At 65.7% G+C, this 57,671-nt stretch carries 44 protein-coding genes and 1 pseudogene (2 of these 45 running past the window's edge); 30 read left to right on the top strand and 15 right to left on the bottom strand.

From position 1 onward, the window contains the following. From NYR55_RS07890 to NYR55_RS07860, 7 genes are all read left to right on the top strand, one after another. On the top strand, nucleotides 1-321 hold the 3' portion of the coding sequence (locus NYR55_RS07890; RefSeq protein ID WP_260020660.1) for a complex I NDUFA9 subunit family protein. Its footprint begins 612 nt before the window's first position; 321 of the gene's 933 nt are visible here — the last part of the coding sequence; its start codon lies beyond the left edge, outside the window; it ends in the stop codon at nucleotides 319-321. Between the two features lie 60 nt (nucleotides 322-381). After that, nucleotides 382-1,182 (top strand): undecaprenyl-diphosphate phosphatase, encoded by an 801-nt coding sequence (locus NYR55_RS07885; protein WP_260020659.1) that lies wholly within the window; start codon nucleotides 382-384, stop codon nucleotides 1,180-1,182. A gap of 161 nt (nucleotides 1,183-1,343) precedes the next feature. Continuing rightward, nucleotides 1,344-2,792 (top strand): NAD(P)-dependent oxidoreductase, encoded by a 1,449-nt coding sequence (locus tag NYR55_RS07880; protein WP_260020658.1) that lies wholly within the window; start codon nucleotides 1,344-1,346, stop codon nucleotides 2,790-2,792. Then, nucleotides 2,792-3,544, top strand: a complete 753-nt coding sequence (locus tag NYR55_RS07875) for a hypothetical protein (protein ID WP_260020657.1) — start codon at nucleotides 2,792-2,794, stop codon at nucleotides 3,542-3,544. Before NYR55_RS07880 ends, NYR55_RS07875 begins: the two co-directional genes overlap by 1 nt. Further along, nucleotides 3,541-8,067, top strand: coding sequence for a glutamate synthase large subunit (gltB, locus tag NYR55_RS07870; protein ID WP_260020656.1), 4,527 nt, complete (start codon nucleotides 3,541-3,543; stop codon nucleotides 8,065-8,067). The genes NYR55_RS07875 and gltB overlap by 4 nt, the downstream gene beginning before the upstream one ends. A 133-nt stretch (nucleotides 8,068-8,200) precedes the next feature. Beyond that, nucleotides 8,201-8,872, top strand: coding sequence for a glutathione S-transferase family protein (locus NYR55_RS07865; protein ID WP_260020655.1), 672 nt, complete (start codon nucleotides 8,201-8,203; stop codon nucleotides 8,870-8,872). Next, nucleotides 8,853-12,428 (top strand): PAS domain S-box protein, encoded by a 3,576-nt coding sequence (locus tag NYR55_RS07860; RefSeq protein WP_260020654.1) that lies wholly within the window; start codon nucleotides 8,853-8,855, stop codon nucleotides 12,426-12,428. Before NYR55_RS07865 ends, NYR55_RS07860 begins: the two co-directional genes overlap by 20 nt. Before the next feature lie 7 nt (nucleotides 12,429-12,435). Here the strand turns inward: NYR55_RS07860 and NYR55_RS07855 are convergent, their stop codons facing one another. Further along, the gene (locus tag NYR55_RS07855; protein WP_260020653.1) at nucleotides 12,436-12,810 is read right to left on the bottom strand and encodes a response regulator; all 375 of its coding nucleotides are present in this window, start codon (nucleotides 12,808-12,810) and stop codon (nucleotides 12,436-12,438) included. A 93-nt stretch (nucleotides 12,811-12,903) separates the two neighbouring features. Between NYR55_RS07855 and rbfA the strand changes: the two genes are divergently transcribed. Next, the gene (gene rbfA, locus NYR55_RS07850) at nucleotides 12,904-13,308 is read left to right on the top strand and encodes a 30S ribosome-binding factor RbfA (RefSeq protein ID WP_260020651.1); all 405 of its coding nucleotides are present in this window, start codon (nucleotides 12,904-12,906) and stop codon (nucleotides 13,306-13,308) included. 11 nt (nucleotides 13,309-13,319) lie between these two features. Here rbfA and NYR55_RS07845 read toward each other — a convergent pair whose 3' ends face one another. Continuing rightward, nucleotides 13,320-14,186, bottom strand: a complete 867-nt coding sequence (locus tag NYR55_RS07845; protein ID WP_260020649.1) for a hypothetical protein — start codon at nucleotides 14,184-14,186, stop codon at nucleotides 13,320-13,322. 107 nt (nucleotides 14,187-14,293) lie between these two features. Between NYR55_RS07845 and NYR55_RS07840 the strand changes: the two genes are divergently transcribed. Beyond that, nucleotides 14,294-14,872, top strand: a complete 579-nt coding sequence (locus NYR55_RS07840; protein ID WP_260021597.1) for a thymidine kinase — start codon at nucleotides 14,294-14,296, stop codon at nucleotides 14,870-14,872. Here the strand turns inward: NYR55_RS07840 and NYR55_RS07835 are convergent. Continuing rightward, nucleotides 14,869-15,210, bottom strand: coding sequence for a hypothetical protein (locus NYR55_RS07835; RefSeq protein ID WP_260020648.1), 342 nt, complete (start codon nucleotides 15,208-15,210; stop codon nucleotides 14,869-14,871). The genes NYR55_RS07840 and NYR55_RS07835 overlap by 4 nt on opposite strands. 113 nt (nucleotides 15,211-15,323) lie before the next feature. Here NYR55_RS07835 and NYR55_RS07830 point away from each other — a divergent pair, with 113 nt between their 5' ends. The 5 genes from NYR55_RS07830 to NYR55_RS07810 all read left to right on the top strand — a co-directional run bounded on the left by NYR55_RS07830 (nucleotide 15,324) and on the right by NYR55_RS07810 (nucleotide 20,844). Beyond that, on the top strand, nucleotides 15,324-15,998 hold the full coding sequence (locus tag NYR55_RS07830) for a site-2 protease family protein (RefSeq protein ID WP_260020646.1): 675 nt from the start codon (nucleotides 15,324-15,326) through the stop codon (nucleotides 15,996-15,998). Continuing rightward, on the top strand, nucleotides 15,995-16,894 hold the full coding sequence (truB, locus tag NYR55_RS07825) for a tRNA pseudouridine(55) synthase TruB (RefSeq protein ID WP_260020645.1): 900 nt from the start codon (nucleotides 15,995-15,997) through the stop codon (nucleotides 16,892-16,894). Before NYR55_RS07830 ends, truB begins: the two co-directional genes overlap by 4 nt. A 24-nt stretch (nucleotides 16,895-16,918) precedes the next feature. Next, the gene (gene rpsO / locus NYR55_RS07820; RefSeq protein ID WP_260020644.1) at nucleotides 16,919-17,188 is read left to right on the top strand and encodes a 30S ribosomal protein S15; all 270 of its coding nucleotides are present in this window, start codon (nucleotides 16,919-16,921) and stop codon (nucleotides 17,186-17,188) included. Nucleotides 17,189-17,368: 180 nt separating this feature from the next. Further along, nucleotides 17,369-19,684, top strand: coding sequence for a polyribonucleotide nucleotidyltransferase (gene pnp / locus NYR55_RS07815; RefSeq protein WP_260020643.1), 2,316 nt, complete (start codon nucleotides 17,369-17,371; stop codon nucleotides 19,682-19,684). 140 nt (nucleotides 19,685-19,824) lie between these two features. Next, entirely contained in the window at nucleotides 19,825-20,844 is a 1,020-nt protein-coding gene (locus tag NYR55_RS07810) for a histidine kinase dimerization/phosphoacceptor domain -containing protein (protein WP_260020642.1), read from the top strand. 33 nt (nucleotides 20,845-20,877) lie between these two features. Here the strand turns inward: NYR55_RS07810 and NYR55_RS07805 are convergent, their stop codons facing one another. Together NYR55_RS07805 and tsaD are read right to left on the bottom strand one after the other, a co-directional pair. Next, the gene (locus NYR55_RS07805) at nucleotides 20,878-21,858 is read right to left on the bottom strand and encodes an NAD(P)H-dependent glycerol-3-phosphate dehydrogenase (protein WP_260020641.1); all 981 of its coding nucleotides are present in this window, start codon (nucleotides 21,856-21,858) and stop codon (nucleotides 20,878-20,880) included. Next, nucleotides 21,855-22,886 (bottom strand): tRNA (adenosine(37)-N6)-threonylcarbamoyltransferase complex transferase subunit TsaD, encoded by a 1,032-nt coding sequence (gene tsaD / locus NYR55_RS07800; protein ID WP_260020640.1) that lies wholly within the window; start codon nucleotides 22,884-22,886, stop codon nucleotides 21,855-21,857. Before tsaD ends, NYR55_RS07805 begins: the two co-directional genes overlap by 4 nt. A 37-nt stretch (nucleotides 22,887-22,923) precedes the next feature. Here tsaD and hemC point away from each other — a divergent pair, with 37 nt between their 5' ends. The 5 genes from hemC to NYR55_RS07775 are packed head-to-tail and all read left to right on the top strand — an operon-like array spanning nucleotide 22,924 to nucleotide 27,108. Continuing rightward, nucleotides 22,924-23,847, top strand: a complete 924-nt coding sequence (gene hemC / locus NYR55_RS07795) for a hydroxymethylbilane synthase (RefSeq protein WP_260020638.1) — start codon at nucleotides 22,924-22,926, stop codon at nucleotides 23,845-23,847. Next, entirely contained in the window at nucleotides 23,844-24,509 is a 666-nt protein-coding gene (locus tag NYR55_RS07790; protein ID WP_260020636.1) for a uroporphyrinogen-III synthase, read from the top strand. Before hemC ends, NYR55_RS07790 begins: the two co-directional genes overlap by 4 nt. Before the next feature lie 30 nt (nucleotides 24,510-24,539). Beyond that, entirely contained in the window at nucleotides 24,540-25,457 is a 918-nt protein-coding gene (locus NYR55_RS07785; protein ID WP_260020634.1) for a hypothetical protein, read from the top strand. 14 nt (nucleotides 25,458-25,471) lie between these two features. Then, nucleotides 25,472-25,993 carry a GNAT family N-acetyltransferase gene (locus tag NYR55_RS07780; RefSeq protein ID WP_260020633.1) on the top strand — a complete coding sequence of 174 codons (522 nt, stop codon included), beginning with the start codon at nucleotides 25,472-25,474 and terminating at the stop codon, nucleotides 25,991-25,993. Continuing rightward, complete coding sequence (locus NYR55_RS07775) at nucleotides 25,990-27,108, top strand: CaiB/BaiF CoA-transferase family protein (RefSeq protein ID WP_260020632.1); 1,119 nt, start codon at nucleotides 25,990-25,992, stop codon at nucleotides 27,106-27,108. Before NYR55_RS07780 ends, NYR55_RS07775 begins: the two co-directional genes overlap by 4 nt. Before the next feature lie 4 nt (nucleotides 27,109-27,112). On the opposite strand, the gene NYR55_RS07770 is transcribed toward NYR55_RS07775, so the two are convergent. After that, nucleotides 27,113-28,210 carry an AI-2E family transporter gene (locus NYR55_RS07770; protein ID WP_260020631.1) on the bottom strand — a complete coding sequence of 366 codons (1,098 nt, stop codon included), beginning with the start codon at nucleotides 28,208-28,210 and terminating at the stop codon, nucleotides 27,113-27,115. Beyond that, a complete protein-coding gene (locus NYR55_RS07765) occupies nucleotides 28,210-29,454 on the bottom strand; it encodes a UbiH/UbiF/VisC/COQ6 family ubiquinone biosynthesis hydroxylase (RefSeq protein WP_260020630.1) in 1,245 nt (414 codons plus the stop codon). The genes NYR55_RS07770 and NYR55_RS07765 overlap by 1 nt, the downstream gene beginning before the upstream one ends. 117 nt (nucleotides 29,455-29,571) lie before the next feature. Between NYR55_RS07765 and NYR55_RS07760 the strand changes: the two genes are divergently transcribed. From NYR55_RS07760 to ribA, 4 genes are all read left to right on the top strand, one after another. Next, nucleotides 29,572-31,908, top strand: coding sequence for a DNA translocase FtsK 4TM domain-containing protein (locus tag NYR55_RS07760; RefSeq protein ID WP_260020629.1), 2,337 nt, complete (start codon nucleotides 29,572-29,574; stop codon nucleotides 31,906-31,908). 67 nt (nucleotides 31,909-31,975) lie between these two features. Then, on the top strand, nucleotides 31,976-32,605 hold the full coding sequence (locus tag NYR55_RS07755; protein WP_260020628.1) for an outer membrane lipoprotein carrier protein LolA: 630 nt from the start codon (nucleotides 31,976-31,978) through the stop codon (nucleotides 32,603-32,605). 248 nt (nucleotides 32,606-32,853) lie between these two features. Continuing rightward, nucleotides 32,854-33,648 carry an exodeoxyribonuclease III gene (locus NYR55_RS07750; RefSeq protein WP_260020627.1) on the top strand — a complete coding sequence of 265 codons (795 nt, stop codon included), beginning with the start codon at nucleotides 32,854-32,856 and terminating at the stop codon, nucleotides 33,646-33,648. After that, on the top strand, nucleotides 33,648-34,712 hold the full coding sequence (gene ribA, locus NYR55_RS07745) for a GTP cyclohydrolase II (RefSeq protein ID WP_260020625.1): 1,065 nt from the start codon (nucleotides 33,648-33,650) through the stop codon (nucleotides 34,710-34,712). Before NYR55_RS07750 ends, ribA begins: the two co-directional genes overlap by 1 nt. 54 nt (nucleotides 34,713-34,766) lie before the next feature. Here the strand turns inward: ribA and hisN are convergent, their stop codons facing one another. Further along, a complete protein-coding gene (gene hisN / locus NYR55_RS07740; protein ID WP_260020623.1) occupies nucleotides 34,767-35,552 on the bottom strand; it encodes a histidinol-phosphatase in 786 nt (261 codons plus the stop codon). Between the two features lie 94 nt (nucleotides 35,553-35,646). Here hisN and NYR55_RS07735 point away from each other — a divergent pair, with 94 nt between their 5' ends. From NYR55_RS07735 to NYR55_RS07720, 4 genes are all read left to right on the top strand, one after another. Continuing rightward, the gene (locus NYR55_RS07735; protein WP_260020622.1) at nucleotides 35,647-36,714 is read left to right on the top strand and encodes a phospholipase A; all 1,068 of its coding nucleotides are present in this window, start codon (nucleotides 35,647-35,649) and stop codon (nucleotides 36,712-36,714) included. Nucleotides 36,715-36,770: 56 nt separating this feature from the next. Further along, the gene (locus NYR55_RS07730; RefSeq protein WP_260020621.1) at nucleotides 36,771-37,313 is read left to right on the top strand and encodes a peroxiredoxin; all 543 of its coding nucleotides are present in this window, start codon (nucleotides 36,771-36,773) and stop codon (nucleotides 37,311-37,313) included. 147 nt (nucleotides 37,314-37,460) lie between these two features. After that, complete coding sequence (locus tag NYR55_RS07725; protein ID WP_260020620.1) at nucleotides 37,461-38,498, top strand: sensor domain-containing diguanylate cyclase; 1,038 nt, start codon at nucleotides 37,461-37,463, stop codon at nucleotides 38,496-38,498. 421 nt (nucleotides 38,499-38,919) lie between these two features. Continuing rightward, complete coding sequence (locus tag NYR55_RS07720; RefSeq protein ID WP_260020619.1) at nucleotides 38,920-39,771, top strand: SDR family oxidoreductase; 852 nt, start codon at nucleotides 38,920-38,922, stop codon at nucleotides 39,769-39,771. 52 nt (nucleotides 39,772-39,823) lie between these two features. Here the strand turns inward: NYR55_RS07720 and NYR55_RS07715 are convergent, their stop codons facing one another. From NYR55_RS07715 to NYR55_RS07685, 7 genes and pseudogenes are all read right to left on the bottom strand, one after another. Beyond that, the gene (locus tag NYR55_RS07715) at nucleotides 39,824-43,393 is read right to left on the bottom strand and encodes a M1 family aminopeptidase (RefSeq protein ID WP_260020618.1); all 3,570 of its coding nucleotides are present in this window, start codon (nucleotides 43,391-43,393) and stop codon (nucleotides 39,824-39,826) included. A gap of 15 nt (nucleotides 43,394-43,408) precedes the next feature. Further along, nucleotides 43,409-44,308, bottom strand: coding sequence for an ABC transporter ATP-binding protein (locus NYR55_RS07710; RefSeq protein ID WP_260020617.1), 900 nt, complete (start codon nucleotides 44,306-44,308; stop codon nucleotides 43,409-43,411). Nucleotides 44,309-44,370: 62 nt separating this feature from the next. Further along, nucleotides 44,371-45,636 (bottom strand): annotated as a pseudogene (locus NYR55_RS07705) (glycoside hydrolase family 9 protein); the annotation flags it as partial. Between the two features lie 12 nt (nucleotides 45,637-45,648). Continuing rightward, nucleotides 45,649-46,236 carry a cellulase N-terminal Ig-like domain-containing protein gene (locus tag NYR55_RS07700; RefSeq protein WP_260020616.1) on the bottom strand — a complete coding sequence of 196 codons (588 nt, stop codon included), beginning with the start codon at nucleotides 46,234-46,236 and terminating at the stop codon, nucleotides 45,649-45,651. Continuing rightward, a complete protein-coding gene (locus NYR55_RS07695) occupies nucleotides 46,233-47,249 on the bottom strand; it encodes a cupin-like domain-containing protein (protein WP_260020615.1) in 1,017 nt (338 codons plus the stop codon). The genes NYR55_RS07700 and NYR55_RS07695 overlap by 4 nt, the downstream gene beginning before the upstream one ends. Continuing rightward, nucleotides 47,246-48,781, bottom strand: a complete 1,536-nt coding sequence (locus tag NYR55_RS07690) for a tryptophan halogenase family protein (protein WP_260020613.1) — start codon at nucleotides 48,779-48,781, stop codon at nucleotides 47,246-47,248. The genes NYR55_RS07695 and NYR55_RS07690 overlap by 4 nt, the downstream gene beginning before the upstream one ends. Continuing rightward, nucleotides 48,778-50,304 (bottom strand): tryptophan halogenase family protein, encoded by a 1,527-nt coding sequence (locus NYR55_RS07685; RefSeq protein ID WP_260020611.1) that lies wholly within the window; start codon nucleotides 50,302-50,304, stop codon nucleotides 48,778-48,780. The genes NYR55_RS07690 and NYR55_RS07685 overlap by 4 nt, the downstream gene beginning before the upstream one ends. Before the next feature lie 328 nt (nucleotides 50,305-50,632). Here NYR55_RS07685 and NYR55_RS07680 point away from each other — a divergent pair, with 328 nt between their 5' ends. From NYR55_RS07680 to NYR55_RS07670, 3 genes are all read left to right on the top strand, one after another. Next, entirely contained in the window at nucleotides 50,633-54,001 is a 3,369-nt protein-coding gene (locus NYR55_RS07680; RefSeq protein WP_260020610.1) for a TonB-dependent receptor, read from the top strand. A gap of 106 nt (nucleotides 54,002-54,107) precedes the next feature. Further along, nucleotides 54,108-56,672 carry a cellulase N-terminal Ig-like domain-containing protein gene (locus tag NYR55_RS07675; protein ID WP_260020609.1) on the top strand — a complete coding sequence of 855 codons (2,565 nt, stop codon included), beginning with the start codon at nucleotides 54,108-54,110 and terminating at the stop codon, nucleotides 56,670-56,672. 60 nt (nucleotides 56,673-56,732) lie between these two features. Beyond that, nucleotides 56,733-57,671, top strand: the 5' portion of a protein-coding gene (locus NYR55_RS07670; protein ID WP_260020608.1) for an SMP-30/gluconolactonase/LRE family protein. It continues 84 nt past the right edge of the window; only the first 939 of its 1,023 coding nucleotides appear in the window; the start codon lies at nucleotides 56,733-56,735; its stop codon lies off the right edge, out of view.

Raw genomic sequence — 57,671 nt, 5'->3', positions numbered from 1 at the left:
GGCAAGACCTATGCCCTGGGCGGGCCGGACATCATCACGATGGGCGGCCTCAACCGCTGGATTGCAGAGGCGATCGGCCGGTCGCCCGCCATTGTCGAGCTGCCCGACTGGGTCGGCGGCGGCATCGCCCGGCTGGGCTTTCTGCCCGGTGCGCCGATCACCCGCGATCAATGGGCGATGCTGCAAAGCGACAATGTGGTGCCGGCGGGTGCCGAGGGGATCGAGGCATTCGGCATCGATCCCGTGCCGCTGGCCACGGTCGCGCCGGGATGGCTGGTGCTGTATCGCCGCCATGGCCGATTTGCCACGCCGCCGGCCTGATCCCGCACCTCTGCTCCCCTGGCCCGCGGGCCGCCCCCAACGCCGCTGCCGGAGACCCGAATGAGCCCGTTGCTGATCGCCATCCTGCTCGGCATCGTCGAGGGCGTGACCGAATTCTTGCCGGTGTCGTCGACCGGCCACCTGATGCTGGCGACCGAATTTCTGGGGTTCAGCGCGGCCGACTGGTCGGTGTTCAACATCGCCATTCAGCCGGGCGCGATCCTGGCGATCGTGCTGCTGTACTGGCGCACGTTCCGCGACATGGCGGTCGGCCTGTTCCGGCTGGATCCGCTGGCCATCGCCTTTACCCGCAACCTGCTGATCGCGTTCATCCCTGCGGTGGTCCTTGGCCTGGCCTTTGGCGATGCGATCGAGCTGTTGCTTGAGAATATCGTGGTCGTCGCCTGGGCCCTGGTGATCGGCGGCATCGCCATCCTGGTCGTTGAACGGTTTGCCCGGCCCACCGATTCGGGCGGCGTGGCAAAGGTCGGTTTTCGCACCTCTGCCGCGATCGGGCTGGTCCAGTGCCTGGCCATGGTGCCGGGGGTCAGCCGGTCGGGCGCCACCATCCTGGGCGCGATGGCGATGGGCGTGGATCGCAAGACGGCGGCGGAGTTCAGCTTTTTCCTCGCCATGCCGACGCTGGCCGGCGCAACGGTGCTTCAGCTTGCCAAGCATGGCGACGCGCTGACCGGCGACGATCTGGGCCTGATCGCTGTGGGTGCCGCGGTGTCGTTCGTCGTCGCGCTGGTGGTGGTGAAGGCGTTCCTGTCGATCGTCACGCGTTACGGCTTTGCCCCCTTTGCCTGGTATCGCATCGTGCTGGGCGCGGGCACGCTGATCTGGCTTGCAGTGAGATAAGGCCGATACGGACATTGTGAAAGGAAGTTGCGCGGCTAAATCCGGCATCTGACGCCCCGGCCAGGAATAATAGGTCATAATAGCTGACCTATATGCTCAAAAGTGCGTGACTCCGCGCTTTTCGGACGCTATGCGCAGCCCCGTAACAAGGGCGATGATCCATGGCTGATGACAAGATGCTGAAATTCGTGGTGCGGGATCAATCCTATCCCGCCAAGCGCGCGCCGGAACTGCGTGCCAAGGATTTCCGGGAAATCGCCGATCGCTATGCGTTGCCCAGCGCGGAGGATCAGGCCGGGCGCTGTTCGCAGTGCGGCGTGCCCTATTGCTCGGTTCACTGCCCGCTGCAGAACCATATTCCCGACTGGTTGCGCCTGACGGCGGAGGGGCGGCTGCGCGAGGCGTATGAGCTGTCGAACAGCACGTCGACCATGCCCGAAATCTGCGGCCGCATCTGTCCGCAAGACCGGCTGTGCGAGGGCAATTGCGTCATCGAGTTTTCGGGCCATGGCGCGGTCACCATCGGCTCTGTCGAAAAATTCATCACCGACACCGCCTGGGAACAGGGATGGGTCGAACCGCTGGTCGCGGGGCCGGCGCGGGGCCAGTCGGTCGGCATCATCGGGGCCGGCCCGGCGGGGCTGAGCGCGGCGGATTATCTGCGCGCGCTGGGCTATGACGTTCATGTCTATGACCGGCACGACCGGGCCGGCGGCCTGCTGACCTATGGCATCCCCGGCTTCAAGCTGGAGAAGGAAGTCGTCATGCGCCGGGTCGAGCGGCTGGCGGCGGGCGGCGTTCAATTCCACCTCAACTTTTCGGTGGGTGAGGATGCGACGCTGGATGACCTGCGCTCGCGCCATGACGCGCTGCTGATCGCGACGGGCGTGTACAAGCCGCGCGAGATCAAGGCGCCGGGCATCGGCAGCGACGGGGTGGTCGAGGCGCTGGATTTCCTGACCGCGTCCAACCGCAAGAGCTTTGGCGATGCCGTGCCCGCGTTCGATGATGGCAGCCTGAATGCCGCGGGCAAGAATGTGGTGGTGATCGGCGGCGGCGACACCGCCATGGACTGTGTCCGCACCTCGATCCGTCAGGGCGCGAAATCGGTGAAGTGCCTGTACCGCCGCGACCGTGCCAATATGCCCGGCTCGCAGCGCGAAGTCGCCAATGCCGAGGAAGAGGGCGTCGAATTCGTCTGGCTTTCCGCGCCAGAGGCGTTCGACGCGAATGGCGATGGTCATGTGACGGCCGTCCGCGCCACGCGGATGCGGCTGGGCGCGCCCGATGCCAGCGGCCGCCGCGCGCCGGAGGCTGAACCGGGCGGAGAGTTCCGCCTGGACGCCGATCTGGTGGTCAAGGCGCTGGGCTATGACGCAGAGGATCTGCCCAAGCTGTTCGGGGCCGAGGAACTGGGCGTCACCCGCTGGGGCACGGTCCGCGTGGATCATCAGACCATGATGACCAACCTCTATGGCGTGTTCGCCGCCGGCGACATCGTGCGCGGGGCCAGCCTGGTCGTGTGGGCGATCCGCGATGCGCGCGATGTCAGCCAGAAGATCCACGCCTGGCTGAAGCAAAAGGCCCGCGCCGAGCAGGTGGCGGCGTGATGACGGTCAATCGGCGTTCCCGTCGAATGGACGGCGTTATGGCCATGATATCAAGCCTGCTCTTCTGTTTGTCGATACCGGTACTTTCGGCGGCGAAAGCTGAACCCAGACCCCAGGATTCGCCTCATGCGGTAGTCGAGGATCCGGCTTATGCGCTCGCTCGTTTCCTGAACAGCGAGGAGCGGGCTCACCAGCTTTGGGAGCACTTGCTCAAGGTCATGCCAACTGTGCTGCGCCAAGATCCGTCGATCGCGCATTATCTGGTCGATTATCCGGAATTAGCCGACCAAGTAATGGTGGAAATCCAGCCAATCATGATCCGAGAATACCAGGCAGCGCTTCCTGGGTTGTGGTCACGCATTGCTACCGTCTATCGCGCCAATCTCAGTGCGGAGGAGGCGAGACAAATGCTTTCCCACTTTTCTTCGCCTGCAAAAGTGAAGCTGACGCGCGAACTGATACGAAGGATCGATCTAGCTCATGTGATGCAGGGCGCAACCGACACATTGGATCCTCGCCGCGCCCAGGAGGCGGTGGCCCAAGCTTATCCACTGGCGCTCGCGACACTATCGTCTGCTGAGCGAGCAGAGGTGTCGACGTTCGACGCCTCCCCGCTGGCGGATAAGAGCGCCAAGCTGATCGGCCCTATCCAAGCCGAACGGGCCGCGTGGCGACATGAACTTTTAGCGGCATTACGCCCTACCGTTGAGCAGATGGCAGATCGACTTGCCAAGCAACAGGTGACCCAATGACGACAAGAATCGACCGCGAACGCCTCCGCCTTGCCAGCGAGGGGATGTACCGGCCGGAGTTCGAAGGCGATGCCTGCGGCGTCGGCCTGATCGCCGCGACGGACGGGCGGCGGTCGCGCCGCGTGGTTCAGGCGGGCATCGATGCGCTGAAGGCGGTGTGGCACCGCGGCGCCGTGGACGCCGATGGCAAGACCGGCGACGGCGCGGGCATTCATGTCGATCTGCCCATCGCGTTCTTTGACGACGCCATCGCCGACAGCGGCCACCGCGTGCTGCCCAACCGGCTGGCGGTCGGCATGGTGTTCCTGCCGCGCACCGACCTTGGCGCCCAGGAATTGTGCCGCACCATCGTCGAGGCGGAGCTGATCGACGCTGGCTTTACCATCTATGGCTGGCGCCAGGTGCCGGTGAACGTCGCGGTGATCGGGCAGAAAGCGCAGGCCACCCGGCCGGAGATCGAACAGATCATGATCGCCGGGCCGTTGCCCGATGCGGTCAGCGAGGCCGAGTTCGAAAAGACGCTGTATCTGGTTCGCCGCCGCATCGAAAAGCGGGTGATCGCAGCCCAGGTCAGCGGCTTTTACATCTGTTCGCTGTCGTGCCGCTCGATCATCTACAAGGGGCTGTTCCTTGCCGAATCCCTGAGCGAATTCTATCCCGACCTGCTGGACGAACGGTTCGAAAGCCGTGTCGCGATCTTTCACCAGCGCTATTCGACCAACACCTTTCCCCAATGGTGGCTGGCCCAGCCGTTCCGCTGTCTGGCGCATAATGGCGAGATCAACACGATCCGCGGCAACAAGAACTGGATGCTCAGCCACGAGATCAAGATGGCGTCGATCGCGTTCGGTGAACGTAGCGAGGACATCAAGCCGGTGATCCCGGCGGGTGCATCCGACACGGCGGCGCTGGATGCGGTGTTCGAGGCGCTGGCCCGGTCCGGCAAGGACGCGCCGACGGCCAAGCTGATGCTGGTGCCGGAGGCATGGCAGGGCAATGACGATGTGCCGGCCGCGCACAGCGCCATGTACCAGTATCTGGCCAGCGTGATGGAGCCGTGGGACGGCCCGGCCGCGCTGGCGATGACGGATGGCCGCTGGGCGGTCGCGGGCCTGGACCGCAATGCGCTGCGTCCGCTGCGCTACACCCGCACCAATGACGGCCTGCTGATCGTGGGTTCGGAAACCGGCATGGTCCCGGTGCCGGAGGCGACGGTGCTGGAAAAGGGGCGGCTGGGGCCGGGTCAGATGATTGCCGTCGATCTGGACGAAGGCGCGCTGTACAAGGATCAGGCGATCAAGGACCGGATTGCCGGAGAGGCGGATTACGCCGCGCTTGTCGCCAATTTCCAGTCGATCGCCGACCTGCCCGATACCGGGTCCGGCGTGCTGCGCTTCGACCGGGCCGACCTTGCCCGGCGGCAGGTGGCGGCCGGGCAGACGCTGGAGGATATGGAACTGATCCTGTCGCCCATGGTCACCACGGCCAAGGAAGCGGTCGGATCGATGGGCGACGATACGCCGCTGGCGGTCATTTCGGACAAGCCGCGCCTGATCAGCCAGTTCTTTCGCCAGAATTTCAGTCAGGTGACCAACCCGCCGATCGACAGCTTGCGCGAACGGCAGGTGATGAGCCTGAAGACCCGTTTCGGCAATCTGGCCAACATCCTGGAAACGGCCGAACGGCCCAACCCGGTGCTAGTTCTGGATTCGCCGGTGCTGACCTGTGCCGAATGGGATCGGCTGCGGGCCAATTTCGGGGCCAGCGCGGCGACGATTTCCTGTCTGTTCCCCGCCGGTTCGGGGGCAGAGGGGCTGCGTGTCGCCATCGCCCGCATCCGGGCCGAGGCGGAACAGGCGGTGCGCCAGGGCAAGGCCGAACTGTTCCTGACGGACGAGGCGGTCGATGCCGGCAACATGGCCATACCGGGCGTGCTGGCGGCGGCGGCGGTGCACACGCACCTGGTTCGGCAAGGCCTGCGATCCTATGCCAGCATCAACGTCCGCACCGCCGAGTGTCTGGACACGCATTATTACGCCGTCCTGATCGGCGTCGGCGCAACGACGGTGAACGCCTATCTGGCCGAAGCCGCCATTGCCGACCGCCATGCCCGCGGCCTGTTTGGCGATATCGCCATCGAAAAGGCGCTGGAAAATCACCGCAAGGCGATCAACGAGGGCCTGCTGAAAATCATGTCGAAGATGGGGATCGCGGTGATCTCCAGCTATCGGGGCGGCTATAATTTCGAAGCCGTCGGCCTGTCGCGGGCGCTGGTCCACGACCTGTTCCCCGGAATGCCGGCCAAGATTTCGGGCGAGGGCTATGCCTCGCTCTACGTCAACTGTTCCGAACGGCACGAAGCCGCGTTCGATGCGGCGGTCGCCACGCTGCCCATCGGCGGTTTTTACCGGCACCGCGCCGATGGCGAGGCGCACGCCTATTCGGCGCAGCTGATGCACCTGCTTCAGTCGTCGGTGTCCAGCGACAGCTATTCGACCTATCTGCAGTTCTCGCGCGGGGTCCGCGACCTGCCGCCCATCTATCTGCGCGATCTGCTGGAATTCAATTTCCCGGGGGACGGCATTGCCATCGATCAGGTCGAGGCGATCACTGAAATCCGCAAGCGGTTCGTCACGCCGGGCATGAGCCTGGGCGCCTTGTCGCCGGAGGCGCACGAGACGCTGGCCATCGCGATGAATCGCATCGGGGCCAAAGCGGTGTCGGGCGAGGGCGGCGAGGACAAGATCCGCTATTCCCCCTATGCCAATGGCGACAACGCCAATTCGGTCATCAAGCAGGTTGCGAGCGGACGGTTCGGCGTCACCGCCGAATATCTCAACGCGTGCGAGGAAATTGAGATCAAGGTCGCGCAAGGTGCCAAGCCCGGCGAGGGCGGCCAGCTGCCGGGCTTCAAGGTGACCGAGTTCATCGCCCGCCTGCGTCATTCGACGCCGGGCGTCACGCTGATCTCTCCGCCGCCGCACCACGACATCTATTCGATCGAGGATCTGGCGCAGCTCATCTATGACCTGAAACAGATCAATCCGCGCGCGCGGGTGTGCGTGAAGCTGGTGTCCAGCGCGGGCATCGGCACCGTCGCTGCGGGCGTGGCCAAGGCGCATGCCGACGTCATCCTCGTTTCCGGCCATGTCGGCGGCACCGGCGCGTCCCCGCAGACCAGCATCAAATATGCCGGCACGCCGTGGGAAATGGGCCTGTCGGAGGTGAACCAGACGCTGACGCTGAACGGCCTGCGCGGCCGGGTGAAGCTGCGCACCGATGGCGGGTTGAAGACCGGGCGCGACATCGTGATCGCCGCGATCCTGGGCGCCGAGGAATTCGGCATCGGCACGCTCAGCCTGGTCGCCATGGGCTGCATCATGGTGCGTCAGTGCCATTCCAACACCTGTCCGGTGGGCGTGTGCACGCAGGACGAGGCGCTGCGCGCCAAGTTCGTCGGCACGCCGGAAAAGGTCATCAACCTGATGACCTTCATCGCCGAGGAAGTGCGCGAGATCCTGGCCCGGCTGGGCGTCCGCTCGCTCGACGAAATCATCGGCCGCACCGAATTGCTGAAGCAGGTGTCGCGCGGGGCCGAGCATCTGGACGATCTCGACCTCAACCCCATTCTGGCCAAGGTCGATGCGACCGAGGCGGAACGCCGGTTCAGCCTGACCACGTTCCGCAACGAAGTGCCGGAAAGCCTGGACGCGCAGATGATCAAGGATGCCGCGCCGGTCTTTGCCCGCGGCGAAAAGATGCAGCTGCAATATTCGGTGCGCAACACGCACCGCGCGGTCGGCACGCGCCTGTCGAGCGAGATCACGCGCATCTTTGGCATGGACAAGCTGAATGACGGCCATGTCCATGTCCGCCTGCGCGGGTCGGCCGGCCAGTCGCTGGGCGCGTTCCTGTGCAAGGGGGTCACGCTGGACGTGTTCGGCGATGCCAATGACTATGTGGGCAAGGGGCTGTCCGGCGGCACGATCATCGTCCGTCCGCTCGTCTCATCCCCGCTGGTCAGCCAGGACAACACGATCATCGGCAACACCGTGCTGTATGGCGCGACCAGCGGCCGGTTGTTCGCCGCCGGACAGGCGGGCGAGCGGTTCGCCGTCCGCAACTCGGGCGCCGAAGTGGTGGTCGAGGGCTGTGGCGCCAATGGCTGCGAATACATGACCGGCGGCACCGCCGTCGTGCTTGGCCCGGTGGGCGCCAATTTCGGCGCGGGGATGACCGGCGGCATGGCCTTTATCCACGATGCCGATGGCAGCTTTGCCGCCCGCGCCAACCCGGACAGCATCGTGTGGCAGCGCATCGCCTCTGCCCATTGGGAGGGCCGCCTACGTGCGCTGGTCGAGGCGCATCGTGCCGCCACGGACAGCAAATGGGCGGGCGAGCTGCTCGAAGACTGGGACCGTGCTGTCGGGCAGTTCTGGCAGGTGGTGCCGAAGGAGATGCTGACCCGACTGCCCGAACCGCTGAACGACGACGCGGATCAGGAAATGGTCGCCGCCGAATAACCGCGCCTGGCCCGTCGTCCCGGATCGGCAATCCATCCGGGGCGGCGGGCCATGACGCCATTTGTCCTGTCGAACCCCGATTCCATCGGCTTGCCCGCTTCCCCCCGCCGGGCGCGCGGGTTATGTCGGCATCATGTGGCAGCTTCTTCAGTTCACCCTGTGTCCCTTTTCCCGCAAGGTGCGGTTGATGCTGGGGGAAAAGGGCGTCGGTTATGAACCCGTCCGCTACCTGCCCTGGGAACGGCAGGACGAGTTTCTCGACCTGAATCCCGCCGGTCAGACGCCGGTGATGGTGGATCAGGCGCGCGGGCTGAAACTGATCGATTCGGTCGCGATCTGCGAATATTTCGAGGAAACGGTCGACCGCGCCACACTGATCGGCGGGACCGCGGCCGACCGCGCGGAAATCCGCCGCCTGATCGCCTGGTTCGACACGCAATTCTATCGCGATGTCACCGCGCCGCTGCTGCTGGAGCGGATGGAAAAGCGGCTGGTCCACCGCCTGTCGCCCGACACCTCCGTGCTGCGTCAGACGATGAAGGCGGCGGTCGAACATCTCGATTATATCGACTTCCTGCTTGATCACACCAACTGGATCGGCGGATCGACCATGAGCTTGGCTGATCTGGCCGCTGCGGCGCAGATTTCCGTCGCCGACTATCTGGGCGGCATCGACTGGAAAACGCACGAACAGGCAAAACGCTGGTATCTGGGCATGAAAAGCAGGCCCAGCTTCCGCCCCCTACTTGCCGAGCGGATGGAGGGGATCAAGCCGCCGGCGCAATATGAAGCCCTGGATCTCTGATCGCGGCAGCGACGATGCGGGCGATGCCCGCGCATTGAACAGCCATGTCGCGCGGGCGCTGCGCATCCTGGCGGTCGCGCTCGGCTTTGGCTTTCTGGCCTGGGTGAATATCACCATGACGCGGGAAGGGACGCGCGTCGCCGCCCTGTGGCTGTCCAACGCGCTGCTGGTCGCCGCCATCCTGCGCGACCGGCCGCGCGCCGCGCCGCTCTATATCCTGGCCAGCTTTGCCGCCAACGTCGCGGCCAACACCCTGACCGGCGACACCCCCGGCCATTCGCTCACCCTGGCGCTGGTCAATGCGGTCGAGGTCACGATCCTGTTCCTGTTGATCGGCCGCATCGCGCCGGATGGCCTGCGCATGGACGCGCTGCCCGATCTCGGCCGGTTGCTGGCGGCGGTGGTGGCGGCGACGACGGCCTCGTCCAGCCTGGCCACCATCATCCTGTTGCCGGACGGGGCATCGCTCAGCTGGACGGTGTGGAGCACCTGGTTCATGGCCGATGCGCTCGGCCTGATGCTGCTGACCCCGCTGATCCTGATCGCGGCGGATGCGGTGCGCCATCCGGCAAAAGCGGCGATCCTGATGACGCCGGGCGGCATCGCCGTCCTGCTGGGCACGATCGGCGTCACCGCCATCGTCTTTACCCAGGCGACCTATCCGTTCCTGTTCCTTGTCTGTCCGATGGTGCTGTACGCCGCGTTCCGCACCGGCATGGTCGGTACGGCGGTCGCCATCGCCTTTGTCTCGCTGATCAGTTCGGCGGCGACGCTGGCGGGATGGGGGCCGATCGCCCTGCTGGTCCATGGGGGCAGCACGGAACAGCTGTTCGCCCTGCAACTGTTCCTGGCCGTCAATTTCGCCATGGGCCTCCCCGTGGCGGCGCTGCTGCGCGGGCGTGAAGCGATGGCCGACCAACTGGCCGAAAGCCGGAACTTCGCCGCCTCCATCCTGACAAACATGTCGGATGTCGTGTTCCGCACCGATGCGGAGGGGCGCTGGATATTCCTCAATCCTGCCTGGGAAGTGCTGACCGGTTATACGGTCGCTGAAAGCATGGGCTGGTACACCACCCGGCTGCTGCATCCCGATGATTATGCCGCTGCCCTTGCGCTGTATCCCCGGGTCGATGCGGGCGAGATCGAGGAGGCGCGGCTGCGCCAGCGGTTCACGGACAAGGCGGGGGCGCTGCGTCACATCGAGGTGACGATCCGGCGACTGGCCAATGACGATGGCAGCTTCGCCGGCGTCACCGGCAACATCCGCGATGTGACCGAAGCGCATCTGGCGCTGACCGCCCTGTCGGAAAGCGAAAAGCGGTTCCAGACGCTTGCCGTGCTGTCGCCTGCCGGCATTTTCCGCACCGGCCGCGATGGCCACAGCAACTATGTCAATCCGGCCTGGCTGCAGATGAGCGGCGTGACCGAGGAACAGGCGCTGTCCGGCAATGTCGTCGACGCGATGCACCCCGATGATCGCCAGCGGATCATCGACGGCTGGCTGTCCACCGTCGCCGCCGAACGCGAATTCCGGGAAGAGATGCGCTGGATCCACACCGATGGCAGCGTGCGCTGGGTCGATCTGCTTGCCGCGCCGGAACGCGATGCCAACGGCACCCTGATCGGGTTCATCGGCGTGACCGTCGACATTACCGATCGCAAGGAAATGGCCAAGGTGCTGGCCGACCGCGAGCGCCAGCTCAGCCTGCTTGCCACGCATACGACCGATGCGATTTTCCGGATCGGGCTGGACGGCATCTGCCGCTATGCCTCCCCCGCCACCAGCGACTTGCTCGGCCTGCCGTCCGAGGGGCTGGTCGGTTACAACATGTTGGACCGGTTTCATCCCGACGACGATGTGCGGGCGCGCGCCGCCTTTGCCGCGCTGGTCAGCGGAACCACCGATCGCTGCGTCGTCGCCTATCGCACGCAACTGGTGCATGGGATGCGCGACTATCTGTGGGTCGAGGCGAGCTGCCGCCTCGTGCGGTCCGAACAGACCGGCGAGCCCGAGGAGGTGGTCGCGTCGATCCGCGACATTTCCGCGCGCAAGGCGCTGGAGTTCGACCTTGAGGAAGCGCGTCAGCGCGCCGAACAGGCAGCGGCGGTCAAGGCGATGTTCCTTGCGAACATGAGCCATGAGATTCGCACCCCCATGAATGGTGTGCTGGGCTTCGCCGATCTTCTGCTCGCCTCAGATCTCGACACCGATCAGCGGCGGCAGGTGGAAATGATCGTCGATTCGGGCGGATCGATGATGCGCCTGCTCAACGACATCCTCGATTTGTCCAAGATCGAGGCCGGCCGGCTTCAGGCGCGGCCGGAACCGCTGGATCCCGCTGCGCTGACCCGGTCGGTCGCCGCGCTGTTCGAACCTGTGGCACAGGGCAAGGGCGTGGCCGTGGCTGTCTCGGTCGCGCCTGACGTGCCGGTCCGTATCCAGTCGGATCCGCTGCGGATGCGGCAGATCCTGGTCAACCTCACCGGCAATGCGGTCAAGTTCACGCAGCAGGGGCAGGTATCGCTGTCCGTTTCCGTGCTGGCGGACCCCGGCGGCGACCGGCTGGCAATCGCGGTGCGCGATACCGGCATCGGCATTCCGGCCGATCAGCATGAACGCGTGTTCGCCGCCTTTGCCCAGGCGGATGCCGGGGCGCTGCGCCAGCATGGCGGGACCGGCCTAGGCCTTGCCATTTCGGCGCAGCTGGCCGACCTGCTCGGCGGGGCAATCACGCTGGACAGCCGACCGGGCGAAGGGGCCTGTTTCACGCTGACCCTGCCGCTGGTGCTGGCACCGCCGGATGCCGCGGTCGCCCTGCCGCCGCCGCCGGACGCGCCGCTACCCCGCACGCCGCCGCCGCGGCCCGCCGCTGGTGCCACCCTGCCGCCCGATGCGCCGCGCGTGCTGATCGCGGAGGATCACGACATCAACCGCGCGCTGATGGCCGATATCGCGGTCCATGCCGGTCTGGATGCCGATTTCGCGCATGATGGGGAACAGGCGGTGGCCATGGTGGCGCGCGCGGCAATGGCGGGCGCGCCCTATGCCCTGGTGCTGATGGACGTTCAGATGCCGGTGATGGACGGGCTGGCTGCCACGCGCCGCCTGCGTCAGGCGGGATTCGATGCCGACCGCCTGCCCATCGTCGCGCTGACCGCCAATGCCTTTGCCGACGATGTCGAACGTTGCCTCGATGCCGGGATGCAGGCGCATCTGGCAAAGCCGGTGACGGCGGCGGCGATCAGCGCGGTCGTTGCCCGGATGACGCGCGGCGATGCGCCCGCAGGCCCGGTATCCGGCGCACGGGCGGGCGACGATCCGCTGGCCGCGCGCTATGCCCAACGCCGTGCCGAGGCGGTGGCTATGGCGCGCGGGGTGGCGGACGGATCGGGCGATGGCGCGCGGCTTGCCGATCTGCTGCATCAGCTGGCGGGCGTTGCGGGCAGGTTCGACGACGCGCCGCTGGGCGATGCGGCCCGGCTGGCCGAACGGCGGCTGCGCGATGCGCCCGGCGATGCGGCCGCGATCGCCGCCGACTGGCTGATCCACGCCTGACCGGCGGTCAACCGGTCAGCCGCGCCATCCCCCGGCCGATCGCCGCCAGCAACTGTTCCGGCGGCACCGGCTTGACCAGCATTTCCATCGCCCCGGCGGCCAGTGCCCGCTGCTCCAGTCCCCGATCGGCCGAACCCGTCATCAGCAGGGTGGGCAGCATCGCCAGCCGCCCGGCATAACCGGCCAGCACCTCCATCCCCGTCTGCCCCGGCATCTGCTGGTCCAGCAGCACGACGCCCGGCGGCACCCCGTCCGCCACCGCCAGCCATGCCGCCCCGCCGTCATATGCGTGCAGGGTCAGGTCGGGCATCAGCCCCAGCAACAGCGCCATCGAATCGCGCAGGATGGGGTCATCGTCGATCAGATAGACATGGCGCTGCATCCCGCGCGCTTAGCGTCTGTACAGTCCGCTTCGCAACGGCGCGCCGGGCCGTGCCGCATTGTTGATTGCGCCGCATCCGGCTATGCGCGCGCCATGGCCCAGGAAACACCAGAAACCCGTTCGGTCCGCCTGCTGCGCGTCGGCGAACAGGTGCGCCACGTCTTGTCCGAAATCCTTCAGCGCGGCGATGTGCATGACGATGTGCTGGCCAGCCATCCGGTCAGCATCACCGAAGTGCGAATGTCGCCCGACTTGAAGCACGCGACGGTCTTCGTCAAACCGCTGCTCGGGCGGGACGAGGATGCGGTGCTGAAGGCGCTGCGCACCAACACCGCCTATCTTCAGCGCGAAGTGGCGCGGCGCGTGAACCTGAAATATGCCGCGCGGCTCAAGTTCCTGGCCGATGAAAGTTTCGACGAGGGCGGACGGATCGACCGGCTGCTGCGCGATCCCCATGTCGCCCGCGACCTTGGCGAGGACGAGAGCGAAGCGGAATAGCGCGCTCCGGCTTACCAGCGGCAGAACCGTTCCACCGCCATCCGGTAGCTGTCGGCATAATGGTGGCCGACCGCGCGGGCATAGGCGGGCGCAGTCCCCTGACTGGCGGCGATGCTCTGGTCCACCGCCTCGCTCACCATGCCCCAGGTCGCAGCATCGCCCGTCGCTTCGCCCACCCGGTCGCGATAGAATTGCGCCACCTGTTCCGGGGCCAGCCGGTGATTGTGCCCCGCCTCGTTCGGCACATTGGTCAGCACGTCCATCACGCCCAGCCGGTCGATCATGCGCCAGCCGGGATAGGGCGTGCGGTCGGCATAATCGTGCACGAACAGCGCGCGGCCCGGCACGGCGGCAAAGCCGCTCAGATACGCGAAATGATCGAAGCAATAGAACCAGTAGGGCACGGCATCGCGCCCCGGTTGCGGTTCGGGGACGAACAGCATCCCCTTTTTCATCACCTCGGTAAACATGAACAGGCTGTCGCCATAGGTGTGATAGGCAAGCTGGGCGCACATGCTTTCGAAATAGGCGCCCGGCTCGCGAATCGCGGCGTGCCATTCCAGCGTAGTGACGCCCGCATCCGCCGCCGCCGCCTCGATCAGCGCGGCGACGCCGGGGTTGAAGATCGCGCCCTCCAGATCCTCTGACGACAGGATGGCGGTGCCGCACCCCGCGGCCCGCGCATCCGCGATCATCCGCTCCAGATGGCTGGCATCGCCGTTCAGCAGCGCCCAGGCGGCGGCATGATGGGCGGGATAGTCGGGCTGGCGCTGATACCACACGCCGCGCGCGGCCAGCGCGTCCGCGTTCAGGTTCAGCAGATGCTGAAGATAGGTCGATGCCGTTTTGTGAAACCCGATATGCACGATCAGCCGCATGGCCGCCTGTCTCCCCGATACCGGCCCTGTCTATCGCGGGATGGTTAATGCGGCGGTAACGACGCGCGGGCTGGATTTCCGTGCGCCGCACGGTCAACAAGGGGCGCATGGCCAAGCTCTATTTCTACTACGCCTCCATGAATGCGGGCAAATCGACCACGCTGCTGCAGGCCGATTTCAACTATCGGGAACGGGGTCAGCGGACCATGCTCTACACCTCGGCGGTGGACGACCGGGCGGGGCGCGGCGTGATCGGATCGCGGATTGGCCTGTCCGCGCCCGCGCACTGCTTTGCGCCCGCAACCGATCTGCACGCCGAAATCGCGGCGGCGCATGGTGAGGCTCGCATCGATTGCGTGCTGGTGGACGAGGCGCAGTTCCTGACCCCGGATCAGGTGGATCAGCTGGCGAGCGTGTGCGACACGCTGAACATCCCGGTGCTGGCCTATGGCCTGCGCACCGATTTTCTGGGTCAGCTGTTTCCCGGTTCGGCCCGGCTGCTGGCTATTGCAGACGCGCTGATCGAGCTGAAATCCGTGTGCGAATGCGGGCGCAAGGCGACGATGAACCTGCGCGTCGATGCGGGCGGCAATCCGGTGGTGCGCGGCGCGCAGACAGAGATTGGCGGTAATGACCGCTATGTGGCGCTATGCCGCCGCCATTTCATGGCTGCGCTGGCGGGTTAGGGGGTCCGGCGCGCGTCGATCGCGCTTTTCAGCGCCTCGGTCCGCGCAATTAGTTCGCGCCGTTCGCTGGCCGACAGCCCTGCGCTGCGATAGCGCCGCTCTGCATTTGCAATCAGCGCAGCCTGTTGCCGGAGCGATCGCTCCTCCTCCCGCGTGATCTGGCCGCTGCGCCGTGCCGTGCGCAGATCGCGGCGCAGATCATGGAGCATCGGCGTGACGTCGGGTTCGATGGGCGCGGGCGGATCGGGCACCGCCGACCGTCCGCCGTCCCAGATCTGTGCCTGTGCCGGCGAGACCCCGGCCAGCAACAGTCCGATCACCACCCCGCAGTTGCGCATGGCACCACTCCCCATCGCTTTCGCTGCCCGATATGATCGTTTCGCGCCTGAACCGGAGATTGACGGCCCGACGATGGATTGACGCGAGGCCGGGCAGGGGCCACCTGCCGGACATGTTGGACACCGTCTATACGATTGCCACCTGGCTGGTCCCGCTGGTCATCGCCATCGTGTTTCACGAAGTGGCGCATGGCCTGGTGGCGCGGATGCTGGGCGATCCCACCGCGGCGCGGCTGGGGCGGCTGTCGCTCAATCCCATCCGCCATGTCGATCCGTTCGGCACGGTGATCCTGCCGATGGCGCTGGCCATTGCCAGCCTGCCGATGTTTGGCTGGGCAAAGCCGGTGCCGGTGCGGCGGGACCGGCTGCGCAACCCGCGCTGGCACATGATGCTGGTCGCGCTGGCCGGGCCGGGGATGAACATTGCGCTGGCGCTCACCGCGACGGGCCTGCTCGGCGGGCTGATCGCGATCAATGGCGGCTCGCTGGATGCGGGCGTGGCCGAATTCATTGCGCAGAACCTGTTCAACTTCGTCGTGATCAACGTGTTCCTGGCGATCTTCAACCTGCTGCCCATTCCGCCCTTTGACGGGGGGCATGTGGTGGAAGGGTTGCTGCCGCGCGCCGCGGTTCCCGCGTGGAACCGGATCGGGCGGCTGGCGCTGCCGGTGCTGATCATCCTGCTCGTCGTGTTGCCGATGGTCTCGCCCCAGGCGAATGTCGTGCTGCGCTATGTCGGGCCGGTGGCGGACGTCGTGATCGGCTGGCTGTTTTCGCTGATCCAATGAGCGTCCACGGCTGGATCATTCTCGACAAGCCGCTGGGGCTTGGCTCGACCCAAGGCGTCAGCGCCGTCAAGCGCGCGCTGCGCGCGGCGGGACATGGCAAGGCAAAGGTCGGCCATGGCGGCACGCTCGACCCGCTGGCCACCGGCGTCCTGCCGATCGCGATCGGCGAGGCGACGAAGCTCGCGGGCCGGATGCTCGACAGCGACAAGGTGTATGCATTCACCATCCGTTTCGGCGAGCAGACCGATACGCTGGATGCCGAAGGGGCGGTGATCGCCGCCAGCGACAAACGCCCTACCCGGGCAGAGGTGGACGCGGTGCTGCCACGCTTTACCGGCCCCATCGATCAGGTGCCGCCCGCCTATTCCGCGCTGAAGGTGGACGGGGAACGCGCCTATGACCGTGCGCGGGCGGGGGAGGAGGTGGTGCTCGCCAGCCGCCGGGTCACGATCCACGCGCTCACCCCGATGCTCGGCGCGGGCGATGGGCCGCTGGACGAGGCGACGCTGACCGCCCATGTGTCCAAGGGCACCTATATCCGCAGCCTTGCCCGCGACATTGCCCTGATGCTGGGAACCGTCGGACATGTGACGATGCTCAGGCGGACAAAGGCCGGTCGGTTCGGCCTGGATCCGGCAATATCGCTGGACAATCTGGCCGATGCTGCTAAGGGCGGCACGCTTGAACACCATATCCTGCCGTTGAGGGCGGGGCTGGACGACATCCCGGCTTTCTCCCTCACCCCCGATCAGGCAGGGCTGCTCCGTCAGGGGCGGGTTCTGGTCGGGACTGCCGCAGCCGATGGCCTGTGCTTTGCGATGCTGGACGATGTGCCGGTTGCGCTGGCAGAGGCGATTGCCGGGGAACTCCGGGTGGTTCGCGGCTTCAACCTGTAGAGTGATGTCGAGGGAAACGCATTCATGTCGATTACCGCAGAGCGCAAGGAAGCGCTGATCAAGGACCATGCCCGCGCCGATGGCGACACCGGCAGCCCGGAAGTCCAGGTCGCGATCCTGTCCGAGCGCATCGCCAACCTGACCGAGCATTTCAAGGGCCATGCGAAGGACAACCATTCGCGCCGCGGCCTGCTGATGATGGTCAACAAGCGCCGTGCGCTGCTCGACTATCTGAAGAAGAAGGACGCGGACCGCTACACCGCGCTCATCGCGAAGCTGGGTCTTCGCAAGTAATCGTGAAGGGCGCCTTCGGGCGCCCTTCTCATTTATCCCGGCATTTCGCCGGCGATTGAGAAAGGGCTGCAATCCGGCATCCCTTTCACCGGGCCAGGAACGGCCCTCAGAACGGGTCCGATGGACGGACCCACCCAAGAGGCCCCCGACTGCATCGGGCAGCGGGGTGAAGGAAATCAAATGTTCGACAAGAAAACCGTATCGATCGAGTGGGGCGGCAAGACGCTGACCCTCGAAACGGGCAAGGTTGCCCGTCAGGCCGACGGCGCCATCATGGCGACCCTCGGCGAAACCGTCGTTCTGTGCGCCGTCACGGCTGCCAAGAGCGTCAAGGACGGGCAGGATTTCTTCCCGCTGACCGTCCATTATCAGGAAAAATATTCCGCCGCCGGTCGCATTCCGGGCGGCTTTTTCAAGCGTGAGCGCGGCGCGACGGAAAAGGAAACGCTGGTCTCCCGACTGATCGACCGCCCGATCCGCCCGCTGTTCCCCGAAGGCTTCTACAACGAGATCAACGCCATCGCTCAGGTACTGAGCTATGACGGCGAGAACGAGCCGGACATTCTGGCAATGGTCGCCGCGTCGGCCGCGCTGACGATTTCCGGCGTGCCGTTCATGGGCCCGATCGGCGCTGCCCGCGTCGGCTATCTCAACGGCGAATACATCCTGAATCCGACCGACGAACAGGTTGCCGAGGGCGAGCTGGATCTGGTCGTCGCTGCCACCTACGACGCGGTGATGATGGTCGAATCCGAAGCCAAGGAGCTGTCGGAAGAGGTCATGCTGGGCGCCGTGCTGTTCGCGCACGATGCCTGCCGCGAGGTGATCAAGGCGATCATCAAGCTGGCTGAACAGGCCGCCAAGGAGCCGTGGGAAATGGCGTCGTCGGATGACAACGCCGCGATCAAGGCCAAGCTGAAGGGGCTGATCGGCGACGATATCGCTGCCGCCTACAAGCTCACCGACAAGTCGGCGCGTTCCAACGCCCTGAACGAGGCACGGGCCAAGGCCAAGGCGCAGTTCGTCGAGGACGGCCTGGATCCGCAGGCGGTGATGGCCGGCATCAAGCTGACCAAGAAGCTGGAAGCGGAAATCGTCCGCGGCGCGATCCTGAACACCGGTCAGCGCATCGACGGTCGTACCACGACCCAGATCCGCCCGATCGTCGCCGAAACGCATTTCCTGCCCCGTGCGCACGGCTCTGCGCTGTTCACGCGCGGCGAGACGCAGACGATCGCCACCTGCACCCTTGGCACCAAGGATGCGGAACAGATGATCGACGGCCTGAACGGCCTCAGCTACCAGCATTTCATGCTGCACTATAACTTCCCGCCCTATTCGGTCGGTGAAGTGGGCCGCTTCGGTGCGCCGGGCCGCCGCGAAGTCGGCCATGGCAAGCTCGCCTGGCGCGCGCTGCACCCCGTGCTGCCGACCAAGGAAGAGTTCCCCTATACCATCCGCCTGACCAGCGACATTACGGAGAGCAACGGCTCGTCCTCGATGGCGTCGGTGTGCGGCGGATCGCTGGCGATGATGGATGCCGGCGTGCCGATCAAGCGGCCGGTGTCGGGCATCGCCATGGGCCTGATCCTGGAAGGCGACAAGTTCGCCATCCTGTCCGACATCCTGGGTGACGAAGATCACCTGGGCGACATGGACTTCAAGGTCGCCGGCACGTCCGAAGGCATCACCACGATGCAGATGGACATCAAGATCGCCGGTATCACCCGCGAAATCTTTGAAGCTGCGCTGGCTCAGGCCAAGGACGGCCGCGCGCACATCCTGGGCGAGATGAACAAGGCGCTGGGCGAAGTGCGCAGCGAATTGTCGGCGCACGCGCCGCGGATCGAAACGATCACGATCGACAAGTCCAAGATCCGCGACGTGATCGGCACGGGCGGCAAGGTGATCCGCGAAATCGTGGCCACCACCGGCGCCAAGGTCGACATCGACGACGAAGGCGTGATCAAGGTGTCCTCGTCCGACCACAGCCAGATCGAAGCCGCGATCAACTGGATCAAGGGCATCGTCGAGGAACCGGAAGTCGGCAAGGTCTATAACGGCAAGGTCGTCAACCTCGTTGATTTCGGCGCGTTCGTGAACTTCATGGGCGGCAAGGACGGCCTGGTTCACGTGTCCGAGATCAAGAACGAGCGCGTCGAAAAGGTCGCCGACGTCCTGTCCGAAGGGCAGGAAGTGAAGGTGAAGGTGCTCGAGATCGACCAGCGCGGCAAGGTTCGCCTGTCGATGCGCGTCGTCGATCAGGAAACCGGTGCCGAGCTGGAGGATACCCGTCCCGCCCGCGAACCACGCGAACGTGGCGAGCGGTCGGACCGCGGCCCGCGTCGCGAAGGTGGCGGTGGCGACCGTGGCGGTCGCGGCGAGCGTGATCGCGGCCCGCGCCGTGACCGCGGTGATCGCGGTCCGCGCCCGGAACGCGCCGAAAAGGAAGATGGCGGCGATATCGGTCTGCCGTCGTTCATCACCGAGGAATAAGGGCACCCCTTATCGTTCGGGAAAAGATGTGGGGGGTCTGGCGACAGGCCCCCCATTTTCCTATGTTGGCCCCCGGCTCCTGACGGACCTTGTTGAAAAACGCGTTTGGCGTAAACGACTTAACGATGAGAAGGGGCCGAATGCACAGCGCAGGGGATGGAAAGCGACAACGGTTTCTGGAACGGCTGCCGCTGTTCGCGGAGCGGCCATGGACTGCGCTTGGCCTGGCGCTACTGATCAGCGGCGGGGCGATTGCACTGCGGTTCGCCACTGACAAGCTGCTGCCGCCCGGCTTTCCCTATGTCACCTTCTTTCCCGCCGTCATCCTGATCTCGTTCCTGCTCGGCGTGCGGATGGGCGCGCTGGCGGCGCTGATCTGCGGTGTCGTTGCCTGGTATTTTTTCATCCCCGAATTCAACAGCTTCACCCTGCACGGGTCGGGCGTTGTCGCGCTGGGGTTCTATCTGTTCGTCGTCGTCACCGACATTTTCCTCGTCCACTGGCTGCAACAGGCAAACAAGGGGCTGGCGGTCGAGCGCGAACTGAACCGATCGCTTGCCGAAACCCGCGCGCTGCTGTTCAACGAATTGCAGCATCGCGTGTCGAACAATCTTCAGGTCGCGGCCGGCCTGTTGTCGCTGCAACGGCGCGGCATTCAGGATGAACAGGCAAAGGGCGCGCTGGACGAGGCGTCGCGCCGCCTTGCCCTGATCGGCCGGATCAGCCGCCAGCTTTATCATGCCGATGGCGCGGCCCGCTCGCTGCACGAATTTCTGAAGCCGCTCTGCGCCGACATTGTCGAGGCCAGCGGCCAGACCGGCATCCAGTGCCGGATCGAGGCGGAACAGGATGCTGCCGTTTCCCCGGATCAGGCCGTGCCCCTGGCGCTGATCGTGGCAGAGGCGATGGCCAATGCCATCGAACATGGCTTTGCCGGCCGCGAAACCGGCACTATCCGCGTGTCGCTGACCCGCGACGCCGATGGCCAGATGCAGGTCGATGTGACCGACGACGGCCATGGCCTGCCCGATGGGTTCGATCTGACCAAGAGCGACAGCCTGGGCCTGCGCATCGCGGCGATGCTGGCCAAGCAGCTGAATGGCACGTTCGAATTGTTCGCGGCCAGCGGCACGACGGCCCGACTCGTCCTGCCCGCCTGACCGGCAGATACGGCCGTGTGAAGCCAGGCCCGTTCAGCGTTCCGGTCTGAGCGGGCGGGCAAGCAGCGCGCCGATCACCCCGGCCACATCTGATCCGTTCAGCAAGGCGCACACCGCATCGACCACCGGCATTTCCACGCCCGCGGCCCGTGCCGCCTTGGCCAGCACCGGCGCGGTCGATGCGCCCTCTGCCACTGTCCGCCGGTCGGTCAGCAGGTCGGTGGCGCGCTGCCCCCGGCCTAGCCCAAGACCGAGCGAGAAATTGCGGCTGCTGGTCGACGAACAGGTCAGCACCAGGTCGCCCAGCCCCGACAGGCCGGCCAGCGTTTCCGCCCGCGCGCCCAGCGCCAGGCCGAACCGCGTCATTTCGGCAAAACCGCGCGCGATTAGCGCCGCCCGCGCATTCTGGCCCAGCCCCGCGCCCTCCACCACGCCGCACGCGATGGCGAGGACATTCTTGACCGCGCCCCCCACCTCGGCCCCGGTCACGTCGTCGGTGACATAGGGGCGGAACGTCGGCAGCGCGATTACCCCGGCCAGTTCGCCCGCCAGCGCCGCGTCCGCCGCTGCCAGCGTCACCGCCGTCGGCTGGCCCCGCGCCACTTCATGGGCAAAGGTCGGGCCGGACAGGACGGCAATTGGCGCACCCGGCACTGCCTCTGCCGCCACCTGATGCATCAGCTTCAGCGACCCCGCCTCGATCCCCTTGGAACACAGGATCAGCGGTGCGGCGATCGCGGGTAGCCCGGTCAGCACGCTGCGCATATGCTGGGCCGGCGTCACCACCAGCACCGCCCGGCTTTCGGCCAGCGCGGAGAGATCGCTAGTCATCGCGATGGCCGGGGACAGGGGCACGCCGGGCAGGTACAGGCGGTTTTCCCGCGTCGTCTGCACGGCCTCCACAACCGCGGCATTGCGCGACCATAGCTGGACCGTGTGTCCCGCCATGGCCAGCACCTGCGCCAGCGCGGTACCCCATGCGCCCGCCCCGATGACGCCGACGGGCGCGCTCATGCCTTTACGCCTGCGCCGCGCACGGGCGCTGCATCGGGGTCGAGCGGCCAGCGCGGCCGGGCGGGCAGGTCCAGCGGATCGGTCAGCCCGGCGGCGAATCGCTCTGCCCCGGCCCAGGCGATCATCGCCGCATTGTCGGTGCACAGCCACAGCGGCGGCGCGACAAAGGGCAGGCCATGCGCCGCCGCCAGCGACTCCAGCGCGCCGCGCACCGCCTTGTTCGCCGCAACGCCGCCCGCCACGACCAGCGCGGTTGCGCCGTCCGCCTTGTCCAGCGCGATCCGGGTGCGATCGACCAGGCAATCGACCGCCGCCTGCTGAAACGATGCGGCAATGTCCTCTGGCCTGTGCCGCCCCGATTCGACCGCGCGCAGCACCGCGCTTTTCAGGCCCGCGAACGAGAAATGCGGCTCGCCCGTGCCGACCAGCGGGCGGGGCAGCGGCACGGCATGGGGATCGCCGCTCAACGCCATGCGCTCCACCGCCGGGCCGCCCGGATAGCCAAGGCCGAGCAGCTTAGCCGATTTGTCGAATGCCTCGCCCGCCGCATCGTCGATCGTCGTGGCCAGCCGCCGATATTGCCCGACGCCCTCAACCAGCAACAGCTGGCAATGCCCGCCCGAAACAAGCAGCAACAGATAGGGAAAGGAAAGGTCCGCATCGGCAAGGCGCGGGCTGAGCGCATGGCCCTCCAGGTGATTCACCCCGATCAGCGGCTTGCCCGCCGCCAGCGCCAGCGCCTTGCCGGTGACCAGGCCGACCATCACCCCGCCGATCAGGCCGGGCCCGGCGGTCGCGGCAATCGCTTCCACATCGTTCAGCGTGACGTTCGCCTCGGCCAGCGCCTGTTCGATCAGCGGGCCCAGCATCTCGACATGGGCGCGCGCCGCGATTTCGGGAACAACCCCGCCATAGGGCGCGTGCGCCGCCTCCTGTCCCGCCAGCGCATGGGCCAGGATGCGGCGATCGCCGGTGACCAGCGCGGCGGCGGTTTCGTCGCAGCTCGATTCAAGACCCAGGATCAGCATGGCTTTCCCTTAGTCCCGCCACCCGCTAGCACAAGCCATGGCTCTTTCCGCTCCCTTCCGTCTCGGCACCCGCGGCTCTCCGCTGGCGCTTACGCAAGCCAACATGACCCGCGCCGCGCTGATCGCCGCGCATGGCTGGGATGACGCAGATGTGGAGATCGTCGTCATCAAGACAACCGGCGACCGCGTTCAGGATCGGGCGCTCGCCGAAATCGGCGGCAAGGCGCTGTGGACCAAGGAACTGGACCGCGCCCTGTTGCAGGGGGAAGTGGACGCCTGTGTCCATTCGATGAAAGACGTGGAAACCATCCGCCCCACGCCGATCGCGCTTGCCGCCATGCTGCCGCGTGCCGATGTGCGTGACCGGCTGATCGGTGCGGACAGCATCGATGCGCTGAAACAGGGTGCGGTGGTCGGCACCAGCTCGCCGCGCCGCGCGGCCCAGTTGCTCAATCTGCGCCCCGACCTGTCGATCACGCTGCTGCGCGGCAATGTCGACACGCGGCTGGCGGCGGTGTCGGGCGGCACGGTCGATGCGACCCTGCTTGCCGCGGCTGGTCTGGAGCGGCTGGGCAAGGCGGACGGCACCGCCGTGCCGCTGGACGTGATGCTGCCCGCCCCGTCGCAGGGCGCGGTGGGGATCGAGGTGCGGGCAGAGGATGAACGCTCGCGCGCGATCATCGATGCGATCAACCATGCCGATACGTGCACCTGTGTCGGGGCAGAGCGCGCGATGCTGGCGGCACTGGGCGCGGATTGCCATTCGCCGGTCGCTGCGCTCGCCCGGATCGAGGGGGATCATGTCGTGCTGCGCGCGCAGCTGTTCAGCATGGACGGATCCGACACGGTGCAGGGCGAGGCCGCGTCCGCTATCGGCGATATCGCGATGCCGGAGGCGCTGGCCGCCGACCTGCTCGCCCGTGCGCCCGAACCCGTCGCCCGGCTGTTCGCGGGGCAATGACCCGGCCGATCGCCGTGCTGCGCCCGGAACCGGGCAATGCGGCGACGGTGGCGCGGATCGGGGCAGCGGGGCGATCTGCCCTTGCGCTGCCGCTGTTCGAAATCCGCCCGCTGGGCTGGACCCCGCCCGATCCGGCCGGGTTTGACGCGCTTGTCCTGACCAGTGCCAATGCCGTGCGCTATGCCGGGCCGGGGCTGGCGCGGCTGGCCGCATTGCCCGTGCTGGCGGTGGGGGAGGCGACCGCCCGTGCGGCGCGCGATGCCGGGCTGACCGTGCGGGCGGTGGGCGATGGCGATGCCGCCGCGCTGGCCGAACTGGCCATGACGCAGGGCATCAGCCGCGCCCTGCACCTGGCCGGGGCCGATCATCGCGACCTGCCATCAACGGTCGTTGCCCGGACCCTTGCCGTCTATGCCAGTGTGCCGCGCGATGCCGATCTGTCGGCGCTGACCGGTGCCATCGCCCTGGTTCATTCGCCCGCTGCTGCCGAACGGCTGGCGATGTTGGTCGATGCACAGGGGCTGGACCGGGCCGGCATCGCGGTTGCCGCGATCAGCGCGGCTGCCGCCGCTGCCTGTGGTGGCGGTTGGGCTGCGCTGGCCGTGGCTGCCCGCCCGCGCGAGGATGCGCTGCTTGCCGCCGCGCTGGTGCTGGACGATTGACCCGCCGGGGCGGGGCGGGGATAAGCGGGCATGATGATGCCCAGCAGTGATCCCGTCAATTCCCCGTCCTTGCGCCAGGACCGGCAGGGCAGGGGCGGATGGCTGCCCATCCTGATCGCCTTTGCCGCCGGGCTTGCCGCGATGGCCGCCGCCTTCTGGTTCTGGGGTCCCGACATCGCCCGGCTGCGCTCGCCCGGTGCCGCGCCCTCGCCGGCCGTCGCGCCCGAGGAGCCCGAACTGGACGCCGGACAGCGGGCCGGCCGCGTCGCCGCGCTGGAATCGCGCGAGACGGAACTGGCCGAACGGATTGCCGGGCTGGAACAGCGGCTGGCCAGTGTCGACAACGATACGCGCCTTGCCTCCAGCTTTGCGAGCCGCGCCGAAAGCCTGCTGATCGCCTTTGCCGCCCGCCGCGCGATCGATCGCGGCCTTGCCCTTGGCTATGTCGAAGGACAGCTTCGCACCCGCTTTTCGGCATCGGAGCCGGAGGCGGTGGCCACGGTCATCACCGCGGCGCGCGAACCGGTGACGCTGGAGGAACTGCGCGCCGCACTCGACACGCTTGCCCCCCGCCTGCTGGCGCAGGGGCGCAGCGAGGATTGGTGGACCGCGCTTCGCCGCGAGCTGGGTCAGCTGATCATCGTGCGCCAGGAAACGGCGCAGAGCACCCTGCCCGCCGACCGGCTGGCCCGCGCCCGCCGCCTGATCGACGCCGGTCAGGTGGAGGCCGCGCTGGCCGAGGTGAACCGGATGCCCGGCGCGGCCGCGGGACAGGCATGGATGAGCGCCGCCCGACGTTTTATCGAGGCGCGCCGCGCGCTCAACGCGCTGGAAACCGCCGCCATTCAGGGCCGGGTGATCGCCCCCGCGCTGCCCGCCAATCCGCCGCTGATCAGCGCCCCGGCCACGCCGACACCGGCCGAGCCGGTGCCTGTGCCCACCCCCTGATCGCCGCAGCCCAGATGACGCCGCCGGATCGTCAACCGGTGCTGAACGGCACGCTGGTCCAGCTCCGCCCGACCGTGGCAGCGGATTTCGACGCCCTGTTCGCCGTCGCCGCCGATCCGCTGATCTGGGCGGTGCACCCCGCCCATGACCGCTGGCAGGAACCGGTATTCCGCGCCTTTTTCGACGCAGGGCTGGCATCGGGCGGCGCGCTGACCATCCTTGACCGGGCAACCGGCGCGGTCATCGGTTCCAGCCGGTACGACAACTGGCTGCCCGATGCGGACGAAATCGAAATCGGCTGGACCTTTATCGCCCGCAGCCATTGGGGCGGCACCTATAACCGCGAGATCAAGCGGCTGATGCTGGATCACATCCACCGTTTTGTCGGAACCGCAACCTTCATGGTCGGCGCGGACAACATCCGTTCCCGCCGGGCGATGGAGAAAATCGGCGGCATCCTGCGCGACGGAACCCATCAGCGGCTGATGGCGGGCGAGATGAAGCCGCATGTCGTGTACGAGATCGCGCGGCCGTGAAGCCCCTTTCAGGCATCCGTGTGCTGGAACTGGCGCGCATCCTGGCCGGGCCGTGGTGCGGGCAGCTGCTCGCCGATCTGGGGGCGGAAGTCATCAAGGTGGAGCGGCCCGGCGCGGGGGACGATACCCGCCACTGGGGCCCGCCCTTTGTCACCGCAGCCGACGGCGCGAACCTTGACGCCGCCTATTTCCACGCCTGCAATCGCGGCAAGACCAGCCGGTTCATCGACATCACCACGCCGGACGGACAGGCAGAGGTGCGCGCGCTTGCCATGGCAAGCGATGTGGTGATCGAGAATTACAAGGTCGGCGGCCTTGCCCGCTACGGCCTTGATCACGCCAGCCTTGCCGCGCTGAACCCGCGGCTTGTCACCTGTTCGATCACCGGCTTTGGCCAGACCGGCCCCTATGCCCCGCGTGCGGGCTATGACTTCATCATTCAGGCGATGGGCGGTGCCATGTCGATGACGGGGGAGCCCGATGGCGCGCCCCAGAAATCGGGCATCGCCTATGCCGATCTGTTCACCGGCGTCTATTCGGCCGTCGCCATTCTGGCGGCGCTGCGCCAGCGGGACGAAAGCGGCCGGGGCGCGCATATCGACATGGCGCTGCTCGACACGCAGGTCGCGGTGCTCGCCAATCAGGCGCTGAACTGGATGGCCAGCGGGGTGACGCCGCACCGGGCGGGCAATGGGCACGCCAATCTCGCCCCCTATCAGGCGTTCGAGACGGCGGACGGCGCGCTGGTCGTCGCGGTCGGCAACGACGCGCAATTCGCCCGGCTGTGCGGTGTGCTGGGCCTTGCCGACATGGCCTCCGATCCCCGATTCGCAACCAATCCGGGCCGGGTTGCGAACCGGGCGGCGCTGATCCCGCCGCTGGCCGGGGCAATGCGCGGCTGGCAAAAGGCGGCGCTGTACGAGGCGCTGGAGCGGGCGGGCATCCCCGCCGGGCCGATCAACACCATCCCCGAAACCTTTGCCGATGCTCAGGTCGCGGCGCGCGGCATGGCGATCCGCCCGGATGGCGTGCCCGGCCTGGCCAGCCCCATCGTCATCGATGGCGAGCGGATGGTGGCGGACAGGGCCAGCCCCGCGCGCCCGCCGGCATCCTGACCGGTTACGGGCTGTCGGCTGCCGCCTCGTCGGCCTGTGCCGGTAACGGCTGTCCCCGCAATTGGGCCAGCACCTGCCACCCGGTGATGAACAAAGCGGCCACTAGCGGGCCGACCACGATGCCGCTGATCCCCAGCAGCTCGATCCCGCCCAGCGTGGTCACCAGGATCAGCCAGTCGGGAATCCCGGTATCGCGCCCGACCAGCAGCGGCCGCAGGATGTTGTCAACGAGGCCGATCAGCACGACGCCGGAGACGATGACTACCACCGCCTGCCAGATCGCGCCCGTCGCCAGCAGATAGATGGCAACCGGCACCCAGATGATCGCCGGGCCGATCGCCGGCAGCAGAGACGCGATTGCCATCAACACGCCCCACAGCAGCGATGCGGGCAGCCCGACGATCCAGAAGGTGATGGCCCCCAGTGCGCCCTGCGCCAGCGCGACCAGCCCCGATCCCTTGATCGTCGCGCGCACCACGACGACGAACCGTTCGGCCAGCCGATCGGCCACCGCGCGCTCCAGCGGCAGGGCGCGGACCACCGCCGGGCCAAGCTGCTCGCCATCGCGCAACAGGAAATAGGTGACATACAGGCCGACGCCGAACACCAGCAGGAAACTGGCGGCATTGGCCCCGATCGACAGCGCGCTGGTTGCCAGCATCGACGCGCTCTGCGTCAGCGCGCGGGTCAGCTGAGCCTGTACCCGTTCGAAACTGCCATAGCCGGACCGGTCGATGAACGACTGGATACGGTCAGGCAGCGCGTTGTGAACCTGCTCGAAATAGGTGGCGAAATTGATCTGTCCGCCCCGCATCTGGGTGAATACGCCCGCCGCCTGATCGACCACCATCGTTGCGATGGTGACGGCCGGGATGACCACCGACACCGTGATGATCGCAAGCGTGACCAGGGCCGCAGTATTGCGCTTGCCCGGCCAGCGTTCCAGCGCGCGCTGGAACATGGGCTGGAACAGCAATGCCGCCAGCGATGCCCAGAGCAGCGCGCCCAGGAACCCGGACACGATCATCACCATGCCGATGGTGGCCAGCGCCAGGAACAGGAACAGGCTGCCCTGCTCCACGCTGGCGCGGTTCAGCCGCATCAAACCCGCTCTCCGTTCAGCAGCCGGGGCAGCTTGCCGCTCTCGCCGCGCGCCTCGGCCATCAGGCGGTTCTTGATCGGCGGCAGCCTGTCGATTGCGCTCATGCCGAACCGACGGATGGCGGATGCGGCCTTGCCCGGCACGCCATAAATGCGGGTCAGGCTGTCCGTCGCCAGCGCGACCAGGAACGTGTCCAGTCCGCGCCACCGCTGATACCGGACCATCAGTTCCGGGTCGCCCAGGTCAAGGCCCAGCCTTTTGCCCTCCACCAGCACTTCGACCAGCGCGGCGGCATCGCGAAAGCCCAGATTGACGCCCTGCCCGGCGATCGGGTGGATGCCATGGGCCGCATCGCCGATCAGCGCCAGCCGGTCGGCGGTGATGCGTGCGGCGTGATGGAAACCCAGCGGATAGCTGGATCGCGGCGACAGGCCCCAGATGCGGCCCAGCACGCTGCCCATCCGCTTTTCCGCCTCCGCCAGATAGGCGCGCTCCGACAGTTTCAGCATCCCCGGCGCCTCGGCCGATTCGACCGTCCATACCAGCGCCGACCGGTGCCCATCGGCATCGTCCAGCATCGGCAGGATGGCAAACGGCCCGGCGGGGTAGAAAATCTCGAACGCCACATTGTCGTGCGGCACCTCGTGATGGAACGCGGTGATCATCGCCACATGATCATAGGACCAGCGGGCGACGGGAATGCCCGCTGCCTCGCGCGTCGGGGATGGCCGACCGTCCGCGCCGACCAGCAGCTGCGCACGAACTGTCGTCCCGTCGCTGAGCGTCGCGGTCACACCGTGCGGGCCACGCTCGACCTTTGTCGCGCGGGTCAACATCCGCTGATCGACATGGGCCGCATCGCGCGCTGCCTCGAACAGCGCGGTTTTCAGCCGCCAGTTCTCAATCATCACGCCCAGCGCGTCGTCCCCCGGATCAGTCAGGAAATCCAGCACGCCGGGGGCCAGCCCGTCCGTTGCGCGGATCGCGCGAATCGGACAGCCATGGTCGGCTACGCGGGAAATCACGCCGATGGCGGTCAGCATCCGGTAACTGGTGCTCGATACCGCCGACGCGCGACCATCGAATTCAGAGGCCAGAACGACGGCCGGATCGGCGGGATCGACGATGATCGACGTGACGCCGTGCACGTCCAGCGCGACGGCCAGGGCATTGCCGACCAGCCCTCCGCCAAGGATAAGGACATCGGCCTGGGCATCGGCGGGGGCGGGGGCAGTCGGTTCCATGGGCAACCATCTAATGCGCTGCGCATCCGCTGCCAATGGCGACCGCTTGACGCCAGACTCCGGTCAAGCGAGACTCCGGCCGCGCTCTCTTCCATTCATCGTTCCGGAATTTCGACCATGGCCAGCCGCCCGTCCCCAATGCTGATGCGATCGGCGATCCGCGACGGCGCGGTCCGCTCCATGGCCCTGATCGGCGGGCTGGCGCTGCTGGTCCTCACCCTTCTGGCGGGCGTGGCGCTGGCCACCTATTCGCCGGCCGATCCTGCGCTCAACACGGCGGCGGGCGGGCTGGTGATGAACCGGATGGGCATTGTGGGTGCCTATGTCGCCGAACTGATCCTGTTCCTGTTTGGCGTTGCGGGCGTCCTTTTGCTGCCGCTTGGCCTGGTCATCGCCTGGCGATTGCTGCGCGATACCGGCCTTGGCGGCTGGCGCGGGATGCTGCGCGACTGCGTGATCGGCGTGCTGCTGATGGGGCTGGCCATGGGGTTTCTGTGGCGCGATGCGATGGCGGACCTGCCGGCCGGCTGGGGCGGCATCGTCGGCCTGGGCGTTGCTGGCGGGGTGCGGTCGCTGATCGAGCTGATTGGTGAGCCGGTGGTCACGTTATGGGCGTCGCGGCTGCTGGCGGTGGCCTCGTTCCTTGGCGGGGTGATGCTGTGGTCGCGCGCTTTGTCCATTGCCTGGCCGCGCCCGTCGCTGCGTCTGCCGCGTCTGCGCCGCGATGGCGGGGATGCCGCTGCCGCACCCGCCCCGGCGCGGGAACGTCGCAGCGCCCCCGTGCCGTTCGACAGTGACGAGGATGACGTGACCGGCATCGAGGATGCGGCCCCCCGCCGCCCGGTGATTGCCGAACCGCGCCCTGCGCCCGTCATCGCCGATCGCGCCGCGCCGCCTGCCGTGGCAAAGCCAAAGGCGGTGCAGACCAGTTTCGACCTCAAGGACGATTATCGCCTGCCCCCGATCGACCTGCTGAAACCATCGCCGCCGCGCAAGAATGCGGGCGCCGACCGTGCCGCGCTGGAGCGCAATTCCCGCCTCCTTGAAACCGTGCTCGACGATTTCAACGTGAAGGGTCAGATTGTTAAGGTGTCGCCCGGCCCGGTCGTCACCATGTACGAACTGGAACCGGCGGCTGGGATCAAGGCCAGCCGCGTCATCGCGCTGGCCGACGACATCGCCCGCAACATGAGCGCGATCTCCGCCCGCGTCGCCACCATTCCGGGGCGCAGCGTGATCGGCATCGAACTGCCCAACGCCAATCGCGAGATGGTCAGCCTGCATGAACTGGTCGCCAGCCAGTCGTTCGAGGACATGAACGCGCAGCTGCCCATCGTGCTGGGCAAGAACATCGCGGGCGATCCCGTCATCGCCGATCTGGCCCCCATGCCGCACCTGCTGGTCGCGGGCACCACCGGTTCGGGCAAGTCGGTCGGCCTCAATGCCATGATCCTGTCGCTGCTCTATCGCCTGACCCCCGATCAGTGTCGCATGATCATGATCGACCCCAAGATGCTGGAACTCAGCATCTACAAGGGCATCCCGCACCTGCTCGCCGATGTGGTGACCGAGCCGCCAAAGGCGGTGCGCGCGCTGAAATGGGCGGTCGAGCAGATGGAGGAACGCTATCGCATGATGGCGAACGTCAATGTCCGCAACCTCGCCAGCTTCAACGAAAAGGTTCGCACCGCCCGTGCCAAGGGCGAAAAGCTGGGCCGCCGGGTTCAGGTCGGATATGAGGACGGCAAACCGGTATATGAGGAGGAAATCCTCGACCTGACCCCGCTGCCCCAGATCGTGATCGTGGTGGACGAACTGGCCGACCTGATGATGACCGCGGGCAAGGAGGTGGAATTCCTGATCCAGCGGCTGGCGCAAAAGGCGCGAGCGGCGGGCATCCACCTGATCATGGCGACGCAGCGCCCCTCGGTCGACGTCATCACCGGCGTCATCAAGGCGAACTTGCCCCGCCGCATCAGTTTCCACGTCACGTCCAAGATCGATTCGCGCACGATCCTCGGCGAACAGGGCGCCGAACAGCTGCTGGGCAAGGGCGATATGCTCTACATGTCCGGCGGCAAGCAGCTTGCCCGCATCCACGGCCCGTTCGTCAGCGACGAGGAGGTTCAGGCGGTGGCCGATCACTGGCGCGCCCAGGGCGAACCCGATTATATCGACGCCGTGACCGAGGAGCCGGAGGATGGCGGCTTCGCGCTCGACGGTTCCCCCGTCGACGGCGACAGCCCGGAAGACAATCAGTACCGCCAAGCGATCATGTTCGTCGCGTCAAACCAGAAAGCATCGACCAGCTGGCTCCAGCGCCAGATGCGCATCGGCTACAACTCCGCCGCTCGCCTGATCGAGCGGATGGAAAAGGACGGGCTGGTCGGCCGCCCCGACCATGTCGGCCGGCGCGAAGTGCTGATGGACGAGGACGGCCGCCCGCTGAACTGATCGCAACCCGATGGGTTCACCGCGCGTTCAATGCCGCCGGCCTAGCCCGTGTCCGATGATCTGGAGAATGACCCCCATGTTCCGCCCCCTTGGCGCCGCCCTTGCGCTGACCGCCCTTGCAGCACCCGTCGCCATCCATGCACAGGCGCAGAATGTGACGCTGGCCGATGTGCAGCGCCATCTGTCCGCGACCGAAACCATGACCGCCGCGTTCAGCCAGACCGACCGCGCGGGCAAGGTGCTGACCGGCACGCTCACCCTGAAAAAACCCGGCAAGATCCGTTTCCAATATGAAAAGGGCGTGCCGATCCTGATCGTCAGCGACGGCAAATCGCTCTATTTCCTCGACTATCAGGTGGGTCAGAAACAGCGCTGGCCCGTCGGCAATTCGCCGCTGTCGATCCTGCTCAATCCCGATCGCGACGCATCGAAATATGCGCGCATCGTGCCCAGCGTCGATCCCGGCGTGGTGACGGTGGAGGCCTATGATCCCAAGCGGCCCGAATATGGCCGGATCCGCCTGATCTTCGTGCGCAATGCCGCTGCGCCTGCGGGCCTGATGCTGCAGGGCTGGGTCGCCACGGACGCGCAGAGCAACCGCACGACGATCCGCCTGAGCCAGCAGAAGTTCAACGGTCCGGTGGGCGACAACGCCTTCAAGTTCAACGAACCGCGCAAGCCCGCCCGGCCAAGCTGAACGCTTCCGTTCATATTGGGGCAATCTTGCCGCTGCTATTTCCGATCATGTGACGCGCCCCGCCGGGATTCCCCCCTGTTGCCCGGCCCCCGCGTGTCACGCCTGCGTGACGAACGCACGGTTGGCCCCTGTTCCATGCCCCCGGAGCAGGGGCCTTTCCGTTTCCGGTTGAGGCGGCACCGGCCCGCTTCCCCGTCATAAGGCCTTCCAATCTGGCGGAAGCGCGCATCGCCCGCTACATCCCGGCCATGGCCAGCCTGCGCATTGCATCGTGGAACATCAATTCCGTCCGGTTTCGCATGGAAATCGTCGAACGGTTCCTGACCGAATCGGCACCGGACATCCTGTGTCTTCAGGAAACCAAGGTCATCGATAGCGATTTCCCGCACGCCCCGTTCAGGGCGCTCGGCTATGACCATATCGCCCTTAACGGTCAGCGGATGCACCATGGCGTTGCCGTGATCAGCCGCGTTCCCCTGGCCGAGGACGACCGCCTCGACTGGCAGGCGAATGGAGAGGCGCGGCATATCGGCGTGCGGCTGGCCAATGGCCTTCGCCTCGAAAATGTCTATGTGCCCGCCGGCGGCGACATTCCCGACCGGGAAGCCAATCCAAAGTTCGGGCAGAAACTCGATTTCATCGAACGCATGACTCAGTGGTCAGCGGGCCTGTCGGGTCAGCCGGTGCTGTTGGTCGGCGATTTCAACATCGCGCCGCTGGAAAGCGATGTGTGGAGCCACAAGCAACTGCTCGACGTGGTCAGCCACACGCCGGTGGAGGTGGAGGCGCTCGCCCGGCTTCAGGCGGCGAACGACTGGGTCGATCTGGGCCGCCAGTTCGTGCCCCCGCCCGCGCGTCTCTATACCTGGTGGAGCTACCGGGCAAAGGATTGGCTGGCATCGGATCGCGGCCGCCGCCTCGACCATATGTGGGCAAGCCGCGACGTGGCGGCCCGCGCCGTCGCGCACCGCGTCCATGAACATTGCCGCAGCTGGCTGAAACCGTCCGACCATATCCCCATCGAAACCGAGTTCGATTTCTGATGGACGCGCCCCGCCGGGTTGCGCGCGCCATGGATGCGCTGCGCCGCGGCTGGCCGGTCACGCTGGCCGGGCCGGACGGGGCATTGTCGCTGCTGGGAATCGAAACCGCGGACGATGCGCGGCTGGCGGCGTTCGATCCCGATGGCCGGGCGGCGATCCTGATCAGCTTTGGCCGCGCGGCAACGCTCAAGCTCGCCAATCAGCTTGGCGCGGCACAGCCCGATGCACCCGTCTGGGTCGATCGTGCGCCCTGGATCGATTTCCGCATCGCCACGGCGCTGGCCGATCCGCAACTGGACATGGCGACGCCGATGAAGGGGCCGTTCCGTGCGGTCCCGGGCCATGCCCCCGCCGCCTCTGCCGCCGCGCTGATCCTGGCCCGCAATGCCGGTCTGCTGCCCGCTTTTTTCGCGGTTCCCGGCGATCCGGCCGATCCCGATGCGATCAGCCCCGACGACATCGCGGCGCATGACGATCCCGTCCGCCTGACCATCGCCGCGCGTGCGCGCCTGCCCGTCGCGGTGGCGGAGGATGCGGAAATCGTCGCCTTTCGCACGCCAGAGGGGCCGGGCGAGCATGTCGCGCTGTTGATCGGTCAACCCGACGGCAATCCGCCGCTGGTTCGCCTGCACAGCGAATGCCTGACCGGCGATGTGCTGGGCAGCCTGAAATGCGATTGCGGGCCGCAGCTGCAAGCCGCGCTGGCCGCGATCCGGGCAAATGGCTGGGGCATCCTCCTTTATCTGCGTCAGGAAGGACGCGGCATCGGCCTCATCAACAAACTGCGCGCCTATGCGCTGCAGGATCAGGGCTATGACACCGTCGATGCCAATACCCGGCTGGGCTTTGCCATCGACGCACGCGATTTTCGCGTGGCGGCCCGGATGCTGGCGCTGATGGGTCAGCGGCGGGTGCGCCTGCTGACCAACAACCCGAAAAAGGTCGCGGGGCTGGAGGCGGCGGGCATCGCGGTGGCGGAACGGGTGGCGCACAAGCTGCCGCCCAACCCGCACAACGAACGCTATCTCGCCACCAAACGCGACCGGACGGGGCATCAGCTCTAGGGACGGCGGGCACCGCGCGCCCGCGCATTCCTGGCCGCCAAATCGGTCCCCGAATCAGTGCCCGCCCCGACAGGCGAGCGCGTCGAGGATGTCGTCGATGCGCGCCGGATCGCCCGCCGCAACCACTTCGCCATTGCTGCCGGCGTGCAGCGGATCGCCCGACCAGTCGCACATCCGCCCGCCCGCGCCCTCGACCACCGGCACCAGCGCGGCGAAATCGTGGAGCTTCAGCCCCGCCTCGACCACCACGTCGATCCATCCGCTGGCGACGCTGGCATAGTTATAGCAATCTCCGCCCAGCACGGTGGAGCGGACCGCCCCGTCCAGATGCTCGAACGCGTGCAGCTGATCGTCGGTGAACAGCGCCGGGCTGGTTGTCGCCAACAGCGCGTCGGCCAGCGCCTGACAGGTGCGCGTCCGCGCCGGGGTGCCGTTGAACAGCGTCTGCCGACCAACCGCGCCGACCCATCGTTCCTTCAGCACCGGCTGGTCGATCACGCCCAGTACGGGCCAACCATCCTCAATCAACGCGATCAGCGTGCCGAAAATCGGCCGTCCGGCGATGAAGGCGCGGGTGCCGTCAATGGGGTCGAGCACCCAGACGCGCCCGCTGGTCCCCTCGCGCACGCCGAACTCTTCGCCGTGAATCCCATCCATCGGCCGCTCGGCGACAAGCAAGCGGCGCATCGCCTCCTCCGCCTCGCGGTCGGCCAGGGTGACGGGCGATGCGTCCGCCTTGGTGACAAGGCCCGCCTCGCCCCGGAAATAGCGGCGGATGACGGCGCCCGCCGCATCGGCAAGCTGTTCGGCAAGGGCAAGGTCTTGAGAGGAAACGGCCATATCGCCCGTTAGAGCATTGCCGCGCTGAGGGAAACCGTCGGCGATCGCACATCCGCTTCACGGAACCGCAACATCGCCGTGTCACGCCAATGTCATGCGCATCCCGATCGCTCTTGCCGCCCTGATTGCTCCGCTGCCCGTCGCGGCACAGACCCGCATCCTGCCCGACCGGCCAGCGGACGCGGGGGCGGCCGTCGACGGCGTGCCGGTGTTCATCGTCAATGAAGGGGTGGATCCGGCCACGGTCCCGCTGCCCAGCCGGATCGACGTGGTGGCCGCCGACGGCACGCCGCTGACGCTGTTCCGGGAGGGGGAAGCGAGCGTCACCGTCGCGCCCGGCGGATTTGCCCGCGCCCGCTATCGCAATGTCGATCCGCGCGCGGCGGCGCTGGCCCGCGCCGACGGTGCCGATGCCGCGCCTTCGCCAGCGGTGGCCAAAGCTGGCGAACTGGTGATGGCCGACAGCGACGCGGGTGCCGATCGTGGTTTCCTGACCCGGTTTCGTCCGCATGAGCCGGTTTATGGCGCGTTCGGCCTGGCCGACGATGGCGCGAAACTGCAACTGAGCGTCGCCGTTCAGCCCTTTGCCGATGACAGCGCGCTGGCCGGGCTGCGCGTCGCCTGGACCCAGACGATGTTCTGGGCGCTTCAGGAACCGTCCGGGCCGATCCGCGAACAGATCTATAGTCCCGAGATTTTCTGGCAGCTGCCAATTGCCGATGGCTGGACCGGTGCGGCTGGCTGGCGGCACGATTCGAACGGCAAGGGGACGGCCGGATCCATCGACGCGAACCGGATCTATGCCCGCGTGACCCGCGATTTCGACCTTGGCGATGGCTGGTCGGCCAGCATCACGCCGCAGGCATGGTTTTATGTCGGTACGCAGGGGACTGCCCCGGATCTTGAGGACTATTGGGGTTATGGGTCGGTTCAGGCCGCGCTGGTTCAGCGCGACCGGCTGAAGCTGGCGGCGACGCTGCGCGGCAATCCGGCAACGGGGCGCGGCGCGGTGGAAGGGTTCGTGTCCTATCCGCTGACGCGGCTGGGCGGCGGGCTTGGCCTGTCGCTGTTCGGACAGGTGTTTACCGGCCATGGCGAAACGCTCAGCGACTATCGACTGCGCTCCACCGCCGCGCGGCTTGGCATAGCCTTTGTGCGGTAATCGACTTTGCAGGCCGGGGGCACTACACCGGGCTGTCTGTTTATGGAGTGAAGCCAATGCGTCGTCTTGCCCTGACCCTGATGGCCGTCGCCCTTGTCGCCATGCCGGCCAGCGCCGCGCTGAAGCAGGGGGCAAAGGCGCCGATGTTCGTCACTCAGGGCGCGATGGCGGGCAAGGTGACCAAGGTGGACCTCAAGGCCGAGCTGAAGCGCGGGCCGGTCGTCCTCTATTTCTTCCCCGCCGCCTTCACCAGCGGCTGCAATGCCGAGGCAAAGGCCTTTGCCGACCAGCTTGATCAGTTCAAGGCGGCGGGCGCGACCGTCATCGGCATGTCGGCCGACGATGTGCCCACGCTGCAGCGCTTTTCGAATGAGCATTGTGCGGGCAAGTTCCGCGTGGCCAATGCCAGCCCTGCGCTGGTCAAGCAGTTCGACGTGGCGCTGGGCCGCGAAATGAACGGCCGCGCGATCACCAACCGCACCAGCTATGTCATCGCGCCCGATGGCAGCATCCTGCTGTCGCACACGGACATGAGCCCGATGTCGCACATCCGCGAAACCCTGGCTGCCGCCAAGCGCTATCGGGCCAGCCGCGGCTGATCCCGGCTCGCCGGTTGCCGGACGGTTAACGTCCTAGCAACCGGCTATTAGCCTTTTTCCGATAGGTCATTGGCATAACGATGGCGCATCCGGGCCATTGTCGAATGCGATGAAGCGGGAAGGGGCGACATGGCCAGTCAAGTTGCCATGGGTTCAATCGGCCAAAAGGTCGGCGGTGAAGGATTGTTCGGGCGGATCGGGTCGTTCTTGACGAATCAGCGGCTCGATCCGAATCCGGCAAACTACACCTTTGCCTATCATGTCGTCGCCGATCCGGATGGCCCGATCGCCAAGGCAGTGGCTGCCCTGACCGACGGCGGCGTGCGCCTGACCGCCCGCGAGGTCGATTCGATCGGCGGGCATATCGAAGGCGGGTCCGCCGACAGCGCAACGACTCTGTCCGAACAGCGCCGCCTGGTCGAAGGCCTCGTGGCCCGCACCCAGATGCAGGTGCAGGGTTTCGAGGACATGATGCGCGACATGCAGGCGGAAACCGCCGATTTCGGTCGTGACCTTGCCGAAAGCGCCGCCGCAATCGCAACGCCCCACAGCGATGACGAGACGTTCGAAACCGTCATCGACAAGGTGAAATTCATCACCGGCACGATGCTGGAACGCGTGCGGGTCGCTGAATCGCGGCTTGATCTGGCAACGCGCGAGGCAAGCGAGCTGCGTGCCAAACTGGAAGAGGCGCGCGACAATGCCCGCCGCGACCCGCTGACCGACTTGCCCAACCGCCGCGCGTTCGAAGAGGCGTTCCAGGCGCAGGCCGCAACGGGCGAGCCGCTGATCGTCGCGATCTGCGACATCGACCATTTCAAGGCGGTCAACGACCAGTTCGGCCACGCGGTGGGCGACCGGGTGCTGAAGGCGATCGGCCAGGCGCTGGCCGGCCAGTGCACGGGCCATTTCGTGGCCCGGCATGGTGGTGAGGAGTTTGCGATCCTGTTTACGGGGATCGAGCCCGACGAGGCGGAGCGGCTGCTCGACACCTGTCGCCATGTGGTTGCCCGCAAGCGGTATCGGCTGCGCGAAACCGATATGCCGGTGGGCGAGCTGACCTTTTCGGGCGGCATGACCTCCATCATGCCCGGTGAGCCGCTGACCGAAGCATTTCAGCGCGCGGATGTGGAACTGTATCGCGCCAAAGAATCGGGCAGGAACCGAATCTGCGCAAATTGGTGAAATGCGCCGATGAAAGGTGTAAATTGCCGGTTCATATAGGCATTCAATACCAATATTGCCAAAGCCGTTTTTCAACCCATTGAAAATGCTCGAAAAGTGAAACTGGCACGCTCTCTGCAAAGCATGGTGCATCAGCGACGGACGGTCCGATACGCTGGATACAGGGAGTGAAAATCATGATGAATGTTTCCAATGTTTCGCGTCAGCTGGTCTCGCTGGTCGGCGCGCTGTTCGTCACTGTTGTCCTGGTTGCCTCGGCGACCCCGGTCCTGCCGATCGCCTGATCGCGGCATGACCGCCACCGGCCCCGGGCGGGAGCGTCATTCGCAGCGCTGACCCGCCCGGACAGGCCGAGACATCGGCGGAACTGATCGGAACCGCCCGCCGTTCCCTTGCCAAGCATCAGGCAAGGAGAGCCCCAATGTCCGATCCCATCGACATGTTGCACGAAGACGCGCTGCCCGGCGAAGAGGCGTTGCTGACGCCGGCACCCGACTGGCAGCCACGCTATCCCGGTTCCGGCCGGCTGAGCGGGAAGGTGGCTGTCATCACCGGCGCAGACAGCGGCATCGGGCGAGCCGTTGCAGCATTGTTCGCCCGCGAAGGCGCCGATATCGCCATCGTCTATCTGAACGAGCATGACGATGCGGACGAAAGCCGGCGCATCGTCGAAGCAGAGGGTCGCCGCGCCATCACGATTGCCGGCGATATCGGTGACAAATCCTTTTGTGCCGCCGCCGCGCAAACCGTGATCGATGCGTTCAGCACCGTCGATATCCTGGTCAACAATGCCGGGGAACAGCATCCCGACAAGGAGCTGACCGACATCAGCGAGCATCAGCTGCGCCGGACATTTCAGACCAATGTCTTCGGCATGTTCTTCATGACGCAGGCCGTGCTGCCGCATTTGAAGTCCGGGTCCGCCATCGTGAACTGCACTTCCGTCACCAGTTATCAGGGCGAGCCCGAGCTGCTCGACTATTCGTCGACCAAAGGGGCGATCACTGCCTTTACGCGGGCCCTGTCCGAAAATCTGATCGGCAAGGGGATCCGGGTGAACGGCGTCGCGCCAGGTCCCATATGGACGCCGCTTAATCCGATGGGCGGGGCTTCACCCGAAAAGCTCGCGCATTTTGGCGAAGGGACGCCGATGGGCCGGCCGGGCCAGCCCAATGAGGTTGCCCCCGCCTTTCTGTTTCTGGCCTGCGACGATTCCAGCTACATGTCGGGACAGGTGCTGCATCCCAATGGAGGCACCATCGTCAACGGGTGAAACCTAGGGCCGGCGGACGGGCATGCCCCCCCCCGCCGGCCCGGGTCTCCGGTCAGCGGGTCACCGCAGCAACGTTATCGTCGGAATTGCGATCGACATATTTGTTGTAAGGATCGACGCCTGCAATTTTCGGTTCGCCGTTGGTGACGATCCGGATCTGCTGCTTTCCGCTGTTCACCGGGCGACGCTCCATCAGGAGCACGTCCTTGGCGGCAAAGGCACCCACTCCCGGACGGGCAGCGAACAGACCGATGTCGATCGTGTCGGCCAACGGCGCTTCGGTTTCCTTGCCGCGGCCATCGGCATGGAATTTCTTGCCCTCCACCGTGACGACCGTTTCGAACCTGCCGCCGCCAACCGGCCGGGTCTTGGCGTCGGTCACCTTCAGGTCATAGATCGTGATGCGTTCGAACAGGTCGCTGATCAGCTGCCGCTCCGCAGGATTGCGGGCGATGCTGTTGAGGCCGGCCAAGAGGTCGGTCGATGCGGCATAGGGCGCGCCCTTGAACCGGTAACGGTCAAGCAAGCCCGCCAGCATCGTGTTCATCCGGTCCTCGCCCAGGCGATCCTGAAGCAGGTACATGACCAGCGCGCCCTTGCGGTAATGGATATAGCCCTGGTTCTCGACGCGCAGCAGCGGCAGTTCCTCGATCACCTCTCCGCCGCGCGAGCGCAGGTAATTGTCCAGCTCATATTTCAGGAAACGGCGGATCTTGTCCTCTCCGTACAGCTTCTTCATCACCATCAGCGCCGAATATTGCGCCATGGTTTCGACCAGCACCGTGCCGCCCTGCTGATCCGCACTGATCAGCTGATGCGCCCAATATTGGTGGGCAACCTCGTGCGCGGTGACATAGGTGACATAATCGATCTCGTCCGGATCGCTGTTGTCGGCAAGGAAGCCCAATGATTCCGAATAAGGCATGGTGCCGGCAAAGGCCTGGGCAAAGCTGGCATAGCCCGGAAACTCGATGATCCGGGCATAGTCGAACTGATAGGGGCCGAAATTGCCGCGGTAATAATCCAGCGACGCCTTCATCGCCTTCAGCATCGTGTCGGTGTTGTACGCATGGGCAGGATGGTAGAACACCGTCAACTTCACGCCGCCGCCCGCATCCATGGTCTTTTCGGCATAGCGCGCGGACTGAACCGAAAAGAAGCTGAGGATCGGGGCGGTCGAAACGAAACGGGCGGTGCGTCGGCCATTGGCCGACATGTCCGCCACCTTGCGCCCAGGCGCGATCGGCGTCTGATCCGCATCGGTCGACACGGTGATGTCGCTGCGCACCCAATCGGCATTGCCGACATAGTTGCGCATCCGGGCGGACTGATCCTCCAGCTTCGCCGGCCGCAGTTCGGGCGTCAGGCCATAGCGGCGGCGCTTTACCCGGTCCTGCAACAGACCGCTGCGATCCATTCCGATCAGCGGCGCGAACTCGCCATTGTTCAGGAAGGTGCCGTTGGCGACCAACCGGGTATCCTCGCCATTGGCGCGAATGCCCTTTTGCTCGCGGATCGTCTCAAAGCTGAGCGTGCCGGTGGCACCGGGCGCGAGCGGCTTTGCAAACCGATAGATGCGGTACTTGAACGCCGCATCGTTGCTCGCCAGCGTCGCGCCGGGAACGGTGACCGACACGAGCCGGGTCTGCTGATCCTGCAGCCGCACATGCAGTTCCGGCACCGGCTGTCCGGTATCGTTGACGAACCGGTAAACGCCCTTGACCACCGCCTGCCGATCAGCGGGGTGGATGGCGACGTCCAGCTTGATGTCGGTCAACGCTGGCTGCGCCACCCCCTCGTATTTCAGATATTTCTTCTCGAAATCGGCCAGCAGTTTTTCCTGTTCGTCGCTGTTCCGGTACAGGTTCAGGACGTTCATGTTGTAGAAAATCCAGCCGCCGCTGGCCGCCGCAACAACGACCCCCAGTGCCAGAAGGACGCCCGGTCCGCCCGCAAGCCGCGCCGGCATCCGCCGCAATCGCGGGCTCAGCCGGTCCTCGGTCCCACGCCGCCACAACAGATGGGCCAGCACGGCCAGGATCAGTGCCCATGCGCCCCAGTACAGGCGCAGCCACCAACCGGTCGCTCCGCCGATCTGATCCCCGTTCATGTCGGAAAAGCGGGCCGCACCCGTCGATCCGTACAGATAGAGCGGGTGGTCGAAGCCAAGGTTGGACAGCGTCAGCGTCGCCACGACGTAAACAACCATCAGGCCCCAGCCGAGATACTTGTTCGGCACCAGCGCTTGGATGAACACAGCCAGGATGGCGAGGATGATCATGTCGACGCCCAGCGGCATCAGATACCAGCCGAAATAGCTGCCGAGCGCCAGGTCGGTCTGACCCCGGAACAGCTGCACCAGCACGGCGGCAATCACCGAAATGGCAAGCGTCGAAAACAGCACCAAGCTGACCGCCAGCACCTTGGGCACCAGATAGGCCCAGTTCGGCAGCGAGGTCGCATCGACGATTTCGTGCATCTTGCGGTCGCGGTCGCGCCAGACCAGTTCGCCGGCATAATAGACCGCGATGATGACCGGAATGATCGAAAAGGCGCCGAGCAGGACCGGGATCAGTGCAAAGGTGAGCGGCCGTCCGGGCGTGCCGTAAATCTCGTTTGCGAAAATCAGCGCGCCGATGGCGTTGAACAGGCCGATGACCATCAGGACAAAGAACGCCGGGCTCTTGAACACCTGCGCCATTTCGAAGCGGCACCGTGCCCATAGCCGGCTGGCATTGGCGGCATCAGGCCGGGTGTCCGGCAGGCGGTCGACCAGCAGCGGCTCGCCAGGCGGCACCTTGCCGGGCTTTGACGAAGCCGCGCCCTTTTCGATGAACCGGAACCGCCAGATCGCAATGAGCAGTGCGACGATGGATACCACGAACCAGATGGCCCGGTTGACCAGCAACATCCCGGCAAAGGCCGGCATCATCGTGTTGGCTTCGGCCGCCGTCCAGTATCGCGTCACATAACCGACCGCGCCAAGGCCGAACGGCTCCAGATAGGCCGCCGTTTCCCGCCATTCCGGCTGGGTTGAAACTACGGCCAGCAGGACGGTGTACAGCACGAGGAACAGGACGACGCCGACATAGCTCCACATCATCGACCGGGTCAGCGTGGCAACGCCGAAAAAGATAGCTGAGGTGAGCAGGAGGTTGGGCAGCGCCAGCACCACAAACGCATAGGCGTAGTGCGACAACAGGCCCGGCCCCAGCGTTTCTGGATCGACCCATGGCATGGCCGAACCGACGATCATGCCGATGGGAATGGACAGAAAGGCGATGGCCGCGATGATCCACGCGCCGACGAACCGGCCCATCAGATAGGCGAATTTCGACACCCGCGTCGTTCGGACGATCGGGCCGAACCCGCTGTCATCGTCGCGCACCACCACGTTTGCGACGAATGCGACCGTGACGAACATGAAGAACAGCGAGAAGATCTGATACGCCTGCATGATCGCTTGCGGGCTGTTCTTGTGAACATTGCCGCCCGATCCGATGCTGATGTTCGGCGTGGCGACCGCGCCGAACGCGAACAGGAAGAAGAGGATGAACACGACCCAGAAAACCGGGTTGCGGAACTGGTAGCGCAGCTCGAACGCCGCGATCTTGCCAAACATCGGGCTTTCTCCGGATCAGGCGGCTGCGGGCACAGGCGAGGCGGCGCGGCGCGATTTCGCCAGGGTGGAGAAATAGACATCCTCCAGCCCGCCCGACACTGCGGCGAAGCCATCGCCGGGATCGCTCGGCGACAGGATGTGGATGATCGTCCGTCCTGCGAACAGCCGCGTCGAGATCACCTCGTACCGTGCCTTGTGCTCGTCCAGTTCGGTCCGGGCGATGGTCTTGGCCCAGATGGTGCCGCGCGAACGATCGATCAGGTCGAGCGGTGCGCCTTCCAGCTGGATGCGGCCATCGGCCAGCACCGCCATGCGCGGGCACAGGTCGGCCACATCCTCGACGATGTGCGTCGACAGGATGATGACGACGTTTTCTCCGATTTCGGCAAGCAGGTTGAGGAAGCGGTTGCGCTCCTCCGGATCAAGCCCCGCAGTCGGTTCGTCGACAATGATCAGTTCGGGGTTGCCGATCAGCGCCTGGGCAATGCCGAAGCGTTGACGCATCCCGCCCGAAAAACCGGCAATCGCCTTTTTGCGGAACTTCCACAAATTGGTCTGATTGAGCAGCGTCTCGACCGTTTCCTTGCGTTCCCGCGCATTGGCCACGCCCTTCAGCACCGCCATGTGATCCAGCATGTCATAGGCCGAGACGCGCGGATAAACGCCGAAATCCTGCGGCAGATACCCAAGCGTGCGGCGCAGCGCCTCTGGCTGTTTCAGAACGTCGATGGCACCAAAAGTGATGCTGCCCGTACTGGGCGACTGAAGCGTAGCGATGGTCCGCATCAACGTCGACTTGCCGGCGCCATTGGGGCCAAGCAGGCCGAACATCCCCTTGGGGATGGACAGCGTTACCCCGTCCAGCGCCCGCGTACCGTTCGGATAGGTATGGGTGACATTGTTGAGTTCGAGCATCACGAATCCCCCTGATATTCGCGCAGGATATCAAGGGTGTGTTATAATGCTAGAGCGGTAATTCAGCGGCGGGGAGCATCCAGCCAGGCGGCCACCCAGAGCAGCGGCGCGTTCCAGTTTACCGCGACCTCGTTCAGCTCATACGCGTCGATATCGTCGGCCCAGCAGGTCTGGTGAACGCATTTGCCCGCCAGTTTGCGCCCTGCCGGCGACGAAAGGCGGCTGTTCGGCCCGCCGGACAGCACGCCGGGCGGCGGGGGAGGCAGCGCCGGGTCGGCGGATGGTGCCCAGAAGCGATGATGGGGATGCTGCATCGGCCGCGCGCCAAAGCCGGACACATAGCTTTGGTCGAGCGGGTTGCGACCGAGCAGATAGTCCATCGCATCGACGACCCCCTGACGATAGGCTTCGCGTCCGGTCAGGTCGTGTGCCAGACCCAGCAGCATTGCCCGGTTCAGCAGGTTGGAATTGGATCCCCAGGGCAGGCTTTCCGGGCCATAGGGAATGGCATAACCAACCGACTGCCGGTCACTGACGAACCGGTCGGCACCGGCGGTCAGCCCACGCAGCAATGCCGCGCGCTGTTCGTCGCGCAGGGCGGGACGGCTGACCATTAGGGTGACCGCGCCCAGCGTCGCGGTCGATCCCCAGCCGGGTTCCGACAGCGGCTCACCCGTCAGCGGCGGCGATGCCTCAACAACCGCGCGGGCGTCGGCATCGCCCGTCGCGGCGAACAGTTCGGCGGCGGCCCAGAAGAATTCGTCCGACAGCGTCCCGTCACCATAGCCGCCCGATCCGGTAAAGGGCGCGATGGCATAGACATCGGGATTGCGGCGCGCGGCGGCCCAGGCGGCCCGCGCCGATGCCAGGCAGCGATCGGCAAAGGCCGCATCGATCCCCCGCCACAGCCGGGCGCATTGCGCGGTCACCGCCGCCAGGTTCAGCGTCGCGGCGGTCGAGGGCGGGAACAGCACACGCTTTGCCGTGTCGAGGTGCGGCGGCGTGGGCAGCGGCGTCCAGTTTTCGTCGCTCATCTTGTGATGCGCCATCCCGCCCGCGTCGATTTCCGTGAAGGCAAGGCCGGCCTGTGCCCGCTTTTGCCCGACCGGAACGGACAGGCGGGTGCCGGCGGGCACCTGCATCTTCATCATCCATTCCAGCTCGAACCGCGCCTCGTCCAGCAGGTCGTCGACGTCGTTGCCGCTTTCGGGGATCAACGCGCCCTTGTCGCCAAAAGGCTGAGCCTCACCCCGTTGGTTGGCACGTTCGTACAGGTTCATCAGCGTCCAGACGCTGATCCCGCCATTGACGACATATTTGCCCTGATCGCCCGCGTCATATCATCCGCCCGACACATCGGGTCGGTATGTGCAGCGCGGCCAGTCGTTGCCGAATTCGTCGCGTCCGCCGACACAGCTGGCCGTTTCGCCGGCATGGCCCGCCGGTCGCGCCCAGCGTTCGCCGCCGGCGAACCGCGCGTCGATCGGCACCCCGGCACGCTGCTGGTAGAAAAAGTTGAACGCCGCCCGTTTCAGCGGACCATATGGGGCGGGCCGAACGGAAAAGGGCCGGCTTGTCGCCGATCCCGCTGTCAGCCGGTATCCCGGCCCCGACAGGCGGGCGGCATTGAAGGTGATGCGATGTACGCTCTGGCCGGAATGCCGGTCTGCGCCGAACGCCGCCGTCTTGCCGCTCGCCACCCGCTTTCCGGCCGCATCGATCAGTTGCCAGTCGATGGGCGATTGTTCCGGCGCGATCAGGATCGCGGTCTGACCCGGCGCTGCCAGCACGGCGTGCTGATTAAGGCGGATGGCAGGCGCGTCGGCCGGTTCGGCATGAACCAGAGCGGGCGCCGACAGGGCGATGATCGCAGTCAGCATTCCGGTAATCGCCCGCATCGTCCCGCGCTCCTGTTCCCGATCGATCAAAGCTGGCCCAGCATCTGGCGCAGCGTGGCGCGCATCCGCTGCATCATCTCTGCATCCGCATCGCCCAGCACGCCGCGGGCGGCGCGGGGCAGATGGTCCGCCACATCATCGTCGAACACCAGGTGCATGAAACTGTGCCGCCACGCCGCCCGCTGATCCGGCGGCAACTGGCGCAGCGCGATCAGGGCGTGCATCAACGCGCCATAGGGATTGGGCAGGTCCCGCCGCCCGGCATTCCACCAGTAATTGACCAACAGGTTGAACCGTTCCAGCGATTCGACCCCATGCCACCAATGGAACGGGATATAGATCGCATCGCCCGGTTCCAGCACCGCCGACTGGGCCATGGATGCCGCCTCTGCATAGCGGGGAAAGCGGACCAGATCCGGCGCAACGGTATCGACCAGGCTGACCGGCGTTCCGGCGGGGGTAAGCTCGATGGGGCCAAGATAGAGATTGCGGGCCTGATCGGGCGGAAACAGGGTGAAGCGCCGCCGCCCGGCAACGACGATGCCGATGTTTTCCATCAGGTCGTAATGCGGCGACACGCGGATGCGGTTGCCGATCCACGCGCGCGCCGGGGTGCCGGTCGGCGGCAGCGGGCTTTGATGGTCGGCAACGAAACCGGGCATCAATTCGTCGAGGATTTCGGACTGGACCGCGATGGAAAAGGGGGCTTCCAGCGCCCGATCGTTCAACAGCCGCTCGAAAAATGCCTCAAGGCCGATTTCACCGCGGGTAAAATTGAGGCCGCGATAATCGGGCGTGTAGAAAAAACGTCCTTCGATTTCCGGTGCGCCGACCAGCACCTGAACGGGACGCTGCGGGTGGTGCGCGGCGAAGATTTCGGCCAGCGCCTCGTCGGATTGCCTGGCCGCGCGGACCGCCGGCCAGTGTTCTGCATGGCCGCGCAGGACGACGGGCTGTCCGGCCGGCTGGATCTCCGAAATGAACCGGGCGCGATCGACGCCCGCAAGCTCGCGGATCGGCGTGGGCGAGGGCAGGGTGGTCACGATGCCTTGCGCAGCACCTCGCCCGATGCGCTCCCCTCGGCAATCAGGAAGTCGCGCTGGGTGGGCATCCGGTCGGCGGTGTCGGCAATGATCGCGCGAATGTGATGGAGCCGTTTCAGCGTTTCGGCATCCGGCAACAGGTCGGCGGCCGGGTGATAGCCGCCAGCCTCGATCCCCTGACCCACCATGACGGACAGCCAGCTGGTTTCGGTGAACAATTCCTCATGCTCGCGGAACACCCGGCCGTTGGACCGGAACATGGCGAGCTTTTCCTGCAACCCCTCGGGCGGGGTCAGCGTGCGGCAATAGCGCCAGAAATCGGAATCGTCCCGCTCCGTCGCCTTGTAATGCAGGATCAGGAAATCGCGGATATCCAGATATTCCTTCACCGATCCGCGATTGTACCGATCAATTTCCTGCTGATGAAAACCCTGTGTCGGGAACAGGGACATCAGCCGCGCAATCCCAGACTGGATCAGGTGGATGCTGGTCGATTCCAGCGGTTCCAGGAAACCGCCGGCAAGGCCCATCGCCACCACGTTCTTCTCCCAGGAACGATGGCGATGCCCGGCGGTGAAACGGATCGGTTTCGGGTCGGCCAGGGCAGGCGCGTCGAGATGGGCAAGCAGCGTCGCCGCCGCCTCGTCATCGCTGATATGGGCGCTGGAATAGACATAACCGTTGCCGGTGCGATGCTGCAGCGGGATGCGCCATTGCCAGCCAGCAGTGCGTGCCGTGGATCGCGTGATCGGTTGCTGGTCGCCGGAGCTTTCGCACGGCACGGCCATTGCCCGGTCGCACGGCAGCCAGCGGGTCCAGTCCTCATAGCCCACGCCCAGCGTCTCACCCAGCAGCATCGAGCGAAAGCCGGAGCAGTCGATGAACAGGTCGCCCGCGATTTCGCGCCCGTCCTCCAGCACGACTGCGGTGATGAACCCCGATTCCGGATGCTGGTTTACCCGGGTGATCCGCCCCTCGGTCCGGGTCACGCTGCGCGCTTCGGAAAAGCGGCGCAGGAAGCGGGCGTAGAGGCCGGCATCGAACTGAAACGCGTAGGCGATCTTTGAAACCGGCGAATTGCGCGCTTCGGGCTGTGGCCGCAGAAACTTGGAATTGCGCGCGGCGACGACCGACATTGAATAGTCATCAAGCTCGGACGTGTCGCCCAGCATCCGCCCCTTCAGCCAATGATGGTGGAACTCGATCCCCATCATGTCGATGCCATAGGTGCCGAACGGGTGGATGTAACGATGGCCGATCCGGCGCCAGTCGACGAATTCGATCCCCAGTTTGTAGGTCGCGTTCGTCTCCCGCATGAACTGGATTTCGTCCAGGCCCAGCAGGTCGTTGAACAACGTGATCTGCGGGATCGTCGCCTCGCCCACGCCGACCGTGCCGATCGCGTCGGATTCCACCAGTTCGATGGTCAGGTCGGGGAGGCTGCCCATCACCTGTGCCATGGCGGCGGCGGTCATCCAGCCGGCGGTGCCGCCGCCGACGATGACCACCCGGCGGATGCGATCCGGCCTCATGATGCCATGTCCATCGGCATGCCCTGATGCTGCAGGATGCGGGCGATGAAGGTTTCGTGAGATGGAAGCTGGCCGACCGTGCCGGCGATCTCCTGCCGATAGCGTTCGAGCATGGCGGCAACCGCATCATCGTCCAGCCCATCGGCGACCGGATCATAGCCGGTCGGCATCTGGCGCTGGCCCATCATCACGGCGACCCAGCTGGCGGGGGAGAACAGTTCGAACCCATCCCGGAACGTGCGGCCGCGACCCCGGAACAACGCCATCTTGTGCGCCAGGGGTTCCGGGATCGGCATGGTGCGCATGTAATTCCAGAAGGATGAATCGTCCCGTTCGGTGGCGTGATAGTGCAGGATGATGAAATCGCGCAGATCTTCGAACTGATCCTGCAGCACCTTGTTATATTCGGCGCGCTCGACATCGTTGCGCCCGGTGTCGGGGAACAGGGCGATCAGCCGGGCAATCCCGGTCTGGATCAAGTGGATGCTGGTCGATTCCAGCGGCTCGATGAACCCGGCGGACAGGCCGATCGCCACGACATTATGGCTCCATGTCTTGCGCCGCCGCCCCGTCTTGAACCGGATGGTTCGCGGCTCGGCCAGTGCTTCGCCCTCCAGGTTCGCCAGCAGGGTCGCCGTTGCCTCATCCTCGCTGATGTGCGCAGTCGAAAATACATGGCCGTTCCCGGTCCGATGCTGCAGCGGAATCCGCCATTGCCATCCCGCCGAATGCGCGATCGATCGGGTATAGGGCGTCAGCGGCCCCACATTCGCGCTGGGCACCGCAACGGCCCGGTCGCAGGGCAGCCAGTGGCTCCAATCGTCATAGCCCGCACCCAGCGCCTCTTCGATCAGCAGCCCGCGAAAGCCCGAGCAATCAACGAACAAGTCACCCGCGATGCGTTCGCCATTCTCCATCTGGACCGACGCGATGTCGCCGCTTTCGCCATCGCGATGCGCGCCCACGATCCGGCCTTCGATCCGGGTGACGCCGCCGCGTTCCGAATAATCGCGCAGGAACCGGGCATAGAGCGAGGCATCGAAGTGAAAGGCATAGATCATTTCACGGACGATGGACTGTGCCGTTGCCGCGGGGCGGGCGAACCGGTTGTGCGCGGCTGCCATCGACGGCATCGAATAGGCGGAAATGTCGGGCATCGGCCGGCGCGCCCGCTCGCGCAGGTAAAGCTGGTGAAAGGGAACGCCGTTCACCGGATGGCCGTAATGGCCGAACGGGTGGAAATAGCGGTCGCCCTGGCGCGCCCAGTTGACGAATTCGATCCCCAGTTTGAACGTGCCGTTCGTCGCGGCGATGAACTCGTTCTCGTTGATGCCAAGCATCTGGTTGAACGTCAGGATGGGCGGGATGGTCGCCTCTCCCACACCAACCGTACCGATGGCGTCGGATTCGATCAGGGTGATGCGGGTCCGGTCCCGCGCCAGCATTCTGGACAGCGCCGCCGCCGTCATCCAGCCGGCCGTGCCGCCACCCACAATGACTACCCGCTCGATCTGCTTCGTCATTCCTGCTCCCCGGCATCGACCGTGCTGCGCTTATGCTGCATTGGCTTGCCGGCATAACTCATAACAGTCTTCACGGCAGCCTGATGGAGAGTAAGCGCCATGGGGCAAGTCCGTCAAATCGGTATGACAACTGTGTCAATGTCGCCACACATTCTCAGATAATGGTAGAATCGGCCCTTGCTAACGCTACCATCAACAGATAACAATTTGAGTTGAGCGCATATCAGGGGCACTGGTGGCGCCGGGGTATAAAACACAGGGGGAGGGCATGATGCGTCATCGCGACGGTCTGCGGTCTGAAATTCAATCACCATCCAACATCGCGAAATTGCTGCGCGGAAGTGCATCGCTGGTGGCGATCTGCGCCATGGCTGCTGCGGCCCCCGCATTCGCACAGGATGCTGCGGCCGAATCGGATGCCGCTGCCGCGCAGGACGCGCCGTCCGGCGATGACGTGATCACCGTGACCGGCATTCGTGCCAGCCTTGCCAATGCGCAGTCGATCAAGCGCGGATCCGACACGGTTGTCGACGCCATCACCGCCCAGGACATCGGCGCTCTGCCCGATCGGTCGGTGACCGAAGCGCTGCAGCGCATCCCCGGCGTTTCGATCAACCGCTTTGCCGGTTCGAACGACCCCGACCACTTCTCGGTCGAAGGGTCCGGCGTCGTCATCCGCGGCCTCAGCTATGTTCGGTCCGAATTCAACGGCCGCGATACCTTTTCCACCGGCGTCGGCGGACAGTCGATCAACTTTGCGGACGTGCCTGCCGAACTGCTCGGCTCGGTCGTCGTCGCCAAGAACCTGACCGCCGAAATGATCGAGGGCGGCCTGTCGGGTGTCGTCGATCTGCGCACGCGCCTGCCGTTCGACCGGCGCGGCCTGCACGGCGGCTTCAACCTTGAGGCGAATTACGGCGATCTTGCCAAGCAGGCGTCGCCCACCATGTCCGCGCTGCTGTCGAACACCTGGGACACGGGTGCCGGCACGTTCGGCCTGCTGGCCAATGTCAGCTATTCGCAGCTGCTCAGCCGCTCCGACGGCATTCAGGTCGCGAATTTCCAGACCCGCGACTATCAGCTGGCGGTCGAGGCCAACAGCTCCGACTCCTCGGTGCAGCGTTGCGCAAACCCGCTGCCCGGCAATTCGGATACGCAGACCCTGCCGGGCAACAACGCCCTGTGCGGCACGCCGCAGACGGCGGGCGCTGACGGCCTGGCCGACTGGGCCAGCCTGCTGTACGCGCCGCTGGGCGGGCAGTTCCGGACCCAGGATTATGACCGGCGCCGCAAGGGTGTGGCACTGGCCGGTCAGTGGGAAAGCCTTGATCGCCGGGCGATGCTGACCGCCCAGTTCCTGCGCACCGAAGCCACGCAGCGCTGGGGCGAATATACGGCTGCGGCTGCGCCCGATCTGTCGGATTTCAACACCTATCCCTATGGCTGCCGTCCCAACGGCAACGGCGCCAATGTCGTCAACCAGGGGCTGCCGACCGGTGGTTCGACCACCCGCGCGGAATGTCCGCTGACCGGGTCGCTGCCGTTCCGGAACTTCGAATATGACGAGAATGGCGTGTTCGAGCGCGGCTACATCACGCTGCCCGGGTCGGGCTGGCGCTCGCAGGATTCGGGTGGCACGTGGCGGACGCCGACCGGCGGTATGCAGCAGGAATATTCCCGCCGCGAGGTCGATGAAAAGAATATCGTCGCCGATTATGGCCTGAACTTCAAATTCACCCCGAACGATCGCTGGTCGTTCCAGGCGGATGCGCAATTCGTGCAGGCGCGCCGGGATCAGATCGATTTCAGCCTGTTTGGTGGCGGCTTTGCCGACCAGGAGCTGGACATTTCCGGCAAGATTCCGGTCGTCGTCAATCACAAGCCGCTCTGGCTGTCGGCCGACTGGGCCGGGGCGACAAGTCCCAATGGATCGCCGTGCCCCACGCCCGGTACGTGTTCGCCCAACGCACGCATCAATGGCCAGAACGATCAGCAGTATTTCACTGATCCGGGTAACTACTTCTTCCGCGCTGCGATGGACCATTTCGAAAAGTCGCAGGGTGAGGAAGCGGCGTTCCGCGGCGACATCCAGTATAATTTCGACGAGGATTCGTTCCTGAAGCGGCTGAAGGTCGGTGGTCGCTATGCCGACCGCGATCAGACTGTCCGCTACAGCAATTACAACTGGGGCACCTTGTCCGAAACCTGGGGCGGCAATGGCCCGCAGTGGATGGACGATCCGCGGTTCCGCAACAACGTGTCGTTCTTCTCGTTCGACAACTTCTTCCGCGGGGCGACGCCGGGGCCGATCGGCGGCTTCTACTACAACGGCGATCTGATCGAGAATTATGATCAGGCCGTGCGGTTCGCCCGTCAGGTTTCCGATGCCGGCGGTATCGGTGGCTCCTGGCGTCCTGCGGCTCAGCGCGCCAATGCCGATCCGCTGACGGGTTTCCGCCCGGATGAGATCCAGCAGGTCTCCGAACGCAACATCAACGCCTATGCCATGCTGAGCTTCGACAGCGATCGCGGCAATGGCGGCCTTGCGGTCAGCGGCAATATCGGCGTCCGTTTCGTTGATACCGAAGTCCGTTCGGTCGGTGCCTTCACCTTCCCCACGCGGCAGGAAGTCGGCGTTGCCGATGATTTTGCAACGCGCTGCCGGGACGTGACGCTGCCTTCGCCGCCCGCGCCGCCGAACACCACGCGGCCTGCGGGAGGGATCTGCGTCCTTGGTCAGGCGGCTTATGATCAGGTCCGGCTGTTCGCGGATGGCCGGAGCGATCCGAATACCGCGGTCAACAAGTATCGCTACTTCCTGCCCAGCCTGAACCTGAAGGTTCAGCTGACCGACAACCTGATTGCGCGATTTGCCGGATCGCGGGCGCTTGCCCGTCCGGAGATGAACCAGATCCGCAATTTCTTCACCTTTGGCTCGAACCAGAACGATCCAAGCCGACTGCAGGGCAATGCGGGCAATCCGTTCCTGAAGCCTGCGATTTCCGACCAGTTCGACGTGACGCTGGAATGGTATTTCGCTCGCGTCGGTTCGCTGACGGTCAACGGGTTCTACAAGGATATCAAGGGCTTCTTCTACCAGAACGTCATCCCGATCCAGCTGACCAACAATGGCGTCACCCTGACCGCCAACGTGCGCCAGCCGGACAATTTCGACGGGTCCGGCAAGGTGAAGGGCTTTGAGGTCGCCTATCAGCAGACCTTTGATTTCCTGCCTGGTTTCCTGAGCGGCCTTGGCTTCAGTGGCAGCTACACCTTCATCGACAGCGAAGGCCTGCCGGCAAACCGGCCGGTCTTTGGTCCGGCGACCAACCTGGATCCCGGTCCGCTGCCGCTGGAACAGCTGTCACGGCACAACGTCAATGCGTCGGTGTTCTATGAAAAGGGCCCGGTCTCTCTGCGTGCCGCCTATAACTGGCGCTCGCGGTTCCTGCTGACGGCGGCGGACGTGATCCATCCTTTCTATCCCATCTTCAATGATGAGACGGGACAGCTGGATGCCTCTGCGTTCTTCTCGCTGTCGCCGGTGATCAAGGTGGGTGTGCAGGGTGTGAACCTGCTCAACGAAACCACCCGGACGCTGCAGCAATATACCGGTCTGCCGAACACCTATGTCGGACCGCGTTCCTACTTCATCAACGATCGTCGCTTCGCCTTCATCGTTCGCGGCAGCTTCTGATCTACGATCCCTGATCAAGGGGGGTCTTCGGCAACGAAGGCCCCCCTTTTTCTTTGCGCGTGACATGGGGATCGCGCATCATCGCGGGCAGTTCAGTGGAGAGGATATGCGCATCAAACTCGCCTTGGCGATTGCGGCTGGCACCACGCTGACAGCGATGACAATACCGGTTCTGGGGCAGGATGCTGCGATGTCGGACGGCTTTGTCCTGTCCGAGAAAGGCTATCTGACGCGGCCCGGCGTTGACGTGATCGTATTCGACGACATTTATCCTGATGGCCATCAGACCGGCGTCACCATCATCCAGCAGGGCAGGCGGGTCGCCGCAAATGGCGATGTTCGGCTGGATGCTATGCCCGGGCAATGGTCGCCCATGCCAAAGGGCGGGGAGCGCAGCGTCGATGCAGCATCGCGCAGCATCACCCAGCGCCTGTCCTTCCCCGATCCATCGAAAAACGGGCGTGGGTTCAATCCGATCTTCTATCCGCCGGTTGATCTTTCCTATTCGGTCACGGTGACCCCGGCGGGCGCCAACCGGTTTCGGATCCGCGTCGACCTGGATCGCCCGGTGCCATCGGAATGGCGCGGCCGGGCCGGGTTCAACCTGGAGCTTTTCCCAACCGAACTGTTCGGCAAGGCATGGCTGATGGACAGGGTTGGTGGCATTTTCCCCCGCCAGCCGAACGGCCCGATCATCCGCAGCAAGGGCAGCACTGTTCCGGTGCCGCGCAACGCAGAGGCGAACGGGCCGGTTCAGGATCCCAATGGCCAGGCGCTGGGTGCGCCATTGGCCAGGGGCCGCAAGCTGGTCGTCGCACCGGAAACGCCGGGTCAGCGGATCATCATCGAAAGCGCCGACGGGATCGAGCTGATCGACGGGCGCAGCGCGCACAATAATGGCTGGTACATCGTGCGCGGGGTTCTGCCCGCGGGGCGTACCGCGCACGCACTCGAATGGACGGTAACGGTCGATAGCGAGCCCGGATGGACCTATCGCCCGGTGATTCAGGTGTCGCAGGTCGGCTATGCGCCTGCCCAGTCGAAGCGGGCCTTGTTCGAACTGGATGCGCGCAGCACAGACGTTGGTGAAGCGGTGCTGTATCGTCTCACCGAAGCCGGCGAACAGGCGGTGCTGCGCGATTCGCCCCGCGAATGGGGCAGCTTTCTGCGCTATCGCTATCGTGCCTTCGACTTCAGTTCAGTGAAGACGCCGGGCATGTACCGCATCGGCTATGGCGACCAGCGGTCCCAGCCGTTCCGCATTGCTGATGACGTCTTTTCCCGCGACGTGTGGCAGCCGACGCTGGAAACCTTCCTGCCGGTGCAGATGTGCCACATGCGGGTCAGTCAGAAATACCGGGTGTGGCATGGGCACGACCATCTGGACGACGCCAGGATGGCACCCGTCAGCCTCAATCATTTCGACGGTTATGTGCAGGGGCCGCAAACGCTGACCCGGTTTCGGCCTGGCGATCCGGTGCCCGGCCTGAACGCCGGGGGCTGGCACGATGCGGGGGATTACGACCTGCGGGTTGAATCGCAGATCGGCACGGTCTGGCTGCTCGCGAAGATGGTCGAGGAATTCGACCTGGATTACGATGCGACCCGCATCGATCCGCAGGCAAAGACGGTTGAGATCCATGATCCGGACGGCCGGAACGATGCCATCCAGCAGATCGAACATGGCTTGGCCAGCGTCCTTGGCGGCTATCGTTCGCTGGGGCGGCTCTATCGCGGCATCATCACGCCCAGCCTGCGTCGCTATGTGATGCTTGGCGATGCCGGCAGCCACAGCGACAATGAGCCAATGAAGCCGGTGGACGGGCTGGGCGTCGATGCGAATGGCGGCCCCGTCACCGCGGACGATCGGTGGGTGTTTACCGAGGACAATCCCGAGCGCGAGCTTTATGTCGCGGCCGGCCTTGCCGGTGCTGCCCGGGCGCTGCGCAGGGAAAACCCCGTTCTGGCGGCAGAGGCGCTGGCGGCGGCGCGTGCCATCACCGATGCGGCGATCGATCGGGGCGGGGACAGCCCGAACCGCATTTTCGCGCTTGCCGAACTCGCGCTCGCGACGGGCGAACAACGCTATGTCGACCGGATTGCTGCACTGGTCGACCTTGCGTTGAAGGACGTATCGAAAACGGGATGGATGTTGGCCGGACTGCGCGGCCGCCTGCCGCGCCCGTTCCGGGACCGGCTGGACCGCGCGGTGCTGGAGTATCAGGCGGGCGTGCAGCGCGATGCCCGTACCGACAGCCCCTATGGTATCCCCTACAAGCCTCAGATCTGGGGTGCGGGATGGGACATTCAGCGGCGCGGTGTCGAGCAATGGCTGTTCGCCAGGGGATGGCCAGAGGCAGTAGATCCCGACAGCTGGCTGAATGCGCTCAATTTCGTGCTGGGCGTGCATCCGGGGGAAAACACCGCCAGTTTCGTATCGGGAGTCGGCAGCCATTCGGCAACCGTTGCCTATGGGGTCAACCGGGCGGATTGGAGTTACATCCCCGGCGGCGTGATTTCCGGCACAAACCTGATCCGGCCCGATCTGCCAGAGCTGAAGACTTGGCCCTATTTCTGGCAACAGACCGAATATGTCATGGGCGGCGGCGAAACCAATTTCATGTTTCTGGCCCTTGCCGCAGACCGGCATTTCGCTGGTCGCAAGCGATAGGGCGTCCGCCATCGTCGGGGTGATCCGGGACAGATGGGTGGCACAACAAGGGATTTTCCGATGACATTGACCAGACGCCATCTGATCGCCGGGATCGCCGCACTGGCGCCAGTCGCTTGCGTCGCCAGGCCGCTGAGGGCGCAAGATACCCGCATCGGCGCCATCAACCGGATGGATCCCGGACTGGACGCGGTGATTGACCCGGATGCGCCGATCGAGGTGCTGGGCACTGGCTATGGCTGGGCAGAAGGGCCGGTCTGGGTGCCGGACGGCGGCTATCTGCTGTTCACCGACGTGCCGGGCAACCGCATCTGGCGCTGGACACCGGGAGCGGGCGCGCCGGTGCCGTTCCTTGACCCGTCCGGGCCGTCGCCCATCCCCGCCGGTGTGCGTGAGGCCGGTGCGAACGGGCTGGCACTGGATCGTCAGGGGCGGCTGCTGATGGCGGGCAGCGGGACGCGCGCGATCGAGCGGCTGGACCTGAAAACGCGGATCCGCACCATCCTGGCCAACCGGTTCGACGGCAAGCGGTTCAACAGCTGCAACGACCTGATCGAGGGGCGCGATGGCAGCATCTATTTCACGGATCCGCCCTATGGCCTGGCCGACGGCGATCAGTCGCCGTTGAAGGAACAGGCGGCCAATGGCGTCTATCAGCTTGCACCGGATGGCACCGTCAGCCGGATCGACGCCACGGTGAAGCGGCCAAATGGAATCGCGCTGTCACCGGATCAGCGCACGCTGTACGTCACCCAATCCGATCCTGATGTGCCCGAGCTTTACGCCTATTCGCGGCAGGTCGATGGCAGCTTTGGCGAGCGGCGGGTGCTGGGCAATTTCCGGGCAGGCGTCGCCGCCGGCAAGCCCGGACTGCCCGACGGGATGAAGGTGGCGGCCACGGGTCACCTGTTCATGACCGGGCCGGGCGGCGTGCTCGTCTTTACCCCGGACGGCCGGCATCTCGGCACGATCGGGACGGGCAAGGCGATCGCCAATTGC

Source organism: Sphingomonas sp. BGYR3 (genome assembly GCF_025153455.1).
Lineage (GTDB): Bacteria > Pseudomonadota > Alphaproteobacteria > Sphingomonadales > Sphingomonadaceae > Sphingomonas.
Note: the sequence above shows the minus strand (reverse complement) of the source record. Positions and strands in the feature narration are given on the sequence as shown.

Coding starts and splice junctions, on each gene's coding strand:
- NYR55_RS07885 (WP_260020659.1), top strand. CDS start 382: ATGAGCCCGTTGCTGATCGCCATCCTGCTCGGCATCGTCGAGGGCGTG.
- NYR55_RS07880 (WP_260020658.1), top strand. CDS start 1,344: ATGGCTGATGACAAGATGCTGAAATTCGTGGTGCGGGATCAATCCTAT.
- NYR55_RS07875 (WP_260020657.1), top strand. CDS start 2,792: ATGACGGTCAATCGGCGTTCCCGTCGAATGGACGGCGTTATGGCCATG.
- gltB (WP_260020656.1), top strand. CDS start 3,541: ATGACGACAAGAATCGACCGCGAACGCCTCCGCCTTGCCAGCGAGGGG.
- NYR55_RS07865 (WP_260020655.1), top strand. CDS start 8,201: ATGTGGCAGCTTCTTCAGTTCACCCTGTGTCCCTTTTCCCGCAAGGTG.
- NYR55_RS07860 (WP_260020654.1), top strand. CDS start 8,853: ATGAAGCCCTGGATCTCTGATCGCGGCAGCGACGATGCGGGCGATGCC.
- NYR55_RS07855 (WP_260020653.1), bottom strand. CDS start 12,810: ATGCAGCGCCATGTCTATCTGATCGACGATGACCCCATCCTGCGCGAT.
- rbfA (WP_260020651.1), top strand. CDS start 12,904: ATGGCCCAGGAAACACCAGAAACCCGTTCGGTCCGCCTGCTGCGCGTC.
- NYR55_RS07845 (WP_260020649.1), bottom strand. CDS start 14,186: ATGCGGCTGATCGTGCATATCGGGTTTCACAAAACGGCATCGACCTAT.
- NYR55_RS07840 (WP_260021597.1), top strand. CDS start 14,294: ATGGCCAAGCTCTATTTCTACTACGCCTCCATGAATGCGGGCAAATCG.
- NYR55_RS07835 (WP_260020648.1), bottom strand. CDS start 15,210: ATGCGCAACTGCGGGGTGGTGATCGGACTGTTGCTGGCCGGGGTCTCG.
- NYR55_RS07830 (WP_260020646.1), top strand. CDS start 15,324: ATGTTGGACACCGTCTATACGATTGCCACCTGGCTGGTCCCGCTGGTC.
- truB (WP_260020645.1), top strand. CDS start 15,995: ATGAGCGTCCACGGCTGGATCATTCTCGACAAGCCGCTGGGGCTTGGC.
- rpsO (WP_260020644.1), top strand. CDS start 16,919: ATGTCGATTACCGCAGAGCGCAAGGAAGCGCTGATCAAGGACCATGCC.
- pnp (WP_260020643.1), top strand. CDS start 17,369: ATGTTCGACAAGAAAACCGTATCGATCGAGTGGGGCGGCAAGACGCTG.
- NYR55_RS07810 (WP_260020642.1), top strand. CDS start 19,825: ATGCACAGCGCAGGGGATGGAAAGCGACAACGGTTTCTGGAACGGCTG.
- NYR55_RS07805 (WP_260020641.1), bottom strand. CDS start 21,858: ATGAGCGCGCCCGTCGGCGTCATCGGGGCGGGCGCATGGGGTACCGCG.
- tsaD (WP_260020640.1), bottom strand. CDS start 22,886: ATGCTGATCCTGGGTCTTGAATCGAGCTGCGACGAAACCGCCGCCGCG.
- hemC (WP_260020638.1), top strand. CDS start 22,924: ATGGCTCTTTCCGCTCCCTTCCGTCTCGGCACCCGCGGCTCTCCGCTG.
- NYR55_RS07790 (WP_260020636.1), top strand. CDS start 23,844: ATGACCCGGCCGATCGCCGTGCTGCGCCCGGAACCGGGCAATGCGGCG.
- NYR55_RS07785 (WP_260020634.1), top strand. CDS start 24,540: ATGATGATGCCCAGCAGTGATCCCGTCAATTCCCCGTCCTTGCGCCAG.
- NYR55_RS07780 (WP_260020633.1), top strand. CDS start 25,472: ATGACGCCGCCGGATCGTCAACCGGTGCTGAACGGCACGCTGGTCCAG.
- NYR55_RS07770 (WP_260020631.1), bottom strand. CDS start 28,210: ATGCGGCTGAACCGCGCCAGCGTGGAGCAGGGCAGCCTGTTCCTGTTC.
- NYR55_RS07765 (WP_260020630.1), bottom strand. CDS start 29,454: ATGGAACCGACTGCCCCCGCCCCCGCCGATGCCCAGGCCGATGTCCTT.
- NYR55_RS07760 (WP_260020629.1), top strand. CDS start 29,572: ATGGCCAGCCGCCCGTCCCCAATGCTGATGCGATCGGCGATCCGCGAC.
- NYR55_RS07755 (WP_260020628.1), top strand. CDS start 31,976: ATGACCCCCATGTTCCGCCCCCTTGGCGCCGCCCTTGCGCTGACCGCC.
- NYR55_RS07750 (WP_260020627.1), top strand. CDS start 32,854: ATGGCCAGCCTGCGCATTGCATCGTGGAACATCAATTCCGTCCGGTTT.
- ribA (WP_260020625.1), top strand. CDS start 33,648: ATGGACGCGCCCCGCCGGGTTGCGCGCGCCATGGATGCGCTGCGCCGC.
- hisN (WP_260020623.1), bottom strand. CDS start 35,552: ATGGCCGTTTCCTCTCAAGACCTTGCCCTTGCCGAACAGCTTGCCGAT.
- NYR55_RS07735 (WP_260020622.1), top strand. CDS start 35,647: ATGCGCATCCCGATCGCTCTTGCCGCCCTGATTGCTCCGCTGCCCGTC.
- NYR55_RS07730 (WP_260020621.1), top strand. CDS start 36,771: ATGCGTCGTCTTGCCCTGACCCTGATGGCCGTCGCCCTTGTCGCCATG.
- NYR55_RS07725 (WP_260020620.1), top strand. CDS start 37,461: ATGGGTTCAATCGGCCAAAAGGTCGGCGGTGAAGGATTGTTCGGGCGG.
- NYR55_RS07720 (WP_260020619.1), top strand. CDS start 38,920: ATGTCCGATCCCATCGACATGTTGCACGAAGACGCGCTGCCCGGCGAA.
- NYR55_RS07715 (WP_260020618.1), bottom strand. CDS start 43,393: ATGTTTGGCAAGATCGCGGCGTTCGAGCTGCGCTACCAGTTCCGCAAC.
- NYR55_RS07710 (WP_260020617.1), bottom strand. CDS start 44,308: ATGCTCGAACTCAACAATGTCACCCATACCTATCCGAACGGTACGCGG.
- NYR55_RS07690 (WP_260020613.1), bottom strand. CDS start 48,781: ATGAGGCCGGATCGCATCCGCCGGGTGGTCATCGTCGGCGGCGGCACC.
- NYR55_RS07685 (WP_260020611.1), bottom strand. CDS start 50,304: ATGACGAAGCAGATCGAGCGGGTAGTCATTGTGGGTGGCGGCACGGCC.
- NYR55_RS07675 (WP_260020609.1), top strand. CDS start 54,108: ATGCGCATCAAACTCGCCTTGGCGATTGCGGCTGGCACCACGCTGACA.